Source organism: Xanthomonas sp. NCPPB 1826 (genome assembly GCF_056725285.1).
The window spans coordinates 172,470-229,951 of sequence record NZ_CM161521.1 but is presented as its reverse complement, the minus strand read 5'-3'; the positions used below and the strand labels follow the sequence as shown (position 1 = coordinate 229,951).

Genomic DNA, 57,482 nt, shown 5'->3' with positions numbered 1-57,482 from the left:
GGTCAAGGTTGGGCCGATCATGCTGACCAGCACCGCATGGAAGGTGTGCACGAAGGCAGCGCCGCCAGCGGCGGCCGTCTCCGTACGCTGTTGACGCAGCACCACGCCGACGGTCTCGACCGCATTGCGGTCATCGGACGCCTCGACCGCAACGAAGGCCTCGTCCAACCACGGAAACTCGTCCTTGGTCAGAAACAGCGCACGCTTGAACAGCGCCGCGACACCGCGCGGTCCAAGGATGGGAGTCAGCGCATTTTCGATTTGCTGCAACATCGCCACGACGGTGGACGCGATCGTCGATGCTTCAGCACCCGCAGCGACCTGTCGTTCGAGAATCGCTACGGCTGCGGCTAGTGCAGGATGATCCATGCCTATGCGCGGGCCTGCGAGAGTGTCGGTCCACTGTATACCGTTTTCACAGTCGCAAACCGATCGCAGAGCAGGCACCTGCATGAGGCTGCTCGCTCGCGCGCCGCCCACGCTGCACGCGAAAGCGAACCCATGCCGCCTGCCCGGTTACGTGCACCAGCCAGGCTGATGCGCGGCATTGATACGTTGCTACGCAGCGCAGTGGTTTGCTGGTGCCGGCCGTATCCGAGGCCTGAGCGCGCCAGGGAACGCGGCTGCGTGCGCGATCAATTACGCGGCTTACTGGCTCCCCGCCTGCCCTGCAATGCAGCCAACCTGCAGCCTCTGATGACATCTCTGACGCACTGTCACCGCAGTGCGTCGGTGCCGACGCTGCAACGCGTGCGTTGCGCGGCGTTGGTCAGGTGCTTGCAAGCGATGCCGCGCAGACTCACAGCCGGCATTGCGCATCGTCCACATCCGCCACGCGCTCCCATTGCCAGGTGTCCACCTGCTCGCCGCGTGGCAGATAGTCCACGTCGAATTCCTTGCCGTCGCGGCGCAGGCGCAGCTTCAGGTGCTGGGTCTGATTGCCCTGGATGCCGTCCTGCGGCACCGGCCGCACGATCTCGTCGCCATTGCGTACTCCTGCCTGCGCAGCCGCAGACTCCGCCATCAGGCCGCGCACGATGCGCCTGGGTTCGGCCAGCACCGCCGGCTCGAATCCCAGCACATAGCGCCGCAATGGCTTGCTGGTCCTGCGGAAGCACGGCCCGAACGCATCCGATGCCGGCAGCGGCGCAGTTCCGGCCAGGAAGGCGTGGAAGTCCTGCACCGCCGTGTCGCCCAGCTCTGCTTTCAGCAGGGCCTCCCAATCGGCCTGGGTTGCCTCGCGCTGCTGCCCGATCTCCAGCAGCGCACGCAACAGGTCATCCAGCGAACGCCTGCCCTGCGATCGCTTGCGCAGCGCATCGTTCACCGTGGCCAGATACAACATGCCGCGGTCGTAGGCGAGCGTGCGGATGCGGGTGTCCTTCCAGAATCCCTCATCGATGCGTGCGTTCGGCAGATTTTCCAGCGCATTGGTGTAGTAACGCGCCGCGGTCATGTTGAGCGTATCCAGGAATTGCTGCGGAGTGAGCAAGCCGAATCGCAGCGGCAGCAGCGCCTCGTAAAACACCGCCGAGCCTTCGCTGAACCAGGTCGTGGACTCGGCCCCGTGCCGGGACAGGTGCGGCTGGTAGGTATGGAACATCTCATGCGACAAGGTGATCTTGATCAGGTCCAGATCGGCCCCGTCCCCTTCGCCGTAGGTGGTGACGAAGGACTGGTTCAATGCAGTTCCGCCGCCGGCGTTGACCGGGTTGTAGCGCAGGAAGATGGTGTAGGGCGCGGGCTCGGGCTGCGGAAACAGCAGCTCGAACTGGTCGTGCAGCTTGCCCACCCACGCGGACAACGCGGCCGCATCGAAGGGCGGCTGCCCCTGCCAGGCGACCGAGAACCCGTCCGCACGCGGCACCGCCGGCCAGCGTCCAACCTCCCCGGCCATGAAGAACACGCCGGACAAGCTGTTGTTGTCGATCTGCGCGACCTGCACGGTGCCTTGGCCAAACGAGCTCACCCCCTTGGCGCCGTGGGGCAGCTGTGACAGATCCCAGCGAATGGTCAGCGCGTAGCTTTGTTCTTCCGGCGGCAGCGCCAGAAACATGCTCGACAGCGCAGAAAAGGCATGGTCATCGTTGCGGAACGAAATTGGCGGTGCCGGGCCGCGCGGCGGCCGGGTCGCATTGGCCGGGACACGGTAGTGCAGGCTGAGCGGGCCGCTGAGCGCACGTGGCGCGATCCAGACGCGCAGCGGGCCCTGGTCACCGCTTTCCTGCGCCGTGGCCGCACGCCCGGCAAGCTGCACCGTCCCCTGCGCATCGGTGGCTTCGATCGCGGCGATGTGCTCGGCAGCGGTGTCCACGTTTTCCACCTGCATCGGCAGCTGCGCCACGATGCCGCCGCGCGCAACGCGGAGCATCGCCAGGCGCAGACGCACCTCCACCGTGCTCACTTCGCCCTCGACTGCGTGCGGTGCCAGCTCCAGGTCCAGCGCAACCGGAGCGGACTCTGCCGGCGCCGGGCTGGCCACTGCGCCAGTGGCCAGCGCGAGAAGTACACACAGCAGCGACCAGGGAGTTTTCATGCGCGTCGGGCGGTTGGGGATGGCCGATCATGCCGCCGGTCGAGGCCGCCTGCCAGCATGCCGAAGGTCATGCTGCGCAATACGCAGCGATGGCTGCCGGCCTGGACCGAATGACACCGTAGTACAGCGGTGGGGGCGGCGCAGTTATGGTGCCGGCAGGTGCGATGCACCGGGGCGACGGCTCAGCCTGCCGGCTTGGCGAGATAGGCCAATAGCAGCACCAGTGGTTCCTCGCCGGTCTGCTGCAAGGCGTGGGTGCTGCCCGGGCGCGTCAGCAGCGCATCGCCGGCAGTGACCTGGTACTGCTTGCCGTCCAGCGCGTACAGCCCGCGCCCGCTGACGATGTAATAGATCTCGTCCTTGTCGTGCAGATGCAGGCCGATGCCGGCGCCCTTGTGCAGCACGCGCTTGCGCAGCACGAACGGCAACTGCGGTGCGTCGGCGAAGAACGGATACGCCGTGGTCGGCCCGGCGCCGCCATGCGGGCCGGGTTGCGCGCGGGCGAGATCGCGTTCGTGCACCACCAGCGAGGGATGCGCCTGCGCCGCGCGTTGGATGGCGGTGTCGGGAGCGGCGCCGCAATCGGCATCGCGGCGCAACTGTGGCGTGAGAGCGGGTTGCAGCTGCACCCAGCCATGCACGACCAGGCACGCCACGGCGGTGGCGCCGGCGCGGCTGAAGTGGGTGCCGTCGGCTTTGCCTTGTTCGGGAACGAACAGGAAGTACGGTCTGGCCGCCTGTTCGCCAAGGGCACGGATCCAGTCGCTGGAACTGGCGTTGAGATCGATCAGGCCCACGTGTTCCTGCGCGGCGAGTTGCTGCATGGCCAGGGTGTAGCGGCCGTGGGTGTCGAGCAGCGCGCCGAAGTCGTAGAGCAGACGGGCGGCGGGCGTGATCAGGATCGGCGTGGCGCCCTTGTCGCGCGCGGTGGCGATATAGCGGCGCAGGAACTGCTGATAGTCGCCCTGCGGGTCGGTGTAGCGGGTTGGATCTTCGTGTTTGGCGTCGTTGTGGCCGAACTGGATCAACAGCACGTCGCCGGCACGGAGGTCCTTGGCGATGGCATCCAGGCGCCCTTCGGCGATGAAACTGCGGGTGCTGCGGCCGCCCTTGGCGTGGTTGCGCACCTGCCATTGCGCCGGGTCGAACCACTCCTGCAGCATCTGACCCCAGCCGGCCTGCGGCGCACGCTCGGCACCGTATTCGGCAGCGGTGGAATCGCCGGCGATGAAGATGCGGTGTGGATCGGCACGGGCGTTATTTGCGCAGAGCAGCAGCAATGCGAACAGCAGCAGACGCATGGTGGGCTCCGGTAAAAATGCTGAGTGCGCGACGCTGTTCCTTCTCCCATCGGGAGAAGGTGCCCGAAGGGCGGATGAGGGTGCGGCGGCACAGTAAATGTTGGACGGCTGTACTGTCGTCCCAAGCCTTTCAAGCCTCCCCGTTCAGGGCAGCTGTCTTCCGCCTTACCCTCACCCCAACCCCTCTCCCGGCGGGAGAGGGGCTAAAACGCAGTGGCTAATTACGCAGCTGCTGCAGTGGCTTCGGGCTTGCCCAGCACGCCGGCGACGAAGTTGCGGATCTCGGCGTCCTGCGCGTTATCGAAGAAGCACTGCTGGAAACGCTCGCCGCCCACGGCCTGCTTGATCAGCTCCGGGTCGATGGCGCGCAGGCCGTCGAGGTAGGACTTGGCGGTGGCCTGCTTGACCTGGGTCAGGATGCCGGCATTGGCGGCCTGCGATTCGCGACGCTCGGCCGGGTAGCCCATGCCGCGCTCGCCACTGAAGGCCTTTTCGAAGATGTAGCGCACGTTGATTTCCGCGCCCCAACCGTAGCCCTTGGCGAACGCCAGCGACAGCGCGTTGCCGTTGTTGACCTGGGCGAACAGGTAGGCGTCGGTCGGCTCGATGCAGTAGCCGCAGAACACGCCCGGATGCGCGTTGAGCGACATCATCGCGCCCTGGCCGGTGCCGCAGCCGGCGACGACGAAGTCCACGGCCTTGGAGTTCAGCAGCAGGCTGGCGACGATGCCCAGGTGGATGTAGGTCAGGCGGTGGTCGTTGTCGCCGTCCATGCCGACGTTGAAGACGCTGTGGCCCTGCTCGCCGGCAACGTCGTTGAGCTGCTGCAGGATCACCGGGTTCTTGCCGGCCTGACTGAACTCATTCATGAGTGCGATTTTCATGGGGATGCTCCGATTGGTTGGGGAAGTTGTGTCGACTGTGCGATTGGATTGGGTGTGCGCGCCTGGATGCGGTCTTGCTTCACTTTCAGGTGCCTTGTCGGTGAGCGATCAGGTTCTGAAGAACTTGTCAGAGCTGCGGTACGCGTCTGGTCGTGTACGTGCACCCCGACCCTCATCCGCCCTTCGGGCACCTTCTCCCGGAGGGAGAAGGAGTGACGCAATGCCCGCAGGAAAGCGCGTTTGACTCAGCGTGCCAGCCAGCCGCCGTCGACCGGGATGATGGCGCCGTTGACGTAATCCGAGGCGCTGCTGGCCAGGAACACCGCGGTGCCGCCGAGGTCGGCCGGCACGCCCCAGCGCGCGGCCGGGATGCGGTCCAGGATGGCCTTGTTGCGGTCCTGGTCGGCACGCAGCTGGGCGGTGTTGTCGGTGGCCATGTAGCCGGGCGCGATGGCATTGGTGGTCACGCCCTTGCTGGCCCATTCGTTGGCCAGCAGGCGGGTGATGCCGGCGATGCCGGACTTGCTGGCGGTGTAGGACGGCACGCGGATGCCGCCCTGGAACGACAGCATCGAGGCGATGTTGATGATCTTGCCGCTGCCCTGGGCGATGAAATGGCGGCCGGCGGCCTGCGCCATGAAGAAGGCCGATTTCAGATTGACGTTCATCACGTCGTCCCAATCCTGCTCGCTGAAATCCACCGCGTCGGTGCGGCGGATCAGGCCAGCGTTGTTGACCAGGATGTCCAGGCGACCCAGGCCGTCCAGCGTTTCCTTGAGGATGCGCTCGACCGGTTCGACGCTGATCAGGTTGGCCTGGATGGCGACGAAGCGGCGGCCCAGTCCCTTGACCAGTTCCTCGGTCTCGGTCGGCGCCTGGATGCCGGCGGCGGCGATGTCGGCGCCGGCCTGCGCCAGTGCCAGCGCGATGCCCTGGCCCAAGCCAGTGTTGGCACCGGTGACCAGTGCGACCTTGCCTTCGAGACTGAACGGATTGCTCATTACCTTATCGCTCCTGCTGGGTGTGCCACGTTGGATGAGTGCGTGCGTCCGCGCGATGCGCGGCCGCTGGCATGGGGTGGAACTGGCGCGTCGATGGCGCTAGCGCATCGACGCGGTGAGTGCGGTGCTGGCCGGCACGCATGGCCTTACTTGAGCTGGCAGATGTCCAGCACGTGCATGTCGGTGTAATCCAGGTTTTCGCCGCCCATCGCCCAGATGAAGGCGTAATTGCTGGTGCCGGCGCCCATGTGGATGGACCACGGCGGCGACACCACCGCTTCGTTGTTCTGGATCACGATGTGGCGCTGCGCGTCCGGCTCGCCCATGAAGTGATAGACGCGGTCGTTGGCGCCGAGATCGAAGTAGAAATACACCTCGCTGCGGCGGTCGTGCAGATGCGGCGGCATGGTGTTCCAGACGCTGCCCGGCTTGAGCACGGTCAGGCCCAGCAACAGCTGCGAGGACTGGCAGGTGGTCGGCACGATGTACTGGTAGATGGTGCGCTCGTTGCTGGTTTCCAGCGCGCCGCGCTCCAGCGCCACGGCATCCTTGATCGACAGTTGCTTGGTCTCGAAACGCGCATGCGCCGGTGTCGAGGCCAGATAGAACCTGGCCGGGTTGGCGGCATCGTCCGAGGCGAAGCTGACATCGGTGCTGCCCATCGCCACGTACAGGCCGTCCTTCGGCCCGAGCGTGTAGACGGTGCCGTCCACGGTCACGCTGCCGGTGCCGGCGCCGACATTGAGGATGCCCAGCTCGCGGCGCTCCAGGAACGGATGGCCGGCGGCAGACGCCGGTTCGGTCTGCCTGGGCAGTTCCAGCGTGGTGCCGAGCGGTGCTGCGCCACCGAGCACGAAGCGCTCGTAGTGGGTGTATTTGAGCGTGACCGCATCGTCGACGAACAGGCCATCGAGCAGATAGAGCTCGCGCAGGTCGTCGTTGCTGGCGCCCTTGATGGCGTCGGGATGGGTGGCGTAGTGGGTCTTGCAGTACAGGGACATGCGCGATCTCCGGTGCCAAGCGCGGGGGGATTGGCTTGCACCAGGCCATTCTACCGGCTCTGGTTAACCGGTGTCATTGCGCAGTGCACGATAGCCGCATGGCGGTGCGCCGGCCTCGCCCTTCTCCCGTCGGGAGAAGGGGCGCGTAGCGCCGGATGGGGGTACGAGGCTGCGCGCGCTCCCTAGTGGGAGGGGCTTGACGCGCTCAATCTTCCGGCGGTTGGCAGGAGTCGCGCACGATCAGGTGCGGGCGCACGCTGGCGGTGGGCAGTTGCGGGGCGTTGTCGGGCTGGATCAGCATCGCCGCGGCGGTGCGGCCGGTGTCGCGGGTGTGGCGGCGCACCGAGGTCAGCGGCGGCCACAGGCGCGAGGCCAGCGAGCTGTCGTCGTAGCCGATCACCGACAGCTGGCGCGGGATGCTGATGCCGGCGCGCAGCGCGACCTTGTAGATACCGGCGGCCATTTCGTCGTTACCGGTGAAGATGGCGGTGGGGCGCTTCTTGCCCAGCAGCAGCTTTTCGGCCGCGGCCACGCCCGATTCGAAGGTGTAGCCGGCTTCGACGATGCGCTCGGGCGGCAGTTCGATGCCGCGCCGGGTCAGCGCGTCGGCAAAGCCGGAGGTGCGCTCGATCGAGGAACGGTAGGCACTGGGGCCGGTGACCAGGGCGATGTCGCGGTGGCCGAGCGAGAGCAGGTAGTCGGCAGCCTCGGCGGCGCCGTCGCGGTCGTGGGTGATCACCGTCTGCGAGGTGGTGTCCAGCGCCACCGAGGCGATGCGGGTGTAGCGGCAGCCGATCTCGGCCAGCATGTCGGCCAGCGCCTGGTCCTCGGAGGCGCGCGGCACCAGGATCACGCCGTGCAGCTTCTGCGCCTGGGCGAAGCGGCGCACGCCTTCGATGTAGCCGGGGCTGCGGCTGTCGCAGGGGTGCACCACCAGCTCGAAGCTGGAGCCGCGCAGCGCGTCCAGCGCGCCGTACTGCATGTCCACGATGTACTGCGCGGTGGGGTTGTCGTAGACCATGCCGATCAGGAACGAGCGCCGGAACGCCAGCCCCCGTGCGAGCGGGTCGGGCGCGTAGCCGACCTCGCGCATCAGCGCCTCGACCTTTTCGCGGGTGTCCTGCCGCACCAGCGGCGAGTTGTTGATGATCCGCGACACGGTCTTCTTGGACACGCCCGACATCCGCGCGATGTCGTTGATCGTGGCTACCTTGCCCTTCGGCAGGCCGGGCATTCCCTCTTCAGGCATCTTGCGGGCGGGCATAGCGGTCAACCAGTGAAGTTGATTGGATTCTACCGGCCAGACGGCCGGCAGACCTGAGCGAAGCCTGCCGCCACCCCGGACCCGCCGTGCAGGACACGCCGCAGCCGGCAGCGCGGCGGCATGCCCGGCGATGCAGAACGGTCAGTCCAGGGCGCGGTAGCGGAAGTTGCGGAACTCCACCTGGCCCTGCCCGGCGGCATACAGCGCCGGTTTCAGTGCCAGGAACTTGCCGGCCACGTTGTGGTGGTAGCCGGACACTTCCATCTGCACCGGGTACTTGGTCCAGGTGGTGCCGTCGGTGCTGCTGTGGATGGTGACGATGTGGCGGTTGTTGGTGACCCGCAGCCACAGGGTGCCACCGGTCGCACTGGGGGCCAGCGTGCCGGGGCGCTCCTCGCCGTAGCGGTGCATGACGAAGTTCTCGCCATTGCTGCCCACGCCGGCATAGAGCTTGTCGCTGTAGAACAGCAGCGCCCCGCCCTGCCCGCCCGGTGCCACGGTCATCTGCACCTCGAACTGGTAGGCCTGGTCGGTGGCGATCACCGTCAGCGGCGAGGCGTTGCGCGGGGCGCTGCCCTTGCCCTGCAGGCGCAACACGCCATCGCCGACCTGCAGGCGCTTGGCCTCGTCGGCGGCGGGGTTGAAGAACGCCCACTGCGGGCCCAGCGTGCTGGCGCGGAAGTCGTCCGACAGCGCCAGCCCATGCGGCAAGGCCTGCCCGCTGGGCTTTTTCAGCGGCGTGCCCAGGTCGCCGCCCTTGGCGACGAACCAGCCGTCCGGGGTCCACTCGATCGGGTCCAGCAAGGCCTGCCGGCCCAGGGTCCGGTAGCCGTGTTCGTAGCCGTGGTAGAGCATCCACCAGCGCTGGTCGGTGCCTTCCACCAGCGTGGCGTGGCCGCGCGACCACCACGGCTCGTCGGCGCTTTTGGTGCGGGTGATCGGGTTGTTGGGCGCGTTCTGCCAGGGGCCGTGGATCGAGCGCGAACGCGCGGTGATGACCATGTGCCCGGTCGGCGGGCCGGCGGTGCCGCCGACGGCGGTGGTCATGTAGTACCAGCCGTTGTGGCGGGTGATCTTGGGGCCTTCCTGCGCGTAGCCTTCCACGTCCCAGCTTTCCGGGTATTTCCAGCCGTCATAGACATGCTTGGGCGTGCCGACCACCTTGAGCCCGTCGTCGGACAGCTGCACGTAATCGCCGCCGCTCAGGAACAGATAGCGCTTGCCGTCCTCGCCCACCGCATGGCCGGGGTCGATGTACTTGCCCAGGCCGATGTCGATCGGCGCGCTCCACGGGCCCTTGATGTTGTCGGCCCAGACCACGAAGTTGCTGCGCTCGCCCTGGTCGCCACGGCGCGCCGGGAAGTAGATGTAGTAGCGCTTGCCGTACTTGATCAGGTCCGGCGCCCAGATCGCGCCGACGTTCTGGGTGATGGCATGGCCCAGCGGCTGCCAGTTGACCAGATCGCGCGAATGCCAGATCGGCAGGCCCGGGTAAGCATCGAACGAGGACAGCGTGAGGTAGTAGTCCTGCCCGTCCTTGAGCACCGACGGGTCGGGGTGATCGCCAGCCAGCACCGGGTTGAGGAAGGTTCCATTGCCCTGGTCGGCGATGCGCTGGTGTTCGAGGCCGCGCTTCCAGTCGGCCGCGGCAGCGAGCCCGGCACACAGCAGCAGGCCGCCGGCCAGCAGCCAACGCAAACGGTTTGAAGCGATACGCACACGCATGCTTGCTCCTAGTCCCCGCACGGCGGGGCGATACGGCGGCCAGCGCCTGGAGCGTCGGCCGCCTGGATGAAGGCGGAACTACCTGCCAGCGGCGACGCCGGGCAGCGCGCCGGTAACGTCGGCAGGCGTTTGTCGGGCGAGCCGCGGCGTGCGGACATCGCATCGCACGCGCCGTGCAGGCCGCTGCCACGCATCGACCACGCCCACCTGACGGACGCAGTCGGGATCGCGGGCACTTACGCGCGCAGCGCGCGTGGCAGCCACAGCGACAGTTCGGGGAAGAACGCCACGATCAGCAGCACACCCAGGGCCGCCAGCCAGAACGGCCAGATGGTGCGCATGCTCTGGGCGATGGTGATCTGCCCGATCGAGGTACCGATGAACAGCACCGAGCCGATCGGCGGGGTGATCAGGCCGATGCCGCCGGCCAGCACCATCACCAGACCGAAGTGGATCGGGTCGATGCCGTAGGCCTTGACCACCGGCAGGAAGATCGGCGTGCAGATCAGGATCTTCGGCGCCAGGTCCATGAACATGCCCAGCAGCAACAGCATCACCACGATCATCAGCAGCACCGTGTTCTTGCTGTCGGCAATGGCCTGCAGGAACTTCACCGCCGCCGCCGGCACCTGCAGGTAGGCCAGCAACCAGCCGAACACCGCCGCAGTGGCGATCACGAACAGGATCACGCCGGTGGTGCGCGCCGCGTGCGTCACCGCGGCGAAGAACTCGGCCCACCGCAGCTGCCGATACAGCAGCGCGGTGACGATCAAGGCGTACACCACCGCGATCGCCGCGCTCTCCACCGCGGTGAAGATGCCGGCACGGATACCGATGAAGATCAACGCCACCAGGCCCAGGCCCGGCAACGCGCCGATCAGGCGCAGCGCCACTGCGCGCCAGCCGGGGAACGGCTCGGTGCCGTAGCCGCGATGGCGCGCCACCGCATAACCGGTGACCATCATCGCCGCGGTCATCAGCAGCGCCGGGAAGATACCGGCCGCGAACAGATCGGCGATCGACAGCCCGCCACCGGCCGCGGCAGAGAACAGGATCAGGTTATGCGAGGGCGGCACCAGCAACGCCACCAGCGCGGCGGTCATGCTCACGTTGACCGCATAGTCGCGGTCGTAACCACGCTTGATCATCTGCGGGATCATGGTGCCACCGACCGCCGAGACGTCGGCGATCGCCGAACCGGACACGCCGCCGAAGAACAGCGATGACAGCACGCTGACCTGGCCCAGGCCGCCACGCACGCGCCCCACCAGCGAGGAGGCCAACGCGATCAGGCGTTCGGAGATACCGCCGCGCAGCATCAGCTCGCCAGCGAAGATAAACAGCGGGATGGCGATCAACGAGGCCGAGCCGCTGCCGGCGGAAATCTGCTGCACCAGCACCACCGTGGGCAGGTCCAGATACAGCAGCGTGGCCAGAGCGGCCGCGCCCAGTGCATACGCCACCGGCACGCCGATCAGCAGCAGCACCACGAAGGTTCCCAACAACATCGCAATGCCCATCAGCGCACTCCTCCGGCCTGGATCGGGCGCAGCACACGCCACAGCTTGTACAAGGCAAAGATCACCATGAGCGCACCGCCGATCGACAGCGGCAGGTAGTTGATGCTCTGCGGCATCTGCGCGCCGGCCATCTTGATATCCAGGCCATCGAGCAGCAGCGCCGCGCTCCACCACGCCAGCACCGCACCGATGGACATGATCATCAACGGGCGGATCAGGTCGAACACCCTGCGCACCAGCGGCGGCACGTGTTCGCCCAGCAGGTAGAAGCCGAAGTGGCGGTTGGTATGCACGCCGGCGGCCGCGCCCAGGCTCAGGGCGGTGCTGAGCAACAGCAGCGTCACCGGCTCGGTCCAGCTGGGCGAGTCGTTGAGCACGTAGCGGGTGAACACCTGCCAGCCCTGCACGACCACCAGGCCCAGCAGCGCGATGGATGCCACGCCAACGGCGGTATCGGAAACGCGGTCCAGCGCGCGCTGCAACGGCGCGACCGGGACGGCGACGGTCTCGGGTTCGGTCATCGGGTCACCTCTATGCAAAATCGCGGATGCGGCGGTACAGCGCTTCGATCTCCGGCTGCTTGCGGTATTCGGCCAGCAGCGGCGCGGCGGCGGCGCGGAACGCCGGCATGTCGACCTGATTGAGCTTGACGCCGTAATCGATCACCTGCTTGCGCGCCACGGTCTCCGAGGCATCCCACAGATTGCGCATTACCGGTACCGAGGCGCGTGCCAGTTCCACCACCAGGGCGCGATCGTCCGGGCGCAGCGATTCGAAACTTTGCCGCGACATCACCAGGATGTCCGGCGCATAGGAATGCTCGCTCTGCGACCAGTAATGCGCGGCTTCGAAATGCCGGCTGGACTGGAAGCTGCGCATGTTGTTTTCGGCACCGTCGATCATGTGCGTTTCCATCGCCGAGAACGTCTCGCCCAGCGACATCGGGGTGGGATTGGCACCCAGCATGCGCATCAGCTTGAGGAAGATGTCCGACGAGGCCACGCGCAGTTTCAGGCCCTTGAGATCTTCCGGGCGGTGCAGCGGGTGCTTGGTGTTGTAGAAGCAACGCGCACCGGAATCGTAGATCGCCAGTCCCACCAGGTCGCGCTGCTCGAAGCTGCGCAGCACGCTGTCGCCGACATGGCCGTCGATGGCGCGGCGCAGATGCGGCACCGAGTCGAACACGTACGGCAGGCACAGCGCCTGGGTCAGCGGAAAGGTGTTGTTCAACGCGCCCGAATACACCCGGGTGATGTCGATGGCGCCAAAGCGCGCCATGTCGATCGCCTCGGACTCGCGGCCCAGCTGGCCGGAGTGGTACTGGCGCAGCTTGAGCCGGCCGTTGCTGCGTTGCTCCAGCTGCTTGCCGAACCACCGCACCGCCTCCACGGTGGGGTAGTCGCCGACATGCACGTCGGTGGCGGTCAGCAGCTGCCCGCCGGGGATCGGCGTGGTGGCACCCGCGCCCAGCCAGGGGCCGGCCGCGGCGGCACCGAGCCCGGCACCGAGGAAATGTCTGCGTGTGATCATTGGCGCCCTCCCAAGCGTCTGGTCACTGGGTCCGGCGTTACTTGGCGGACACAGCCGTACAGGAAATGTCGCCGATGCCGGCGAAGCGAATCAGGGCATGCTGTCCCACTTCGATGTCATGGATACCGGTGGCATTGCCCGTGGCGATGAGATCACCGCGCTTGAGCGGACGCCCGCGCCGGGCCGAACGACTGAGCGCAAATGCGTAGGCGGCGCGCAAGCCGCCCGGTAACGTGGTGGCCCCGCCGGTGCCGACCAGCTGGTCGTCGATCAGGGTTTCGGCGGTCAGCGCAGATTCGTCGCGCGCCAGCCAATCGGTGACTTCCGGGCCCAGGATCAGGCCATTGTTGTTGCCGAAGTCGGAGATCACCACACGCGGGCCCAGCTTGTTGATCGTGGCCAACGGGCTGCTGGCGATTTCCACGCCGATGAACAGTGTGGCCGGCAGCTGCGCCGCCTGGTCAGGAGTGAAGTGGGTCTGCTCGGCCGGCGCGTCCGCGTCCAGGCGCAGCACGTACTCGGCCTCCACCGCACCGAAGCCGCCTTCGTAGATCGGGAATTCGGTTGTTCCACCGGTAGCATTCCAGAGCTTGTGCGAGAAGATCGGGCCCAGCAGGCGCTCGTCGCCTGATGCATCGCGGCGCTCGGCAGCGATGTAGCCCACCTTCCAGCCGACCACCTGGTCGTCCCACTGGCTGATGGCGATATCCTGCACCTGGTAGGCGGTGAGCAGATCGTCGGGGATCTGCCCTGGAAAGTCCGGCAGCGATGCCCCTGCACGGCGTGCCTCCACAAAGCGCTGGGCGATCTGCGACAGCGAGGATGTGGAGGATGGTGGGGTGGCGGCGTCGTTGCTCAAGGGTGTCTCCCTGATAGGTGTTTTTGTTGCACTGCCAATCGACAGTGGCACGGTGTGCTGTATATGGTAAACCGGTGTCATTGGCAATGTGCAGTGCGGCAAAACTGGCCGCAGCAACGAAGCAACCCTGGGAGGGGTGGATGGAACAGACAAGCCCGACGCGTGTGTTTGCCGCGTTTTCGAGCCTCATGCGCCAGTGCATGACGGTGGTGGTGATGGTGGGAGCGCTGCTGGCCGGACCAGTGCTGGCGGCCGAGGTGCCCGGCGCCGATACCGCAGCCGAGCAGGCCAGCCGGATCCTGCTATGGCCCAAGGGGATGGCACCGGGGGACAAGCCGCTGCCTCAGCCACAGCGCATCGTCCAACGCAGCAGCGACCCGGCCCTGCCCGATCGCTACATCCAGCAGATCAGCACGCCGTATCTGGTGGTCTACCGGCCCAAGCGGCCGAACGGCACCGCCCTGCTGGTCACCCCCGGCGGCGGCTACCAGCGCATCGTGCTCGACAACGAGGGCAGCGCACTGGTGCCCAGCTTCGTCGACCAGGCCGGCATCACCCTGTTCGTGCTGCGCTACCGCTTGCCCGGCGAAGGCCACCCGAACGGCGCCGACGTGCCGCTGGCCGATGCACAGCGCGCGCTGCGGCTGATCCGCGCCAACGCCGCCCGCTACGGCATCGACACACAGCGGGTCGGGGTGATGGGTTTCTCGGCCGGCGGCCATGTCGCCGCCAGCCTGGCCACCCGCTACGCCGCGCAGGTCTACCCCAAGGTGGATGCGGCCGATGCACTGAACGCGCGACCGGATTTTGCGCTGCTGATCTACCCGGTCATCGACATGGACAGCGCCAACGCGCACCCCGGCTCGCGCGAGCGCCTGCTCGGCAGCAGTCCAGCCGATGCGCAGGTGCGCGCGTATTCGCCGCAAATGCATGTGGATGCACGCACCCCGCCCAGCTTTCTGCTGCATGCGCAGGACGACACCGTGGTGTCGGTGCGCAACAGCCTGCTGATGCACGACGCGCTGCTGCGCGCCGGCGTGCCGAGCGAGCTGCACGTCTTCCCGCAGGGCGGCCATGGCTTCGGCACCGCCAGCGGCAGCGGCCTGACCGTGGCCGCCTGGCCGCAGCTGGCACAAGCCTGGATCGCGCATGTCACCAAGGCGCAGCCGCCGGCAGCTGCATCGGGACCGGCGCAGGACGTGGCGCGATGACAGCGCCGTCCACTCCCGACGCGCGCCGACGCACGCTGCTGCGTGGCGGCCTGCTCGCCACTGCCGCCGCAGCGCTCCCCGGCTTTGCTGGCACCGCCGTCCCGCCGCCGCCGCGCGAGGCCAGCGCGCCGCTGGCACGCGTGCGTGGCGGCGCTTTGCGCGGTCATCGCGACCAGGGCATCTGCGTGTTCAAGGGCATCCCGTACGGCGGCGATACCGCCGCGCGGCGCTTCCAGGCAGCCGTGCCGGAAAATCCATGGCAGGACGTGCGCGATGCCAGCGCCTACGCGGCAGCCGCGCCGCAGCTCAAGGCCAGCGAGCCCACCAGCGAGGATTGCCTGTTCCTCAACTTATGGACGCCGGGCCTGCGCGATGGCGGCAAGCGCCCGATCCTGTTCTATATCCACGGCGGCGGCTACACCACCGGCTCCGGCAGCGACCCGTTGTACGACGGCGTGCGCCTGTGCAAACGCGGCGATGTGGTGGTGATCACCGTCAATCACCGGCTCAACCTGTTCGGCTACCTGTCGCTGGCGCAGCTGGGCGGTGCCGGCTTTGCCGACTCCGGCAATGTCGGGCAGCTGGACCTGATCCAGGCACTGCAATGGGTGCGCCAGCACGCGGGCGAATTCGGCGGCGATGCCGGCAATGTCACCGTGTTCGGCCAGTCCGGTGGCGGCGCCAAGATCGCCACCCTGATGGCGATGCCGGCCGCGCGTGGCCTGTTCCACCGTGCCTGGACCATGAGCGGGCAGCAGGTCACCGTGGCCGGCCCGCGTGCGGCCACGCAGCGTGCGCAGTTGCTGCTGGATGCCTTGAAACTCGCGCCCGGCGAGCTTGCGCGCATCCGCACGCTGCCGGTTGCGCAGCTGCTGGCTGCCGCGCAACTGCGCGACCCCTCGCGGGTGGAAAACAGCGCGCTGTACTTCGGCCCGGTGCTGGATGCACGCAATGTGCCGGTGCATCCGTTCTGGCCGACCGCGCCACTGCAATCGGCCAGGATTCCGCTGGTGATCGGCAATACCCGCGACGAGACGCGCGCGTTTCTCGGCAACGACGCGAAGAACTTTGCGTTGAGCTGGGACGAGCTGCCGGCCAGGCTGGAAAGCCAGCAGTACGTCGACCTGCTGCCGCAGGTGGTGATTGCCGAATATCGCCGGCTGTATCCGCACTACTCGCCCTCGGACGTGTTCTTTGCCGCGACCACGGCGGGCCGCTCGTGGCGCGGCGCGGTCGAGGAGGCCGAGGCGCGTGCACGCCAGGGCGCACCGACCTGGATGTATCAGCTGGACTGGGGCTCGCCGTTGGACGGCGGCAAGTTCGGCGCCTTCCACACGCTGGACATCCCGCTGGTCTTCGACACCATTGCGCAGCCCGGCTCGCGCACCGGCGACGGCGCCGCTGCGCAGCGCATGGCCGAGCAGATGAGCGAGGCGCTGCTCGCCTTCGCACGCAGTGGCGACCCGAATCATCGCGGCCTGCCACGCTGGCGCCAGTACTCGCTGCAGCACCGCGACACGTTGCTGTTCGATGTGCCGAGCCGGATGGACAACGACCCGCGCGGTGGCGAACGGCGGCTCTACCAGCAGGCGCCCTTCATCCAGCGCGGTACGTTCTAAGTGCTTTCGTTCCGGCGGGGCGATCAGCACGTGGTGTTCGGTCGCCACACGGGTACGAACGTTCCAGACCGGCAGGTCTGCGCAGGACACGCCAATTCCGCAGCGCTGGCCGCCCCCTATTCCGGCGAGCGCGCAGCCGTGGTTCAGTCGTTTTCGAGGTGATGCATGCGTAAGTACTCTTTTGTTGCACCGATGCTGCTGACAGCGCTGGCCGCTGCCTGCCTGATGTTTGCCGATGCGGCCGCTGCCGCGCAGGTCGGTTCGCCGCGCGCATCCAAGGCATCGGCCTCCACCGCCGCTGCGCCCGCGCTTGCCGCCAGCAAGATCGTGCTGGTCGGCGACTCCACTACCGCCGTGCAGGGCGGCTGGGGACCGAGCTTTTGCGCGCAGCATGTGACCTCATTTCTGAGCTGCCTCAATCTGGCGCGCGGCGGCCGCAGCACGTCCAACTACCGTGCCGAAGGTTCGTGGGACATCGCGCTGCACGAGCTACGCAGCGGCGGGTATCGCCAGGTGTATGTGCTGATCCAGTTCGGTCACAACGATCAACCGGGCAAGCCGGGGCGTTCCACCGACCTGGCGACCGAGTTCCCCGCCAACCTGCGCCGCTATGTAGACGAAGCGCGTGCTGCCGGTGCGATTCCGGTGCTGGTCACGCCGTTGACTCGGCGGCAGTTCGCGCGCGGTCAGTTGCTGGACGATCTGGCGCCTTGGGCCGAGGCCACGCGCACTCTCGCGCAGGAATTGCAGGTGCCGTTGATTGACCTGCACGCGCGCAGCCGCGCCCTGGTGCAAGGCATGGGCCCGGTGCTGGCAATGCGCCTGGCGCAGCGGCCGGCCGATCCGGAGCAGGTGCTAGCCGCGCAATCGGGCACCACCATCGGCAAGACACCGGCGCAAACCATATCGACGCCAGCCACGCCCGCTGTTGCCGCTGCGCGTGCACAGGACAACGCCAGCGCCGAGCCGATGGGCCAGGCCAAGCTGGCATTCGATTACACCCATCTGGGTGCGGACGGCGCCGACCTGTTCGCGGCGATTGTCGCCGACGAACTGGCCAGGCAAGTGCCTGCGTTGCGGCCGCTGTTGATTCCGTGATGGGTGAGGTAATGCCTGCTGCGTGACGTGGTGCATCGCAAGCGCAGGCGTTTGCGATGCATCCTCTCCACGTGTGAGCCTCAGCCCAGCACAGGCACCGGTGCATCCGCTTCGATCACCTGCTCGCGCTTGAGCTCTTCCCATACCGATGCCGGAATCGCCACGCGCATCGAGGCCGCATTCGCATGCGCCTGCTCGGCCGTGCGCGCACCCGGAATCACCGCGGACACCACCTTCGGTGCGGCGGCAAACTGCAGCGAGACCGTACGCAGATCCACGCCGTGGCGCTCGCAGATGGCGAGTGCTTTCTGGCGCTTGGCCGGCGCCCATTCCGGCACGGTGCCGTCGTAAAGATAACGCTCGCGCCCGGCCAGATAGCCCGCCAGCAGCGGCGCACCGACCACTACCGACGCGCCGTGCTTTGCGATCTTCGGAAAGGTGTCGTGCAGCGCCTGCGCGTGGTCCAGCAACGAGTACTGGCAGGCCAGCAGGAAGATATCCGGGTCGGCCTCCTCGATCGCACGCAGGGCCGGCTCGGGGCGATTGATGCCAAAGCCCCAGGCCTTGATCAGGCCCTCCTTGCGCATCTTGGTCAGCTCGGGCATCGCGCCTTTCACCGCTTCGGCAAAGCGCTGTTCCCACGGCATGCCCAGGTCTTTCTCGTTCTCCGGCGACAGATCGTGGATGTAGGCGATATCGATCTGCGACACGCCCAGGCGCTGCAGGCTGTCCTCGATCGAGCGACGCACACCGGAGGCGCTGTAGTCGTAGCGATAATCGAAGGGCGACGGCTGCTGCCACATCGTCTTCGGCGGTTTGTCGGTGGCGGTGAGCAGGCGCCCGACCTTGGTCGATAGCACATAGTCGTCTGCAGCGTGATTGTGCAGATGGTGACCGGTACGGCGCTCGGACAGGCCCAGGCCGTACCACGGCGAGGTATCGAAGTACCGCACGCCCGATTCCCACGCCGCAGCCAGGGCCGCTTCGCTTTGCGCATCGCTGGTCGGCGCAAAGCCATTGCCGATCGCCACGCCACCAAAGCCCAGTCGACTCGAGGGCCGATAGCGTGCGCCCTTGCTTGCGGGATTGGTCGGCAACGCCAATGCGGCGGCCTTGCCGCGCGTGGGCATCACGCTGCCCGGTGCGGAGGTCTGTGCCAACAACGGGGCGGCAGCCAATGCGGCTGTGCCGGCAGCAGCGGCGGAAAGGAACTGGCGACGGGTATTCATGGGGGGGACATCCTTGCAGCGACTCGATGCACAAGGATGGTCCCGCCTGCGTGCAGACAAGGTCAGCGCAGGGACCACAGGCCTACACATGCAGGCAACGAACGACTCACGTGCGGGTTTGGACAAGCAGGCACGTCAGCACAGGTTGTCGGCGGTCGCTGCTGGCGGTCATCGCATGCGCTGCATGCTCAGGGCATGCGAAAGTGGGCGGTGTGCGGGGTCGATGCATTTCATCGCACGGCATTGTCTAAAAGCGGCCAACAAAACGTAGCGGTCTTCAGGTGGGTGCGGACGGCGCGCTTAGAAGCGCAGTGCACGCATGGCATATGCCGATTCCGGGCAGCGACCGTGCCCGTCTGACGCCCGCGCAGTCTTTTGCTGGCCGCTCCAGATCCCTGCACAAGTCTTTGTTGCACGGATCCAACTTCTATCAGCGTATTTCCAGCAATTGCAGCTGCGCACGCGGCGGACCATCGCCCAGCCACAGCGTGCCCACACTGATCGGCAAGCTGAAGCGACGCGGGCCGGCGCTGCCCGGATTGATGTACAGCACACCGTCGTGCGTGTGTATCGACGGCTTGTGCGAATGCCCGCTGATGATCACATCGGCAGCAACATCCGCTGCCAGCGTTTTCAGATCGTGCAACACATGGATGCGCACGCCTGCGATCAGCAGATCCAGCGTTTGTGGAAGCTGCGCTGCCCAGGGCTTGTTATCGATATTGCCGGCGATCGCATGCAGCGGTGCCAGCGCCTGCAGCGCGGTGAGGATCTCCGGCTTGCCCACATCGCCGGCATGGATGATTGCCGCACAGCCCTGCAACGCAGCCACCGCCTCGGGCCGCAGCACGCCGTGCGTGTCGGAGATCAGGCCAATGCGTAAGGCGACAGCCGTCATCGGGTGTGGGTGAAGGTGGCGGGCGATCAGGATGCACTGCCCGGTGATGCCGTCGCGTCAACGGGCGAGGTTGTCGGGCCGGCCGCATGGTCAGCGACCAAGCGCTCCGCCGCAGCTGATGCCCGGCACACCGTAGCGTGCCGGGCATCAGTCGCGTCAGTGCATAGACTCAGCGCGTTGCGCGCGCTTCCACGTCCAGACGCTGTTGGGATCGCCCTGCAGTCCGCGCCGCCTGCTCGCACGCGCCAGTTGCCAGTACGCCCATGCCAACACCAAGGCGATCAAGTCCACGACCAGCACCGTTGCGTCCTGCCACGGCAGCACCACGCCACGCGTGGAAACACAGCTGGCCAACGGAATCAGCGCCGTGAGGACAGCGCAGGCCAGCAACACCTCGTACGCACCGCGTGCGGTGGGGCGGACCAGCGCCCACACCAGCACGGCCGCAAAGACCGCGTAATAGACATAACGCTCCTGTCCTTGCGCAAGCAGGCGTGCGGCGATGAACAAGGCCGAGATGCCGGCGACGCTGCCCAGGCAGACGCCGATGGTCAGGCGCGCCATCGCGTGCGTGCGGCGCGGTTGATCCACCAGCCGACGCTTGCGGCGTGTTTCGATCCACAGCAGGTTGCCGCTGTAGAACAGGAACGCACCGCCCAACCCGAGCAGGAAATACAGCCACTGCACTGGTGCATGCCCGAAGTTGCCGAAGTGCAGCCCTTGCAGCCCGCGCAAGGCGGCGGTGCCTGGCGACATCGTCCTTGGTTCGAGCACGCGCAGGACCTGGCCGGTTGCCGCGTCCAACGCCACGCCACCGAGTGTGTTGAGGCGGCGCTGATCGTTGTGGCCATACACTTCCGCGCGTGCATGGGCATCGCCTGCATCATGGAACCCGATGCTCTCCGGTACCAAGCCAGGGCTGGCTACGCGCGCCTTGTCCAGCAGCACCGCAACCGGCAACACCGGTGCCGCACGCCTGGCCGCTTGCACATGTGGGGTGAGTTCGAACTCCGGTGCCAGGATCTGCATTAATTTGCCGTCGAACACCAGGAACTGGAACGGCGCCAGCAACAGCACGCCCAGGCACAACACCGCGCCGGACCAGGCAAAGATCACATGGAACGGCAGCGACAACATGCCGACCACGTTGTGCGCGTCCTGCCACAGCCGCTTGAGGTTATGGCCCGGCCGCAGCGCGAACAGGTCCTTGAAGAACACCGGCGCGTACAGCACCACCCCGCTGAGCAACGCCAGCCCGTACAGCACGCTCACCACACCGAACAGATAGGTGCCGAACACGCGTGGCAGGCCGGCGGTGAAGTGCAGGTCGTAGAGGAAATCGGCAAAGCCCACGCGCTGCGGCAATTCCAGCAGGCGGCCATCGGCGGCCTGCTGATACTGCCGCATGCCGCCACTGGCCTCGGCCTGCGGCCCATACCAGTACAGCCGCGGGATCGGCCCGTGCTCGCCGGGCAGCAGCACCAGGAAGGAGTCGGCCACCTGCGGATGCCGGGCGATCACCGCATCCAGCAAGGTCTGCGTGGCGGCGACGGGATCTGCCGGCACAGGCTGTGTGACAGGCGGCGTCGCCTGCCAGCCGCTCAGTTCATGCGTGAACACGGTGATGGCGCCGGCGTAGAAGGCGATGAACAAGGCCATGCCCGCCAACAGACCCATCCAGCTGTGGACCGACAGAAACGCGCGCAAGGTCGATGCTTTCATGCGCCCAGCTCTGTCCAACCCAATGCCTTGATGCCCGCAAGCGCGAGGTAGCACAGCAGCGTCAGCCCACCGAGCACGACCCAGGCGCGCGATGCGCGACGGAACACGAACGGCAGCGCAATCGCACCCACCCAGGCCGGAAACATCAGCAGCAGCCATGCCAGCGTGTAACTCTGCTGCGGCCCCGGCAGCAACAGGGCGCACAGGCCCACCACGCCGACCGCCAGCGGCAGACCCAGCATCACTGCAGCCAGCCATCTAGCCCACATGGCGCACCTGCCTGCGTTGCGTACGCGCCTGCTGCCAGGCATCCAGATATGGCAGCGCCACCGCCACCAGCATCAGCGCCGTCACTGCGGCGAAGATGCCGGCCCAGGCGCCCAAAGCATGCATGGCGCAACCCAGCGACAGCAGCAGCAACGCACTGGCGACGATGCGTAGCGCGCGCGCGGGCAGCCGGCGCTGCGGCCACAGGCGTTGATGCCGTGTTGCCAGGTAGAACGCCAGCGCCGACACCGCAGCGCCGAGCAGGTAGCACCAGGTCATCAAACCGCTCATGCCTGCGCCTGCATTGCATCGGAGAAACGCAACACACCGAGCTGCACCGGCCACATGCCGCCACCTTGCGCGCCGACACACAGCGAATATGTAACCCACACCAGTGCATGCGCGCATCCAGCGATGCGCACAACATGGATAAACGGATCAACCATCGAAGAAACCACCGCCATCAAAATGCCCACGCACAACACTCCCGTACACACGGTCGACGGAAGGCATGGCGGCGGCTGTGCCCGGCAGCCCTCTCCGGGCCGCCTAATGAGCGGGTGACACCCCTGCTGTACCGCCCGGTGGGCGCGCGCAGCGAGGTGTTGGCCGCTCTACGGCGCGCAATCTAACAGGTGCCATAGCGCCGGACCAGCGGTCCGGCGCTATGTGTGCTGCATCAGCCCTGCGGCGTCAGCACGATGACGCCCAGCGGCGGCAATAGCAGCGGCAGGGATTGCGCATGGCCATGCATGGACTGCTGCTCGGCGCTCACCACACCGCCATTGCCCAGGTTCGCGCCGCCGTAGATGCCGGCATCGCTATTGAACACCTCGCGCCACTGGCCGCCTTGCGGCACGCCGATGCGGTAGCCGTGCTGCACGATCGGGGTGAAGTTGATTACCACCAGCACCGGCGCATCGCCGCGCTTTGCCTTGCGCAGGAACGCGACCACGCTGTTGGCCGCGTCATCGCCAACCACCCAGGCAAACCCGGCCGGGTCGTCGTCCTGCGCGTGCAGCGCGGGATATTCGACATACAGCCGATTTAGATCGCGCACCAGGGTCTGCACGCCGCGATGGCGCGGGTCATCCAGCAGATGCCAGGGGATGCCGCCGTCGTGGTTCCACTCGGTGGGCTGGCCGAATTCGCAGCCCATGAACAGCAACTTGCGCCCCGGGTGGGTGAACATGTAACCCAGGTAGGCGCGCAGGTTGGCAAAGCGCTGCCAGTCGTCGCCCGGCATGCGGCCGAGCAACGAGCCCTTGCCGTGCACCACTTCGTCGTGCGAGATCGGCAGCACGAAGCGCTCCGAATACGCGTAGACCATGCTGAAGGTCAGCTCGCCATGGTGGTAACGGCGGTAGATCGGATCCAGTGCGGCGTAATGCAGGGTGTCGTGCATCCAGCCCATGTTCCACTTGTAGTGGAAGCCCAGGCCGCCGTGCGCCACATCGGCAGTGACGCCGGGGAACGCGGTGGATTCCTCGGCAATCATCACCGCGCCGGGCGTGTGCTCGCGCACCACCTCGTTGAGCCGGCGCAGGAAGGCGATGGTCTCGTAGTTCTCGCGCCCGCCGTGGATGTTGGGCACCCACTCGCCGGCATTGCGGCTGTAGTCGCGGTACAGCATCGAGGCCACCGCATCCACGCGCAGGCCGTCGACGTGGAAGCGCTGCAGGAACTCCAGCGCACTGGCGATCAGGAACCCGGACACCTCGCGCCGCCCGTGGTTGTAGATCAGCGTATTCCAGTCGCGGTGGAAGCCTTCGCGCGGGTCGGCATGTTCGTACAGCGCGGTGCCGTCGAAGTGCGCCAGGCCGTGGGCATCGGTGGGGAAATGCGCCGGCACCCAGTCGACGATCACGCCGATGCCTTCGCGATGGCAGCGATCGACGAAGCGGGCAAAGCCATCCGGAGAGCCGAAACGCGCAGTCGGCGCGAACAGGCCCAGCGGCTGATAGCCCCACGAGCCGCCGAACGGATGCTCGGTCACCGGCATCAGCTCGACATGGGTGAAGCCCATATCGGCCACGTACGGAATCAAGCGGTCGGCCAGGCCATCCCAGTCCAGGTCCACGCCTTCCTCGCGCAACCAGGAACCGGCGTGGATCTCATAGATGCTCATCGGTGCGTCGTGCGCTTGGCGGCGCGCGCGCGTGGCCATCCAGCCGTCATCGCTCCACTGGTGCGGGGTGGGGTCGGCCACGATCGAGGCGGTGCCCGGCGCCAGCTCGGCACGCCGCGCCACCGGGTCGGCCTTGGCCGGCAACTCGTTCCCATGCGGGCCGCGTAGCTGGTACTTGTAATGCGCGCCCGGGCCGACATCGGGCACGAACAGCTCCCACACGCCGGACTGGTGCCGCAGCCGCATCGGATGCCGGCGCGCGTCCCAACTGTTGAAATCGCCCACCACCGCCACGCGCGTGGCGTTGGGCGCCCACACCGCAAAGCGCGTGCCGCGTACGCCATCGACTTCGACCGCGTTGGCGCCGAGCGCGTCGGCCAACTGCAGGTGGTGGCCTTCGCTGATCAGGTGCAGGTCGAAGTCGCTGAGCTGCGGGCCGAACGCATACGGGTCGGCGGTGTCCTGCTCGCCGCCGGGCCAGCCGATGCGCAGGCGGTAGCCGCCCTGCGCCGGCAACGCGCCGGCGAACAGGCCCGGCTCCGGGCCTGCTTCCAGCGCGATGACCTGGCCATCGTCGAGCACGGCATTGACGTAGTTGGCACCCGGTTGATAGGTGCGCAGCAGCCGACCGCTGTCGGTCGGGTGCGCGCCCAGGATGGCGAATGCGTCGCCATGGCGTGCCTCGGCCAGGGCGCGGGTTGCGCCGGGATCCCATCGATTGGTCACTGCTGTCATCACTCCACTCATCATGTGTCTCCCGCACCAGCGCGCGCGCGGTGCAGGATGCGTCGCAAGCCCTCGATCGGCACCATCAGCCAGCCGGGGCGGTTGGCAGCCTCGTAACGCACCTCGTAACAGGCCTTCTCCACCAGGAACAGCAAGGTGGCCGCGTTGAACGCTGCCGGTGCGATCCACGGGTGCGTACTGGCGTCGAGCACGGCATGGTACGCGTCCAGAAACGCCTGTGTGGAGCGACGGCGGAACTGCACCAGGAACTCGTCCAGATGCGTGTCCACGCCCACGCCCGCACGCGCGGCCGTGCCTTCCTCGCCACGTGCCGACACTTCGCTGGCGTAATCGAGCGAGCGCAGGAAGCCGGCCACATCGCGCAGCGGGCTGGCCTTGGCGCGCCGCTCGGACAGCGGCTTGGCCGGCTCGCCTTCGAAGTCGATCAGCACCACATCGTCGAAGGCCACCAGGATCTGGCCCAGGTGGAAGTCGCCGTGCACGCGGGTCAACAAGGAGTCTGCCAGCACGCTCGGTGCCTGGGCGAGCAAGGCGTCCAGCTGCGGGCGCTCGGCCAGCACTGCCTGCAGCGCTTCGCGTTCGGTCGCATCGTCGCTGCCGGCCAGGCGTGCGTTGACCGTGTCCCACATCTCTTCGACCTGGCGTGCGACGCCAGCCACCACATCGTTGGCGGTGGGCAGGTCGATGCGCTGCGGGGCGAAGTCGGCATCGTCGGTGTCGCGCGACAAGGCCTCGTGCAGCTCGGCCAGGCGCTTGCCGACCACCGCGGCAAAGGCATCGTAGCCGGCGATGGCCTCGGCACGCGATTCGTCGGTCTGCGCGGTGGCGTACTCGTCGAAGCTGCGTGCCAGATGGTCCAGCGTCCAGCGCCAGGCATCGCCCTGGTTGCGGATGAAGCCCTGCAACAGCGCGATCGTGGTGATGGTGCCTTGCGCATCGATACGGCTGACGCTGCCCAGCAAGGGCGCAGCGTTGCCGTAGCCCATCTCGGTCAGGCGACGGCCGATCTCGATCTCCGGGTTGGCACCGTTGGCCACGTGCCGCAGCAGCTTGAACACCGCCTTGTCGGCCACCACCAGCGAACTATTGCTCTGCTCGGCCGACAGCCAGCGGATCTCCGGATCCTGCGGTATCTCCAGCGTGGCCAGCGCCGGTGTCGCCTCGAAGCGCACCTGTCCCTGCTGCGAGGCGTCGTCGCCATCGCAGAACTCCAGCGCGGCGTTGTCGCGCAATGCGTCGATCACCCCGCGCACCATCGGCTTGAGCGCGAAGGCATCGGTGAGGTAACCCACCTCGCGGCCCTGGCGCACGCGGGCCAGCGCAAGCTGCTCGGCCAGGGTGCTGGGCTGGTCGCGCTCCCACACGATGCCGACCGGCAGCATGTAGCTCTCGTGGTGGCCGTCTTCCAGCTCCACTTCCAGCTCCAGCAGGCTCATCGGCTCGGCGCCCGGCAACGGCGTACGGCGCGAGATGCGCACGTGCTTGAGTGCCTGGTCCTTGGCAGAGAACCAGCGCCGTGCCGACAACCAGGCCGGCAGGATCTCCGCTTCCAGCGTGGGCAGATGCGGCAGCAGCGCATTGCTCTCGTCGGTATCGCTGCGCAACACCAGCGTGCGGTAGTCCGGCAACGGCACCGGGCTGGGCACATGCCAGTCCGGCAAGGTGCCTTCGCTGACCAGCTGGAATGCGTAGAAGCCGAACGGCGGCACGGTGAGCAGATAGGTCAGCCGCCCGACCGGCGGGAAGCTGCCGCCGCCGATGATGTCCACCGGCACGCGGCCCTCGAACTCGGACAGGTCCAGCTCCACCGCCTGCAGCGTGTGCGACAGGTTGGCCACGCACAGCACCGTCTCGTCCTGGTAGCACCGCAGGTAGGCCAGCATGCGGCGGTTGCCCGGATACAGAAAGCGCAGGCTGCCGCGGCCGAAGGCCTGGTAGCGCTTGCGCACGCTGAGCACGCGGCGGGTCCAGGTCAGCAGCGAATGCTGGTCGCGGATCTGCGCTTCCACATTCACTGCCTGGAAACCGTACAGCGGGTCCATCACCGGCGGCAGCACCAGCTGCGCCGGGTCGGCGCGCGAGAAACCACCATTGCGGTCGATCGACCACTGCATCGGCGTGCGCACGCCATCGCGGTCGCCCAGATGGATGTTGTCGCCCATGCCGATCTCGTCGCCGTAGTACAGCACCGGCGTGCCGGGCATGGTCAGCAACAGGGAGGTCATCAGCTCGATGCGGCGGCGGTCGCGCTCCAGCAGCGGCGCCAACCGGCGCCGGATGCCCAAATTGATGCGTGCGCGGCGGTCGGCGGCATAGGTCTGCCACAGGTAATCGCGCTCCGAATCGGTCACCATTTCCAGCGTCAACTCATCGTGGTTGCGCAGGAAGATCGCCCACTGGCAGCTCTCCGGAATCTCCGGGGTCTGGCGCATGATGTCGGTGATCGGGAAGCGGTCTTCGCGTGCGATCGCCATGTACATGCGCGGCATCAGCGGGAAGTGGAACGCCATATGGCATTCGTCGGCGTTCTGGCCGAAGTACTGCTGGGTGTCTTCCGGCCACATGTTGGCCTCGGCCAGCAGCATGCGGTCCGGGTACTCGGCATCCAGCGTGGCGCGGATCTTGCGCAGGATCGCGTGGGTTTCCGGCAGGTTCTCGTTGGAGGTGCCGGAGCGCTCGATCAGGTACGGCACCGCATCCAGACGCAGGCCGTCCACACCGCGGTCCAGCCAGAAGCGCATCACTTCCAGCACCGCTTCCAGCACCGCGGGGTTGTCGAAGTTCAGGTCCGGCTGGTGCGAGTAGAAGCGGTGCCAGAAGTACTGCCCGGCCACCGGGTCCCAGGTCCAGTTGGATTTTTCGGTATCGCAGAAAATGATCCGCGTGCCTTCGTATTCCTGGTCGGTGTCCGACCACACATAGAAGTCGCGCTCCGGCGAGCCGGCCGGCGCGTTGCGTGCGCGCTGGAACCACGGGTGCAGATCGGAGGTGTGGTTGATCACCAGCTCGGTGACGATGCGGATGCCGCGTGCATGCGCCTGCGCCACCAGCTGCTCGAAGTCTTCGATGCTGCCGTAGTCCGGATGCACCGCCATGTATTCGGCGATGTCGTAGCCGTCGTCGCGGCGCGGGCTGGGGTAGAACGGCAGCAGCCAGATGGTGTCCACGCCGAGTTCGGCGATGTAATCCAGCTTGGAAATCAGCCCCGGGAAATCGCCGATGCCATCGTCGTTGGAGTCGAAGAACGACTTGACGTGCACCTGATAGATGATCGCGTCCTTGTACCAAAGCTGGTCTGCAACCACCGCGGACTGTTCCGCGTCGGCTTGTAACGATGGGACTGCATTCATGCGACCTCTCCTGCGCGGATGCGCCATAACGCGAACGGCCGCGTCGCCTCTAAACGGATGTGTTGCTGTTTTCCCTGCCAAGTGAAGCGGTGGCCGTCCCACAGGTCGTCCACCGCCACGCTGGCGTGATCGGGCAGGCCCAACTCCCACAATGGCACTTCGATTGCGGCATCCTGCGCAGCGTTGGGGTCCAGGTTGATCGCCACCAACACCATGCTGCGGCTGCGCGACAGGTAGCCGGCATCCAGGAACTTGCCGAAGTACAACACCTGGTCGTTGTGCGCCTGGTAGAAGCGCGTGCCCAGGTGCGACTGCAGCTCCGGGTGCATGCGGCGCAGCTGATTGAAACGGGTGATCTCATCGACGATGTCGCCGGGCGCACGCTCGGGCCAGGCGCGCAGCTGGAACTTCTCCGAGTCCAGATACTCTTCCTTGCCCGGCGCCAACGGCGTGGCCTCGCACAGCTCAAAGCCCTGGTACATGCCCCATAGCCCCGACAGCGTGGTTGCCAGCGCGGCGCGGATCAGATGCCCGTTGCGCCCACTGGTCTGCAGGAACAGCGGATTGATGTCCGGCGTGTTGACGAAGAAGTGCGGACGGAAGCACTCGCGCGGCACGCCCTGGTTCAACTCTTCCACATACTCCTGCAACTCGTGCTTGTGGTTGCGCCAGGTGAAGTAGGTATAGGACTGCGAGAAACCGCACTTGGCCAGGCGGTACATCATCTTCGGCCGGGTGAAGGCCTCCGACAGGAACACCACATCCGGCCGGCGCCCGCGGATATCGGCAATCAACCACTCCCAGAACGGGAACGGCTTGGTATGCGGGTTGTCGACGCGGAACAGCGTCACGCCCTCGTTGACCCAGAACAGCACCGCATCGCGCAACGTGTTCCACAGGTCCGGCACCGCGCCGCTGGCGTAGAAGTCGACGTTGACGATGTCCTGGTACTTCTTCGGCGGGTTCTCCGCATACGGAATCGAGCCATCCGCGCGCCAGGTGAACCAGTCCTTGTGGTCCTTCAACCACGGGTGATCCGGCGCGCACTGGATGGCGAAGTCCAGCGCCACTTCCAGCCCATGCGCACGTGCGGCCTGGATCAAGCGGCGGAAGCCTTCGAGCCCGCCGAGCTCGGCATGCACCTCGGTGTGGCCGCCATCGGCCGCGCCGATCGCATACGGGCTGCCCGGCTCGCCGTCGACCGCGGTGACCGAGTTGTTGCGGCCCTTGCGGTTCTTCGCGCCGATCGGGTGGATCGGCGGCATGTACAGCACATCGAAGTTCATCGCGCGGATATGCGCCAGGCGCTTGATCACATCGTCGAAGGTGCCGTGCCGTTGCGGATCGCCGCTTTGCGAGCGCGGGAACAATTCGTACCAGCTGGCGAAATGCGCCGCGCGCCGCTCGGACTCCACCCGGAAGGTCACCGGCGTCTCGGAGCGGAACGGCTTGTCGTCGGCCGCTGCCATCGCCTGCGCGGTGTCCGGCTCCAGCACGATCGCCAGCTGCTGCAGCGGCTCGCTCTGCGCGCCGATACGGGTGAGGACGGCCTGCAGGCGCTCGGCCAAGGCACCGCTGCTGCGTGCGTGCGCGGCCTGCACCACGGCCACCGCTTCCTGCACGTCCACCGGCAGCACCGTGTTGGCGGCGCGCTTCTTTTCCAGATCCGCATGCAAGGTGGCGAACACATCGCGCCAGCCTTCCACCCGGAACTCATAGGTGCCGATGCGCTCCAGCGGGAACTCCGCACGCCAGCGATCGTTGCCCAACGCACGCATCGGCGCGCTGGCCCAGGTCTTGGCATCGGCCGGGCGCCACAGCACCGCCACCGCGATACGGTCGTGCCCATCGCAGAACGCATCGGCTTCCACGCAGATGCGGTCGCCCACGGTGCGCTTGACCGGAAAGCGGCCGTTATCGACCGACGGCGTCACCGACTCGATGCACACGCGCGGCCAGGCGGCCGCGGTCTGCGGGCGCGGGCGCATGCGCGGCACCGCCAGCACGTGCCGGGCCGGCACGCTGCGATAGACCCGCACCTCGCCCGGCTCCAATGCTTCCAGCGTTGCGCCGGAGAGCGTGCTGCCGTCCTCGCCCACCAGCGCTTCGGCATCGCCGAGCAGGCGCAGCAGATCCGGCGCCGGGACCGGCACCACATGATCGGCGTCGCCGTTGATCAACAGCAGCGACGGCAAGCCGCCCAGCGGCTCGATCGCCACCGCCGTCAGGCCGGTGCCCTCGCGCAGCAGCGGACGCAACCGCAAACCGGCATTGCTCGGTGGCACGCCATCGCGGGCCCTGATCGACAAGGGCAACGTCTCCAGCTGCGTCTCGTCCAGCAACCACGCCCCGCCCAGTGCCTGGGCCAGTTGCCAGTGCTGCCCGGCAGTGGCCGCACGTTTGCCATCGGGCGCGCCCACCACCGCCACGACCTGCGACGCCAACGCGCGCAGCGCCGTGTCTTCGTCGAAGAACCAGCTGCCGCGCCCGTCCCACCATGCGAGCGAGGAGAACGCCACATCGAACCCGGCACCGGCCAGCTGCTGCAAGGCCTCGATGCCCAGGCCCGGCGTCCACGCCGCAAACACCACCTCCGGTGCCTGCGCATGCACGCGGGCGATCAGCTCGCGCCAGCGCTGCGCCGGCACCTGCTGCGGCTGCAACAGGCGGAAGCCGGCCACGCCCTGCGAGGCCCAGTCCAGCAAGCGCGCGCTCCACCACTCCACCAGCGCCGCACCTTCCTGCGCATAGGTAAAGCGTGCCTCGGCCACTTCCGGCGTGGCGCGCGGCTGGCGCGGGTCCGGCACCGCCGTGCTGCGTGCGCGGAACCACTGCGGGTTGTCGCGCACCACGGCGCTGGCACCGCCCACTTCATCCAGGCGCACATCGAGCAGCAGCTTCACGCCGGCCCGGTGCGCGGCCTGCACCACCTCGCGCAGACGCTGCGCGTCTTCCTCGCCGGTGGTTGCGACTTCGCTCAGCCGGCCTTCGGCGTCGCGCGCAAACGGCGGCGCGAGCACCACATGGTCAAAGCCGGCCTCACGCGCCGACTTGCAGCGCTGCTCCAGCCCGGCCTGCTCGCCGGCTGCCTCATTGAGAACACAGATCCGCATAGCGCCCCCTCAGCAAACCACGGCGCGCGCACGCACCGTGACAAAGGAGACGACGCGGGCCGACCCACCCCGCAGATCCACCGGCGCTCGGTCACGACGCACCAGTCCAACTCCCGTCCGGATCGACCCCTGCCTACTCAAGGCCTGGTCGACCCTTTCTACCGTGACTGCACTCATGCGCAACTCCGCAACGATTCTTGACCGATGCAGTCAAGCACCCCCACTGCGAATTTCATGTGTCGGTGGAATTGACGAAAATCAAACAAGCGCGGCTGTGGTGAGGGCTCAGCCAGCACTGGCCAAGTCCCAAGGGTTGTAGGCTAGGGCCTCAACCTGCAGGGAGAGCAAGGATGCGGAGCTACGTCATGGCGGCGCTGCTGACCATCGCCACAATTGCAACGGCAAAGGATCAAAGGCTGAGCCCGAGCCGTGCCGAAGAGATCGTAGGGCTTTGGCAAGACGCCAGCGTCAACGACGACATCGTCAAGGAGGACTACGCCGGCTTCGTGCAGGTTGTCGACCTGGACAAGGACGGAGTCGATGAGATCGTCTATCTGAGTTCTTCGTATTGCTCGGGTGTCAGAACCTTCGATCGGTGCCGCTGAGCAGAAGGTCGGTTGCCATCACGTTTGCGGTAACGCGACGTGGGCTCGAACGCATCGCCAGAGAACGTTTGATCGACGCCCGCGCAGGCCCCCAGAGCTCAAGATGGCGATGTCGCGCTCATTCGCCGCTTGCAGGCCAGGCGTGGCAGACCGGCGATCTGCCACGCCCACGCTCACATCGCCTTCTTGACGGCTTCCGCCTTCGCCAGGTGCTGCTCGACGTGCGTCTTGGTCTCGGTCAGATGCTGCTTGACCGGCTCGGTCGACGCCACCGTCATCATCTGTGTCTCGATCAGCTGCAGCGCGTCCTTGTGCCCGGCGATCATTGCATCGATGTAGGCCGCCGCGTAGTCCTTGCCGGCCTTCTGCCCCAGCGTGGACAGGTCCTGCTCGCCCTTGCTCTCCAGCTTCTTGACGTCCGGGGTTTCGGCCAGCGTTCCCAGCGCCTTGGTCTTTTCCAAGTTCTCGGTGTGCTCTTTTTCCATCATCTTCGCGTACTCCAGCACCGCGCCGGTGACCTTCTTGTCCTGCGCCTGCTTCGCTGCGGCGATCTCGTGGTTGTCCACCGCCCCGAGCAAGCCAAGGGCGATGTCGTCTCCGGAACTCGCGCGTGCCGCGCCTTCAGGCGCCGGGCTGGCTTCGCCGACAGGCGGCGTGGTCGGGGTCGCCGCGCCACCGGTCGGCGTCGGCTCGGTGGACGCGGCAGGCGCTGCGGCCTCCTTGTCGGCATTCGGCTTGCAGCCAGTGAGCGCCAGCGCCGCGACGATGGACAGGACCAACAGTGACTGTTTCATGCTCCACTCCCTCTCGATTGGAGACAGCAGCATCTGCCTGCCCAGGTGAAGAAGGCTCATACACGTCCACTGAGTGATTCAGACGTACGCGTCTTCCGAAGGCGAACGCACAACGCCGCACCATGCGCGGCACCACACCGCAATCGGCGGCCCGAGCTTGCGCGCGGGCGTGGACCTGGCCGTGGTCGGCGCGGCTGTGGCATGGGTGGCGTGTGGTGGCACTTTCCTGCTGAAAGACGGCCCGGTTTGCCGCACACTATCGCGCCACATTTGGAGTGATTGCCATGCACAAGGCCTGGATGCTTGCCCTGTTGGGCGTTTCGCCACTGGTCCACGCCGCGCCTGCCGACGACGATGCCACCTGCCGCAATGGGTTGTTCACCAGCGCACCGGTGGCGTTCTCACTCGGCAAGGTCATCCCGCCGCGCCTGTACCTGCTCAAGGACACCGATGGCTGCCCGGACACGGGCGGTGCCGCATGCCAGGGGCGCGCCTACGTGGTCAAGAACGATATCGTCCTGACGGCGCAACGCCGCAATGCCTTCGTCTGCGTGCTCTATCCCAACAAGGGAGGCGGCAATGCTGGTTGGGTCGCACAGTCCAGCCTGCAGATGCAGCCAAGCGCGGCCACGCCCACAGCGCAGGCCTGGAACGGCCACTGGCACGACGGCGACAACACGCTGCAATTGACCACCAACCCAGACGGCAGCATCACCGTCAACGGCGATGCGTACTGGCCCAGCGCCTTTCCCGACCCGGAACAGACGCCGGGCGGTCCGCACACGGGCTCGGTCACCGCGCGCGGCTATCCAGAGGGCAACCGCGTCGAGGTCAACGAGGACACGTGCAAGGTGCGCCTGCAATTGCTGGGCGACATGCTGCTGGCCGACGACAACCTGGAATGCGGCGGAATGAACGTTTCTTTCGGCGGGGTGTACCGAAAGAAGTAATCGCAAGCCTAGCCACTCCGGTGCGCCGCACGCCTGCAGTGGCAGGCGCATCGAAGCAGGCACGCCATCGACCACCGCGCGGCATAAAAGCCGATGCGAGGTGGCGCGGTGCCATTCCCGCTGGCCTGCACCGACCAGAACGGATTTGGCTCGCTCGATCCCGCAAGCGGTGCGGTGGAAGCTGATAGCAGCAGGGCGCGCCAGAAGACCTTTTCAGGGGTGACGCACCGCGTGGACCGGCGTCATCTATCATTGCCGATTGCTGTTTTGAAGGAATTGCGTTGAGACGTTCCGCCACGCGTTTGATGCGCGCACCGCTGCTTGCTGCCATGGCGTTGCTTGCCGCTTGCAGCACAACCAACACCACCAACAAATCGTTGCTGCCGTCGGCGGACAATCCCGTCAACACCAGTTACTGCATCGGGCGTCTTGCCGTGACGACCGATGTGCCCCTGCACTTTCTGGGAAGTTCCGCGCAGTTTTACTGGGGCGACATCGATACCTACCGCGAAGACGCGGCCAGCTATGCGCAGCGCCTGCTGACCGCACAAGCATCGGCCAGCGATGGCAAGGTGCGCCAACTGATCAAGCCGGTGAAAACGCTGGCACAAGATGATGGCAGGGTCATCGTCGCACACGCGGAAGACACGTTGCCGCTCGACCCGAACGTCGTACAGGTCACCGGCTTCACCCATCGCGATGGCACCACCTTTCGTTTCCAGAAGACGGCCATCAGCCGCCTGCAGGGCATCACCGAACGGCGCACCAAGGAAATCCTGGCCTCGATCACCAGCAGCGCATCCCCCTTCCCGCCAGCGGCACAGTCCCAGCAGGGGTTTTGCATCATGCACGGCACCGTCAATCTGGCACCCGGACACGACTGGCACGAAGCCTCCAGGGTCGAAGGGGAATTCACCCTGCAGGAAACGCGCTACCGTTTCAGTCTGCGTTCGCGCTACCTGCGCTCGCTGTCGTTGAACGAGCAGGAAGTGACAAACCAGCGCGACCTGCTAGTGGCACTGGCGGGCGCCATACCGGGCTCCGGCCTGGCGCCGATCAGTGAACTGTCAGGTGCCGCCGGCAACCCATCGCAAGGCAGTGCCCGCCTGCTCGAGATGACGGCAGCCGACGGCAAGCAACAGGTCTATGAGTGGCACATGCCGGCCGTCAATACAGCACCCAATACGCCGGCAACCTTTCTCTACATCTGGCCAGCGTCCGGGCAAACGTCAGCGCAGGACCAGGCCAACTTCAGGCGCTGGGTCGTGGCCCATCCGCAGCAGGCGACACCGCTGTTACAGATAAAGCCAATGGCCAGCAACGGTGAACATCAACAGGCGACACCAGCAGCGGAAGAGAGCAGGCTGGTGTACCGGATGCAGCTGCATTACCACGGCGACCAGGCTGCCGGCGGGCGCCATTACGTAATCTACAAGGATGGCCAGAAGGTCGACGATGGACGCAGCGATACCAACGGATTCACCAAGGCACACAATGCCGACTACGACCAGGTGTGGACAACCAAGGTGCTCAACAAATGAGTCCCTGCTTCGGTGCGGCGCCCCCTGATTTATAACCGATCACGCTGGAGAAGACCGGTAACCATCCGGGCAACCTATCCTCCTGAGACCGGCGCTGAAGATGGGCATCCAGGCAAGACGTCTCGCTTTCGAAAGTGTAGGCGTTCGAGCAGCATATCCGGGCTTTCAAGCGCACTCTGGTTACCCGCCTTTCGGAATCCGCTACGCTCAGCCCTAATACGTGGACGCGAGACAGGCAATGAAGCTGACAGCTGCGCAAATCCTTTCAACGCCTGGCCAAATCGAAGAAAACATCAGTAAGCACCTCGATGTCATTCGCCTGGCGGCGAGCAGGGGTGCGGATGTGCTGGTCTTTCCCGAGCTTTCCCTCACCGGTTACGAACCCGGATTGGCGCAGACGCTGGCGGTGCAGCCGGCTGATCAGCGCTTTGATCAATTTCAGCTGGCAAGTGACCGGTACGGCATGCTCATCGCCGTTGGCGCGCCCACGAAGGGAGCAAAAGGCACCGAGATCAGCATGCTCTGCTTCCAGCCGGGGCTAGGGTGCACAAGCTACTCCAAGCAGCAGTTACACCCCGACGAGTTACCGTTCTTCACCGCCGGTACCGAGCAGGTTGTGCTCAGACACGCAGATCAGCTGCTGGCGCCTGCCATTTGCTACGAGTCACTGCAGGCAAGCCATGCGGAACAAGCTGCAGCGTCAGGTGCTGGCGTGTACCTGGCAAGCGTGGCCAAGTCGGAAAGAGGCGTGACATCGGCCTACAGTCATTATCCGACGATTGCAAAAAAGCATTCCCTGACTGTCTTGACGGCGAATTGTGTAGGCCCCGCCGATACCTTCATAGGAGCGGGGCGGTCTGCCATCTGGAGCAGTGAGGGTGACCTCGTTTGTAGCGCTGATGCCTTCCAGGAGGCATTGGTGGCGTACGACACAAGGAATGGAGAAGCGAGCGTCTTCAGATTGCCTTGAGGTCAGGCCAGGACCAACGCAAGGCAGCCCTACCTGTGCGGTGACACTCGGTAATCTCACTTGCCCGCTGCATCAGCCGCTGCGCGAGGACATCCGCGGCGGCGGGTTTGGCTTGAACGCAGTGTCAGGACGCAACGACCTGGGGATATAAGCCCTTTGCGCTGTTGAGCTCAACGGCCAACTTCCCTACCTTGGACAGTAGATTGCCGATATCCTGCTCGGGATCCGCGTAAAAATAATCGATGCAAAAGCGAAGTGACGTGCCAAACTGCTCGCCGATGGGTGGAAGCGCAACGCACCTGATCTGCATCGGCTCGCCCGCTCGCGCCGAATCGCGTACCCACCAGGAAAGGAACTCGAGTGCCTTGAAGCCTTTCGCATCACGCGTGATACCAAAGTTGACGGAGATGGCAAGCTCGTTGGCCAAGCCTCCCTTTGTGCGCTTCAACGCACCGAGCGGCAGGTCGGCATACGGAAGAAGACCGAAGTCGCTTTCCGTGACATCAGAAAGATCCACCTTGCCCACCGCCGCATCGGTAATGCCAGGGATAGACGTAATGGCGTCTTGCAGTTCTTGTACTTCGGGCGGCATTACAGCTCCAGAGGAATTGACTCGAATGATCGTCGTCGACGCGCTGTTTTTCGTCAATTGCTCACGCCCTTGGGTAGCACCAAAACGGGGACAGGCTGACTTTAATTTATATGACCCCGTTACGCTCAGCTGGCAGTCGCATCTGAGAAGTAGCCAACGCAACCGATGCCCACTGTTGAGAAGTATTTACCCTGCGGCTCTTCCATATCCGGACGCCACACAGCAAGCTCAAGCGCTGGGAACACGTAGCTGTTCCCCAACTCTTTGTCAAATGGATCAAAAGGAGTAACCGTAAGGAATTGCTCGACTAGTTTTGAAGCTGGTGTGCTAAATACATGCTGGCCAAGGCAGAGAACCTCAAAGCCGCAATCCCGGTACAGTTCTATAAACTCTACGCTCGGCTCGATGCCCCCGTAAAACACCTGAAACCCATTGTGATGCCACGCGTCTGTAGGATAGGGAGACGTAGGAACTTTAAGAAAGCTAGTTGAAGGCGCCCCCATGACGGCATGAACTTCGGCGCGCGACATACCGAGTTTTACAAAGCCAACACCAGCCAAGGGAAATATTTCAAGAACTTTCATAATGCCATACGTGTGAATTCAGCCAATTTGCAAAGCAATATTTGGCTTGAATGGATTGTTAGGAAGTGAGTCGCCGCAAAGGTTACGGTGTTGCACCTATGCCCTCAGCACTGCCGCCTGCAATGAGTGTGCCAAAGCTTACAACACGTAGCTTCCCCCACAACATACCGGCACCGAGGCGCCCGACTGGCAGCGACCAGCGCATATCTGGCCAATGAGAACGGGCTATCAAAGATCGATCACATCGTGCTGAGTACAGAGACAAGTTCTGTGCAGCAGGGCGAGAGCATATTTGTTATTCAAGGGGCGCTCGACAACCCTGCTTACCTGATGGCGCACATGAAAACAGGCGACGCCATCGCACAGCCAGTAGAGCAGTCGAGCCAGGTGCAGGCGCTTGGCCAGATGTACCGGCAACAGCAGGAACAGCAGGAACAGCAACAGAAAACTTCGATTACTCCACCTCATGGAATGGTGTGAGACCGCAGCCCCGCTCACCGGCGGCACACCAGACCAGACCCAACAAATGTGTACGCGTAGCCCACACGTTAGTCCGCGGGCGCCACACTGACGACCAGCTCGCCGTTGCGCATGCGGATGTGGAGTTTGCTGCCGATGGTGGAGCCAAATTGTTCTATCCAGCCGCCGCGTAGGCGCAGCGTGGGAATGAGTTGGTGGCTGGTGAGGTAATAGCCCTGGCCGACGGTGCGGTGTTGCAGGGCACGTGGGTGGGTGGCGGCACCTTAGGCCATCTGGCGTTTGAGTTCAGCCGCTGCCAAAGCAGGTTTGCTTTGAAAGGTTTTTCTGACGCGGCATTGGATCTCTAGCTGGTTGGGTCATAGATATCCAAGCCTAAGGAAATACCTCTTTGTCCGAGCGCCAGCAGGGCTTTAGCGGAAAGTGGTAGACCATCATTCCTCCCGGCCATGAAGATGCCGCAGAACAGGTCGGGCTCATAGCGATTGCTCAAGTGGGCCCACACACTCAAGTCTTGGGTGAGCTGGTCCAGGATTTCGAAGATCTGTGCCTCAAGATCCTCAGGCTCGCGTCGCGTTGAAGTCAGTCTCCAGCTACCAGTCTTGGCAATACTCACTACGCCGCTCTTCGACTTAAGTTCTTGCCCCTTATGCTTGGAGGCTGTTGGGCTGCCCAAAAGCAACGCGCTGATCTCATCAGGCACCAGATCGTCTCCAAAGAATCTGAGTGTTGCTACGGAAGACTCGAGTGCTCCCATTGGGCTCCAATGTATGAGTTAAGCCGCACCGCGAAGCGGCGTCGGCTTGGATGAACTGTTAGGCGATGACCGGTTCATGCTTTAGCTGCCAGAACGCAATCTCGTAGTCTTCGATAGCACCGCCCGGGGCGGCCTTATAGAATTCCACCACACATGGCGAGTTCGGGAACTGCAACGCGAGCTTGAATTGGTAGATCTCTTTTAGCGACTCACCCAGCAAGATCACCTTGTCTTCTGCGAGGTGCTCGTTGTCGTTGTAGTGAATATCGGCGATGTGCAGATGGTTCATTACCCACTCAACGGACTTCCGCGTCGATCCGCTAGCGGCTTCCCAGGCGCGCAGGGACTCAATTGAGAAGCCTTCTCTAAAGATGTAACCCTCAAATTCCACGAAGCGCGGCCAGAACAGAGTCAAGTAGCCAGTAGCGAGGGCAAAATTTCCCATGCAGCCAACCCAGCTCTCCAGATCAATTCCCCGGCCGTCATTCCAGAGGCCAAGCTCGCTCTTCATGCTATCTGGAATGTTCATTGGCAGTGCCTAACCATCATTGAACCGCCTAAGCGCGGCACAACACGATCCTCGCTGAGTCGCTGAGAGCAGTCAATCGTTGCAAGCCTGTGAAATAGGCTGCCTTTGCAGCAGTCCAGCTACCCATCGCCAGTGCCATGGCCGCATCTTTGCAGCGACCGCCCTTTACAACCAAGGACATCTGGCCTAACGATGCAAGTCGCTGAAATCTCAGAATGCCAACACTCGAAGGCAACTGGCGCGCGATCACTAGTTTCAAACCACAATAACCGTCATCTTCGGCATGCAGATACGACCTGCCCGGCTTTCGCTCCACCGGCTGCTCAAGCATCTCACGCACGGCATTGGCCGCATCAAAGATGGCTTACCCGAGCGTGGGCAGCGTCTGCGCCTCCAGGCGCTCCGGTTTGCTCATGGCGATGACGTCGCCATGAGCGATGAGGCTGCGTAGCAGGCGGTCGAGCTGGTCGCGTTGGTCCAGAGTGAGATGCAAGACGACGGCGGGGTGCTCCATCTGTGTCCCTCCTCTGCGCGGTGAGCAGGGAGCGCGCACGGTGTGGCGATTGGCGCGGGGCGCGCGGGTGCTGGTGCGGGCTGCGCGTGCGCTGCGCACCTGGTTAGTCCGTAGGTGCGACGGTGACGACCAGCTCGCCGTTGCGCATGCGGATGTGGAGTTTGCTGCCGATGGTGAAGCCGAGTTGTTCCAGCCAGCGGCCGCGTAGGCGCAGGGTGGGGATGCGTTGGTGGCTGTCGGGGTAGTAGCCGTAGCCGACGGTGCAGTGTTGCGGCGCGCGCGGGTGGCCTGGGCGGCGTGGCTTGCTGGGATCGGGGCGGGGCTCGGGGATGGGGGTGCGCTCGAGGTAGGGCCGCGGCGGGATCGAGGGGTCGAGCGAGTGCCAGCCGATCTCGGTGGGTGGCGGCACCGTGGCGCGCTTGCGTGCGGATGTGGGACGGGACGTGGATCGACGCATGGCAAAGCCCTCCTTGACGAACAGGCCCCGCCGCCGGGTGGCGACGGGATGTCGGGAGGTTAGAAACCGCTAAGAGTCGGCGGGCGTATTTCCCCGAAGGGTGTTGTATTAGCCGCCCTCCCGACGCAGGCATCGCGTCGGTTGCACCCGCAAGATGCTGCAGGCACAAAAAACCCACCGGTTTGACGGAGGTGGGTACCGCTCTTAGGGGAGTTTCTACGCTCCTTGGTTAGATCATGCTACGCACGAATTCTCACTGTCAACCACAAAAGTGGAAACCGTGCGTTGAATGATCGGATACGATAGATCCCTGCCAACTAACATCAATCCTCCAATGCGATATTTAGCCAAACAGGATCCCAGCGAAAGCAGGCAACTGCTACTGGGTGGCGATTGTTGCCTGTTACCTGAAAGACTATTGCTTGCACATGGACGTGGCGATGTGATTTTTGTGACTGGAGCAGGCACATCCATTCCTTCTGGACTACCAGATTTTCGCGACTTAACGTTGCAGATATATAGCCGACTTGATCGGCCACTCTATAACGTATTAATGAGCATTCCTCGCGAAAAAACAATCTCGAAGGCATTGAAACGGGCGGACTTGAGTATTACCAATTAGCCGAAGCAAAGCGATTTGCTCAAGCAGATTATGATGTCGCACTAGGAATGCTGGAACGCCGCATTGATTCCTCTACTACGAACAAAACGTCGGTTAGATATGAAATCAGCGACCAAATACGTCGAATGAGCCGGAAACCAAGTGATTTGCATAAATCACTACTATCTCTGGCAGACAGAGGAGCGGCAACTACAATTGTCACTACCAATTTTGATTTACTTCTTGAACAGGCCGCCCAGCAGGCCAGAAAGCCCCTTCAAACCTATTCGCTATCATCCATACCTAGACCCGGAAAATCTTCTGATTTTTCTGGGGTGCTTCATATCCACGGAGCAATAGAGAAAAATCCTAGGCGTAGCAGTCAATGCATAGTAACTGATCGTGACTTTGGAGAGTTCTATTTGCGTCGACAAGTCGTGCCGGAGTTTATCTATGATACTGCGCGACTATTCCACATCGTCTTAATTGGCTATAGCGCTAACGACCCGCCCATGAGATATCTACTTAATGCCATTGCTGCTGACAACAATCGTTTTACGGATCTTAAACCACGATATGCATTTGTACCCTATCGGGAGGTTATTGATCAAGTAGTTCTTAGTGATTGGCGATCACGAGGAATTGAGCCAATTCCGTACGATGATCGCGACCAACACAAACAGATAGCAAATACTCTTCAAAACTGGTCCAGATTTTCGGCGATTAACGGCGACCAATCTTTTATTGAAAAAAAATTGAAGAAGATAGTGACGCAACCTCGTAAGGCGGCTGTTGAGTATGAGCGAGATCTCTTTGACCACTTGTATCGTAGAAGTAGCGACGCCGAACGTAGAAATATCGCTCTACTTGTATCCAGGAGCGGCGCAAGTAGCGATTGGCTTGATTCGATGCTAACAATCGACAGAGAGTCTAGAGCAGATTAATCCATGATCAATCGAAGCGCACTCAGCCTGTCAAAAGCCGATGATCGAATTGTGACAACAATTAGAATTTTTATAAATCAAAGAATGGAGGAAAGAGAAATATTAGATTGGGCAATAAATTTAGATCCCAGGCAGTCAGTCGAACGACTTGCTATTACGCTGGAACTGGATTTCTTTTCGAGCTCGCTTTCGCAGCCTTGGCGCGACGCTTGGCATCTACTGCTTGAATCATGGAATTCTGGCGCCCCACCGGATCTAAATGGTGTAGATCAGATAGATGTCGAACGAAGACTAGCCGCCAGTGATAGATCAGGCGATATCATTGGACGCATTGTAGGCCTAGTTAAACCGGTCTTCGCCGCATCGCATATGAGGCGCGAAACTGAATCTAGTCAACGTAAAAAGAGAACTGCGCTAAATACTGATCAACTCATCAGCATTGACGTTCAGGCACCACATCCCATTGACCCCGATAAAATCGGAATTAACGACATAAGCGATATCGATTTCCTGGTCGAACTGGCCGATGAGCTGGAATTTGTTATAGGAAAATCACAAGCTATCGCTCTACGCTCAAAGATGAGCTCATGGCGTATTGGGATTCCTCGGCGTGTCTATTACGTTTCTCCTAAAGACTTGCCAGACGATGAGCATGAACCAGATGAATTCGGCACAGGACTCCAAGCTGTTACCAAATTATTATTCTCTGTAGTCAAGCGCCTTGGACAGTTAAACGCCGATTCCGCGATACGATTTACTGAAAGATGGCTTGCGGCCGGCGATAATCTTAGGCAACGCCTATGGGCAGTTATGGCCCGCGACAAACAGTATGCGGCAGCCTCAACCGTCTTCGCGGTGCTCCAAAATTGCGACGATGACCAGTTTTGGTCTCTTCAGTCACACCCTGAAATATCTGAAATGCGTGCAATCCGCTTTTTTGAAATGAAACATGAGGAACAAAAATTAGTTTTAAAGAGAATCAAGAAGGGTCCACCTTCCTCTTTCTGGGGATCTACAGACAAGGCGCGGGTAAATAAGGCACGACGTTACCGTGCAGCGCGCGAGATTAGAAGGATTGAAGTGGCTGGAGGGTCAATTCCGCCATACATCGAAGCTTGGTATAAAGAGATCATCCGAGACCAACCTAATGTCGTTGATATGAGTGCTTTCGATGAAGACTACTGGACCTTTAAAAAAGCCAAGTGGATTGGCGAGGCCTCGGTCGCCGAATATGATAGTTGCTCAGGCACTGAAAGATTAGCACTTTTAGAAAAGGACCTTACGACGGAAGAAAGTGGCTGGGAACTAGATCGTTCGCGCGCAGCTTCAAGCTGGATTGATAAGCCCTCTAATCTTGCCGCTTTGATTGATGATCTTAAAGTAGATCCAGAAGTAGGCAAGAGTTTCTCTGCGGTATGGCTGCGCTTGTCGTGGGCGCACAGGTTAAATCAGCTAAATGATGAAAGCCCTGTTACCAATTCCGAGGAGGCGAATACACTTTTAAACTTAATTGACAAACTTGATCGCGACACTTGCACAACTGCTATAAACGGGCTTACAGCGTGGATGGATACGTGGGGCCAGGCGCTAAAAGATAGCGGGCGATTTAAAGCAGTGTGGATGAAGCTTTGGCCTATTTCTGCAGCACTTACCAGCGCTAACGAATCTAAAGAATTAGACCCACTTAATACAGATGTTCAGGGGTATGACATAGAAGACCCCGAAGATCTTGATACTTTAAACACGCCCGCAGGGAGAATGGTAGGTGCATTCCTTAAGTGCTGCCCTAAACTCACTGAAGATCAAAACCCCTTTGATTTAGACTTAATGATACGGTCAATGCGAGACGCGTGCCTATCGTCAAAGGGACGATCTCAACTCATTTTTCGATATCGTATTATCCAGGAGGCTTTGGATTATTTTCTGCATGCAGACAATGATTGGACTAAGTGCAAGATTATAAAACCATTGCTAGAAGACACAAAAGAATCTTTGGTACTTTGGCGCGCACTTGCCTGGCGTCGTCGATTCGGAAATGTACTTGTACTTTTGGGTGACTCTTTTGTAACACGCGTAACAGATGAGAGAATGGGTAAGCAAATACGCAAAAACCTTGCAGTAAGCGTAGTACTTGAAATACTGCACTCGTTGAATGAAAGTCGATCGCCGGTTGTCTCGGAAGAAGCCACAACTCAAATGCTTCGCTCTGCTACTGACGAAATTCGCTCAGCTATAGCCAGATTAATGAGCGACTATGTAGTAAATATGGCCAACTTACCGGACGTTAAAATCCCGAACAAAGCGGTAGAAAAAATATTTTCCGACTGTGTTTTTGTTTTTTTAAGTCGTGTCTGGCCCCAAGAATCAACCCTAGCGTCTCCTGCAATTTCCAGGGGCTTTGCGCGGCTGCCGGCTTCATGCGGAGAATGCTTTGTCAAAGCTACTAATTCAATTCGGCGCTTTCTCATTCCCTTCGAGTCGTGGTCGCTACATGACTACGGCCTTCGATCAGAGAATCGAAACCGAGTATCGGAGGTAATCAACAATTCTGAAAAAGCATCAGCATTGCTCGATATATTTGACTTAACTATAAGCGGAAACGATGGGACACCTATTCCACATGAGCTCGGAACCGCGCTCCAAATAGTTAGCGAGATTGCCCCTAATCTATCTCGAACGCCCTCATATCGCCGCTTGGCAGCCTTTACTAGAAGGTAGTCATTCTTATGCATTAAGCAGGCTAAAAATTATCCAGTCAGTTTTATTAGTCTAGTAAGACCGCGATGGTCGGTAGCCGGATTTTTCTATTTATGCAGTCTCAGCAGTGATAGTGACAAGGCTTGCAACGTACTCTTCACCTTTGGATGAACTCATTGTTGCGGGCGGAAACTGGGTTAGTTTGTTTTTAAGTGAACCTACTCCCGCTCTTAATTCATGGGACGGGAACGGGGTGGGAACGGGGTCAGGTTGACTTCTTTAAGTAAACTAACCCCATTCTTCGGCACCCCAAAGTGGCATCGGCTTGAATGAACTGTTAGCCGCTGGCTTGGCTGCGTCCCAAGTACTTCAACGCGCTCGGCAGGCCTGGCTCAAGCAGTAGCACAATTTCAGCATACTGACGTGCTTGAGGATCAAATCCGCCTTCGGCAGCGGCAAGGAACAACTCTCGGTAGGCAAGTGCCAAGTATGTGGAATCGAACGACGCGAGAGCAGCACTCACTGCGTCGATTGCGTTGCGGAACTTGCCTTGGCCGCGAAGCGCAGCCGACAACATGATGGTTTTTTGCTGGTCCAAGTTGATTTCTCTCCTAGTGATTAACGCCTGAGTTAAGCCGGACCGCGGCTCGGGAATGTTACATGTCACCATTTAAGCCGAGCCGCAAAGCGGGCTCGGCTTGAACGAATTGTTAGACAGCGGGCTAGAGAAAACCGAACTGACGAACAATGATCAACGGGTCAGTAGACTTGGCCGCGAATTTCATTAGAGCAGCAGGGGAATGATCCCACTCATTCACGCGGGCTCCGATGTAGCATTTCGCGAACAAATCAAGAAACCCCGATCTATCCAATGCTTTATCGAATGTTCTCTTCGTCACGCTCGCATTACTTCCAAATTTTTTGTCTGCCACACATGCCGGCATATATTTAAGATTACTACCATCTATGATGCAGTACCAAGAACCACAGCTGCCTAGCATTTCGTAGCTAAAAGGTGGACAGTAATTTGAGCAGCACTCGATAAGCTCTTCGAGCTGCTCAGAATCCTTGGTCACGCGATCAGATGGTGCTGTTTTTTTGTATTGAACCAAGATGTACTTCTCGCCGACAATCTCAAAAAGTAGATCTGCGCCATTGATATCTTTATCTCGCTTCCCGCGACGATGAAGCACGGTCCTCTCAATAGTTACGCCTTCGATAACTTCCTTTGTCGTGCGCTCCCCTCCGTACACTTCATCGTAGATAAAGTCCTCTTCGTGGGGATTCTCAGCTCGATCTAACAATGCGTCTTTTACCTGATCAAGCGTCCTCTGACGATCAATGATCGAATCTACATCTCGCATAACTTGCGAGATCATGCTTTGAGAGTCTGCCAAGTTCTGTCTCCCCCTGTCTAGCGCCGCAAATTAAGCAGCGTTGCGAAACGACGTCGGCTTCAACGAATTTTTAGGTCCCAGGCTCACTGGAGGCCCGAGAAGCCATTGTTGTGGCGCACAGCAGAATGTCCGCATGCACGGGCGATTTATCCCGAATCAGTTCGGCGTTGAACTTGAGCTGCCCAATGAAGGCCTCCAACTGGGCAGCCGGGTTATGGACGAGTGCAAAGTGATCGACAGCCGCAGCTACTGTGACACCGAGTTCGGCGTTGACCTCGGCGCCATGTTGTGCTTTTACGGCTAACTGATGCACGCGAGTTGCGTACTGATTGACTAGACCCGTATCAACATCACCCATGAAATTTTCTCCTAAGGTCTAACTACTATTGGACTGCCAAGAACGACCTAAAACGATCCTCGCTGACTCCTTGGGCGTGGTCAATTGCTACAAATATCTGGAGTTTATAACTTTTCAGCTGCTTCCCTGCCTTTGACGCAGGGTGTTAGGCCGCCTCCCTGCGGGCTCATCCTGTTAGGCGGGGTTACTCGCGGCCTAACGCCGAGATCTAGCAATCGGCCGATCGAGCTTGCTGCCTACTTTCAAGGCAATGCCAGCGTGTTGTTGCGTTGGGTCACCTCTGAAACCTCGCCTTCCGTTACCAGACGCAACTGCGCGCCCTTACCAGCGCTAGCACCTGACACCGCCAACCGCACAACCGCCGACCTAGGCATTAAATCCCGCGGAGCCTCCAACGCCGGAAATGCGCCCCGTGCCAGCTCCTTGCCACGCGCATCCTCCAAGACCACAAACCCGGCCGGTGCATCGGCATGGCCGAGGCTGTGCACGGTCACTTCAATGGCGTCTGCAGTCACACGCACATCGCCGTGGCCAATGCCCAGGTCCGGGCGCAGTTCGACCGGGGTGGAGGCGGCGATACGTTCGAGCTGCAGGACGGTGGTGCGGCCTGCGGGGAAGTCGATGTCGATGACCGCGCTTTTTTCGAAAGCGAGCTCTTGTGTTTTGGCGTTGCTGTCGAGCTTGCCGTCATTGCCTTTGCTCACGCCCTGGGTGATGCGCCATTGGCCCGGGGCGACGTTCCAGCCGGTCATGCTGGCGCGTTGGGTTTTACTGGAGGTGTTGTAGGCGATGACGGTGAAGCGGTCTTGCTGGGGTGCGGGGATGGCGATGGCTACTTGGGTTGCGGCCTCTGGGTCGGCGAAGCGCCAGCTCACGGTGTGGCCGGGGTAGGTTTGATTGCGCTTGAGGGCCACGCCGCCCAGGCGTGCGCGCTGCAGGTTGACCGTGGGGGATTCCACGCGGTCGCTCCACCAGTGGCCTTCGGTGTTCATGTAGAAGTTCTGCAGTTTCTCTCTTGCCTCGCTGCGGTAAATGGCGGCGAGATAATCCAGATTGCCGGTCTGCTCCCAGGCCACATGGTGCGGGAAGTCCGGCGCGCTGCCGTCGTCCTTGTTTGCCGCATCGATGAGCTTGCCGCTCCAGTCGTTGCGCTTGCCCATGACATCGAGAAAGTTTTCGTTGAGCAGCGACAGGCCGTTGGGGCCGCTGTTGGCGACGCGGTAGTCGATGGGCTTGAGATAGCGCTGCTCGCCGGTGAAGCGGTAGGCGGCCCAGAAGGTGTGCAAGGTGTCGGCGCCGCCGCTGCCTTCGAACAGTTCGCCGCCGCGGGTCTTGCCGGTCTGCCAGTTGATCTCGTTGGGTAGCGCCCAATTGCCCTTGGCGTTGGTGTAGGCGTGGGCGAGATAGCCGTCCGCCAACCCGGTGACGATGCGGCGGCTGTTGGGGTCGGCGTTATAGCCGCCCAGCAGGATGGCCGGGTGCACGATGGGGAAGGAGTACGGTTTTTGCCATTGCCAGTTGGGCTCGCGGTAGACCTTGCGGCCGCCGAACCAGTTGCTGGCGAACAGCAGGTGGCCTTGCGGGTTGACCTGGATGATGGTGTCGAAGGCTTTGACCGTCTGCATCAGGCGCTCGACGGTGCGCGGGTCGCCCCAGTTGAGATACAGCAGGGCGCTGTTGAGGTTGATGCCCTCCTCGTAGGAATGCAGCTCGTCGGTTTCGATGGTGGACAGGCCGTTGGTGAACATGCCGTTGCGGTAGTTGGCATCGGACAGCGCCAGCATGGAGGCGTTGAGCATGTCCGGGTCCACGCCCATCAGGGCGACGCCGGGCCATTGCTGCACCAGGTCCGAATCGTCGGAGATGCCGCCGCCGAAATCGCCGTAGGCCACCTGGCGCTGCTCGATCCACCAGCGGATATAGCGGCGGGTGGCGCTGAGGTCTTGCAGCTGCCAGAACGCCCAGGCAGGCACGCCCTTGGGCACGGTGGGCAGATCGACAGGCAACGCGCCCTGGTTGGCGTAGCTGATGTCGTTCCAGTACTGGCGGCCGAGGGCGTGGTCCGGGTCCACGCGCAGCAGGTCGGTGATGTCGGCGTCCAGGCGCTTGTAGAGCAGCTGGCGCTTGGAGGTGGTGTGCTCTTCCACCAGAAAGCCCCAGTTGTCCTTGACCTGGTTGAAGCGGTCGGCGACGTGCTCGGTGATGGCCTCGGCGCGCGGCTTGAACACCAGCTGCAGCTGGGTGCCGTCGAGCGCGTTGGCGTTGAAGCCGGGTGCGGCGGCGGCGATGCTGAGCATCAGGCTGTCGTTGCTGAGGATGCGGTCGCGCAGGTCCAGCCACAGGGTGCGGCCCTGGCCGGGGGCGACCGCGACCGAGACATCGATCATGTCGCGCGCGGGCCAGATGGGGTCCTTGATGCGGATGTTGAGCGGGATGCTGCCGTTGTGGGTGGCCGGCAGGTTGAGCGCCGGCAGGGTGATGGCGATGCCGTCCAGGCCGTCGTGCATGTTCTCCCAGCCGTAGGACCAGCTGCGCATCAACGCCTGGTCCGGCGGCGGGTCACCCAGGCTGGAGGGCACCAGGATGTGCACGATGGGCTGCTGCGCGCTTGCCGCGGCCTTGTCGCTGGGACGCTTGCGCGCCGGTGCCTTGGTGGGCAGCGCAATGACGGTCTGGCGCTCGCCGGGCGGGTAGCGGCCGGCGATGACAGCGCGCAATGGGGCGAGGTTGTCGTAGTCGGGCTGGATGTCGCTGCGCACGGTGTAGCTGAGTTGCGCGCTGCCCTTGGGCACGGCGCCTGGCTGCACGTTGTAGGCCCAGATTTCCTGGATGGGGGTTTCCTGCGCGGTGTTGGCAAAGCGCAGCGTGCCGCCGCGGCGCTCGGCGAACTGGTCCACGCTGCGCACCACGCCCTGGCTGCGCGCGAACAGCGGCTGCGCCTGTGCGTTGGGCGCGGCGTAGCTGGCCTGGCCGTAGGCGGCGCCGCGCAGCTCGATGCGGTTGACCGGCTCGTCCGGCAGGGTGAGGTCCAGCGCCTTGCCGCCTTCGACATAGGTGTTCCAGTCCGGCAGCTGGAAGTAGTCGTCGCGCCCGGGCAGGCGCGAGCGGTTGTAGACGCCGGGCCAGGTGGTCTCGGCAATGCCGTCGGTGGCCTTCCACATCCATTGCTTGAGGTCGCGCGCGTCGGCGAACTCCACCTTGCGGATGCGGGTGACCGGTGCGTCCAGCAGCGGCGGTGCGTGGCCGTTGTCCCAGCCGTAGCGGTGCAGGAAGGCGGCGTGTTGCGATGCCGGTGTGGCCGGCTCGGCGGTGGCGGGCTCCTGCAGGCGTGCCAGCGCGGCGGCGCCGCTGGCGTCGAGCATGCGGTCGTAGATGCGGATCTCGTCGAAGTCGCTGCCGCGCAAAAAGTTGTAGCGGCTCTGCACTTGGTGCGGCGACATGACGCGGCCGGCCAGGCCGAACTGGTCCAGCGCGGCGTCGAAGTCGAGCGCGCCGCCGTTGGCGCAGGGCGCACCGCAGTCCACGCGTGCGGCTTCCTTGCCATCGACATACAGGCGCACGCCGCGGGTTTCGTCCCAGGCAAACGCAATGTGGGTCCAGTCGCTGGCAGCCGGGGCCTTGTCGAGCTTGAAGGAGACGCGGGTGCGCGCGAGGTTGGCGTCGGTGACGAAGGCATCGAAGCCGTGGCCGTTCCAGTCGATGCGCAGCCAGGCCATGTCCCAGCTGGTGTGGTCGGCGTAGCCGACGCGGAAGATCACGAACGGCGCTTCGCCCACGGGATAACGCGCGCGCCAGAAGAAGCCGAGCGTGCCGCGCTGGGTGTAGAGATTGCCGGGCGCATTCCACGACAGCACGCCGTCGTCGGCCCATTCGATGGCGTTGCCGCGTTTGCCGGTGGGCACCAGTGTGATCTTGTCGCGGAAGTTGGGCACGCCGTCGCCGCGGGCGACATCGGCCTGCAGGTCGCGGTCGGCCGACACCCGGAACAACAGCTCCGGCACGGTGGTGGTGGCCGCGCTCACCGGCAGCGCGATCAGGCACAGCATTCCCAACAAGAACTTCGACACGCTCACCTCGTCAATTCCAAACGTAAAACAGCCACCGCGTGCTTGCACGCGGTGGCGACGACGCACTTACAGACCGTTGGCGGTGCGCCACTTGGGAATGTCGTCCTTCAACAGCTTGTCCGGCCAGGTGCCGTGCCAGGCATAACCGACGCGGCGCTCGTTGGGCACCTGCATGTACTCGGTCAAGGCCTTGCCGTCGCGGTTGGCATAGAGCGGGCGTTGATTCTGCAGGTCGTAGAAGCGTGCCCATAGTGACGCACCCGGTTGCGCGACGAGGATCACGTCCTGCCCGGTTTCCTGGGTGGGGTCGTCGATCTTCTTGGTGGCCAGATCGCGCATGCGGTGGGTGTCGAACCAGCGCGCAGCGGCCTCGACCGATGCCTTGATCTGTGCGGACGGAGTGGGCTGGCGCATCAGAAAGCGCACGATGCTGACCGACTCGCTGGAGGCCAGCGAGGCCAGCTCATACGCACGCGCCTTGGCCGGCTTGAGCGTGACCTCGTCGTATTGCGCGCCCCAGATGGTGAGCGTGCCGCCGATCTTGACCTGGGTGGCGAGTACGCATTCCAGCCCCTTGGTCACCGCCTGGCGCGCGCGTGCACCGTGGCTGGCACGCAGCAGCGCGCCGGTGTCGCCCTTGCCCTCGCTGATGTCCTGCAGCAGGTTGAGCACCCGCACCATTGCATCGTCGTTGTAGGTGATCTGGTGATGGTAGGACGACAGGTCCGGGTAGAACTGCGGCCAGCCGCCGTTGGCGTATTGCGCGGTGAGCAGATAGTCCACGCCGCGCTTGGCGGCAGCCACGTACTTGGCGTTCTTCTCGGTCTTGTAGAGGGTGGAGAGGTAGCCGATCTCGTAGGTGGTGGCCTTGTTGTCGATGGTGGCGTCGTCCTTGCGCCCGGGTTGCTGCAGCTCGGCGATTTCCGCAGCGGTGAAGGTGCGGTTGTAGTCGACGGCAACGCCCTTGTATTGCTTGGACCAGCCACCGGAGGCGGTCTGCAGCAACAGCATGTTGTCGGCGATCTTGTCGGCCAGTGCGGACAGCGGTGCCAGCAGCAGCGCGGTGGCGAGGGCGAAGGTGGTGAGCTTGCGCATCAGAACGGCCTCCAGGTGCCGAGGATGGTGTTGCGGTCCAGCGCGGCGGCTTGCGCAGCAGTGAGCTGGCGCGACCACTTCACGCGGCGCGACGGGTTGGCGCCGGCGCCGCTGCTCTGGTACTCGCTGTAGCGGGCGGTGGCCTCGTTGGCGGTGTTGCCCCAGTTGTTCCAGCCCTCGGGCAGGATGTGCGCGCCCAGCTGGCTGCCGATGAAGCTGACGCTGGCATACGGCCGCCACGGCCGGCCCAGGAACACGCGGGTCACGCCGCTGGCAGCGGTGACGCGCGCATTGCGAAACACGAAGCCGCGTGCGCTCTCCTGCGGGGTGGAGGCGGCGGTGAGATAGCCGTCACCCAGCGAGTGCAGTTGCACGTTCTCGAACAGCGCGGTGCCGGCGCCGAACACGAAGTCCACGGTGCCTTCGACATAGCAGTCGAGAAAGTAGGACAGCTTGGCGCCGCGCAGGTACAGCGTGTCCTGGTAGCCGAGGAAACGCACGTTGCGGAACGCGGCGCGGTCGCCATCCACGCGCACCGCCACCGCCTGCCCGACCGGGCCGGCGTGATTGCCGAAGCTCAGTTGCTCGGCAGTGAAGTCGTTGCCGGCAATGATGACGCTGGACGAGCCGGAGGTGCCGTACTCGGTGCCGGTGGCCGGATTGATGCGTGAGGCGTAGTTGTCGTAGGTGATGACGGTCTGGGTGGCGCCGGCGCCGGTGAGCTTGAGCGCCGGTGCGTTGGACGGCACCACGATCAGCTCCTGGTAGGTGCCGGCGCCGATGTTGATCTGCGCGCGCTTGCCGCCCTGCACGGCGGCATCGATGGCGGCCTGCACGGTGCGGTAGCCGGCGCTACCCTGCTTGGCCACGGTGTAGACCGGGTCGGCGGCAATGGCGGCGTTGCTGCACAGGCCTGCCACGGCCACCAACGCGGTGGCGGCCAACTGACGTAAGACGGTTCTGCGATGCACTTGCATGTCGCTCTCCTGGTCAGAACTTGTAGCGCGCGCCGATGTAGTACTGGCGCCCGGTAACGGTGTACTTGTCGGGCAGTTCCAGCGTGGAATCGACGTAGCGGCGGTCGGGGGTGTCGAGCAGGTTGATGGCCTCGAAGGTCAGCGACAGCTGGTCGTTGAGCTTGTAGGACATGTTGAAATCCACGTTTTCCACGCTGTATTTGCCGGTCACGTCGGCCGTGACCAGGCGCTTGCCATCCAGGTCGTAGACGTCTTCCTGGGCGAGGATGTTGTTGATGTAGCCATCGCGATAACTGGTGGACACGCGCGCACTGAAGCGGCCGTCGTCGTAATAGACGGTGGCGTTGTAGGACTGTGGCGAGAGATTGAGCAGGTCGCGCTCGGTGGCGGTGGTGGTGATGCTGGTATTGCTGCTGCCTGCGGTACTGAACAGGTAATTGATCTTGGAATCGACCTGGGTGTAGTTGAGCTGCACGCCGAAGTTGCGCCAGAAGCCGGGCAAGAAGTCGAAGGCCTGCTGGTAGGTCAGCTCGAAGCCCTTGAGCGGGCCGCCGGGCGTGTTGAAGTAGCTCTGCACGTTGAAGATGGTGTCCGGCGTGAAGCCGGCCGGCAGCAGGTCCAGCGAGTAGCCCATCGCTTCCCAGGTGCTGAGCACGCGGGTGCGCTGCACGTAGCTGTCGATGTCCTTGTAGAACACCGCCGCCGACAGCAGCGAGCCTTCGCGGAAATACCACTCGGCGCTGAGGTCGTAGTTGGTGGAGCGGAACGGGTCGAGCTTGGGGTTGCCCAGGTTGATCGAGAAAAAACGCCCGTCGTCGAAATACTGGGTGGGGCCGCCGCTGACGCTGGGCGACAGGTACGCCAGCGTGGGGCGCGCCATGGTCTTGGCCGCGCCAAAGCGCAGCACCACCTCGTCGCTGACATCCCAGGACAGGTTCAACGAGGGCAGGATGTCGCGGTAGTTGTGGTTGACGGTGGTGGGCACCAGCAGGCGCTCGCCGGCCGCGGCGGTGGCGCTGGCCACGCCGAAGAACGACTGGCAGTTGGGCGAAATCGCGCCGGCGGCGGTGGCCGTGCATGGTGCATAGCCGCTGGCGGCGATCTGCGTCTGCACATAGCGCACGCCCAGGTTGCCGCGCAGCGCGCGGCCCCACAGGTCGGTGTTGAAGTCCAGCTGCAGGTAGGTGCCCAGACTCTTTTCGTTGACGGCGAAATTGTTGTTGGACGAGCCGAAGTGGCCGACATCGGCCAGGCGGTAGTCGCCGCCGGGCACGCCGGTGTCGCAATCGCAATTGATGTTGAGCAGGTCGGCGACCTTCTGGAAATCCGGAATCACCCAGGTGGTGGGGAAGCTGCCGTTCAAGCTGCGGCCGAAGCCGTCCAGGTTGGTGCTTAAATCGCCCACGCCCACACCGGCCGGCAGTGCCTGCGCCAGTCGCCCGTAGGAAATGTTGCGCGACTCCGACGTGTCCATGTCGTAGTTCTTGTAGGCCAGCCCGGTGCGGAAGGTGAAGGTGGGGCTGATGTTGAATTCCAGATCCACCTTGGCGGTGTCGAAGGTATTGCCCACCGACTGCGGGTTGAGCCGCACCTCGCTGATGTTGGTGCCGCGCGCGGTGCCGTTGCTGTTGACCGGCACTGCGCCATAGCCAAGCCACTGCCAGTTATTCGGGTTGCCCGCGTCGAACGGGAAACTCATGCTGGGGTAATCGCCGCCACCGCGCCGATCCAGCACGAAGCCGTCCAGGTTGGTGTTGTCGAAACTCACCATCGAAAACTCGGGGCGTTCGTAGTCCGAGGTCGAGTGGCCGACCAATGCATTGACGCGCACCTGGTCGTTGAAGCGGTGCTGCAGGTCCAGGCTGAACTGCTTGAACTCGGTGGATTCTTCGATGTTGCTGGATTCGGTGCGGAAGTCGACGTTGTCGAACACGCCGTAGGTGAGGCGGTTCTGGTCGTCCACCTGCGCTTCGCGCACCGCGATCTGGGTCTTGCCGCCGAAGTTGGCGGTGCGGTGCAGGTTGGCGCCGACCGAGTCTTCGCGCTGGTCCTTGTCCAGTTTGGAATACAGCATGTCGAAGTTCAGCAGGGTGTCGTCGCTGACCTTGAATTGCAGCGCGCCGGTGACGCCCAGGCGTTTGATCTCGTGATCGGTGCGGATGTAGCGCGGGTAGCGCGGAATCCACGCGTTGGTGGCGGTTTCGTAGGCCTGGATGTTCTCCGGCGTGTTGGCCGGGCGCGCGATGCCGGTGCCGCAGTTGGTGGCGCTGATGCCGTAGCTACCCCAGCCGTTGTTGCGGTCCTGGTTGGCCTGCGAGCCGATCCCGGCAGGGGTTTCGTTGGCCAGCGGGTTGCGCGGGGTCTGCGGGTTGTAGCCCACCGGCGAACAGAAACCGTAGGTGCCGTTGTTGGTGGCGGTGCTTTGGTTGGAGTTGCGGTAGTTGCCGTGTTCCCAACGCACCGGGTTGTAGCCCTCCTCGCGCAGGTGGCGCTCGCTGTAGGACACCGACATCAGCGCGCCGACGCGGCCATCGGCCCAGATGTTGCTGATCAGGCCGGAAAAGCGCGGGTCCTTTTCCCGCGAGAGATCGTTGTAGCCGTATTGCGTGGACGCGGCCGCTTCGAAGCCGTCGAAGTCGAACGGGCGCGAGCCGCGCAGATCGACCGTGGCGCCCAATGAGCCTTCATCCATCTGCGCCGACTGGGTCTTGCTGATGGTGACGCGGCTGAAGAGTTCGGAGGCAAAGGTATTGAAGTCGAAACCGCGGCTGCGGTTGACGCCATCGCTGCCGCTGCCGGCGGTGGCCAGCGCTTCCAGCCCGTTGATGCGCACGCGGGTGAAGTCCGAACCCAAACCGCGCACGGAGATCTGCTTGCCCTCGCCGCCTTCGCGGTCGATGGAGACGCCGGCGATGCGCTGCATCGATTCGGCCAGGTTCAGATCGGGAAACTTGCCGATGTCTTCGGCATAGATGGCATCCACCTGCTCCACGCTGTAGCGCTTGGCATCCAGCGATTGCTGCAGGCTTTCGCGGTAGGTGGCCTTGACCTGCACGCGGTCCAGATCCACCGCATCGGTGGGCGTGGCCGGCGGGCCGACGGTTTGCGCGGCAGCGCTCACACCGTGCAAGGCCAGGACGATGGCCACCGACAGACGTGCGGCGGACAGGCGGACGCCTGCCTCGGCGGCGGGACGACGCAAACGGGCTTGCATGATGCACTCACTCCAATGGCACTGGCTGCAATGACGCGCTCAGCCTCCCCACGGGCCACCGGCGTCGACATGAGCGACCGACAGCACCGCTGCGCAGTCGTCGGGCGACTGTCCGCTGCGTGGTGCCTGACGCTTCCAACATCACGCCCACCGCGTTGCATGCGTGCAGCAACGGCAACGCATGCGCAGCGATCAGGCGTCGGATCGGGGCCCGCTGCGCGTGTGCGCAGCGGGCAGACAGCGGGTCAGAACTTGTAGCGCAGGCCCAGCAGGTACTGGCGGCCGGTTTCGGCGTACTGCAGCGGCAGCTGGCCGGTACGCGGCGAGGACACCCATTCGTCGGAGGCTTCGTTGGTGAGGTTGATGCCTTCCAGGCTCAGCTCCAGCTGCTTGCTGATCTTGTAGCGCAGCGAGGCGTCGAGGATGGTGGTGCCGGTCATGCCGTGCACGCCGTCGACGTTGAAGCCGGTTTCCGCACCCGGTGCCTGGGTGAGGTAGTCGTCGCGGTTGGTGGCCGATACGCGCCCGGCGAAGGATTCGCCTTCGTAGAACAGTGTGGCATTCCACGACGAGCGCGACAGCCCGAGCAGGTCGTTCTTCATCACCGGTGCGCCGCTGCTGGCCAGGTACTGGATCTGCGAATCGACCCAGGTGTAGTTGAGCTGCACGCCCAGGTTGGCCCACTTGCCCGGCAGGAAGGTGAAGGGCTGGGTGTAGTTGGCTTCCACGCCCTTCAATTCGCCGCCCGGGGTATTGAGCGGGATGCTGAAAGCAAAGTCGTCGTTGACGGTGGCGCCGGTGCCCTCCAGCAACGAGGCCGGCAGGCCGCTGCTGGAGTACGGACGCACTTCGCGCGCGGTCTGGATGAAGCTCTCGATGTCCTTGTAGAACAGGCCGACACCGAGCATGGCGCCTTCGTTGAAGTACCACTCCAGGCCGAGGTCGACGTTGGTGGCTTCGATCGGGTCCAGGTCCGGGTTGCCGCCGGCCACGGTGCGCGCACCACCGGCCACGGCCACGGTCACGCCGGGGGTGAGGCTGCCCAGGCCGGGGCGGCTCATGACCTTGGCCGCGCCCAGGCGCAGCAGCAGGTCCGGTGCCAGTTCGGCGACCAGGTTGAACGAGGGCAGCGTGTTGTTGTACTTGCGGCCCACGGTGGTCAGCGCCGGTGCGTTGTTGATCAGCGCATAGCCGGTGGACTCCTGCTCGGTGCGCACATAGCGCACGCCGAAGTTGCCCGACAACGGGATGGCGCCCAGGTCGGTGGAGAACTCGCCCATCAACCAGACGCCGCGGTCCTTTTCCTCGACGCTGCGGCTGTTGTTGACGCGCGGCGCCACGGCGAAGGTGCCGCTGTTGCTGTAGATGCCGAACAGGTCGGCCACCGCATCCAGGTTGGGCACCACCCAGCTGGACGGGCTGCCGTTGATGCCCTTGAGCCCGGCCTGTTCGGTCAGGTCGGCCGGCACGATGGTGCTGCCGTTGGCGAAGGTTGGCACGGACAGTTCGTTGGCGCGGCGCAGCTCGACAGTGCTGAAGCTGTAGTTCTTGGCCAGCACGCCGCCCTTGAGGCGGAAGCCGGGGCTGATGTTCCAGTTGAAGTCGATCTGGCCGGTGTCGAAGTCGTTGTCTACCGACTGCGGACGCAGGCGGATTTCGGCCAGTTCCCAACCGGTGGGGTTGGTCGGGTCAATGCCGTAGTTCAGCACCGGCGCGCGGCTGTTGCCACGGTAGTCGTAGCTGTACCCGTCGACGTCGTACTTGTCCATGATGATGGTGGTCTGCACCGGGTTCTCGTGCGCCGAGCGCGAGGTGCCGACCCGGGCATTGATGCTGAAGTCGTCGTTGAAACGATGCTCCAGGTCCAGGCTGACCTGGGTGAACTTGGTGTTCCACTCGTCGTGGCGGTTTTCCGAGCGGATGTCGACATTGTCGAACTCGCCATAGACCAGCGCGTTGTTGCGGATCTCGCCGTTGCGCACGATGGTGCCCGGCTTGCCGTCGCGCTCCGGCCGGCGCGGGGTGAGCCCGTCGCGGTTGCGGCTGAAGGAGATCGCTTCGATGTAACGCTCGTCGCGCTTGGCGTCGATCTTGGAATACAGCGCGTCCAGCGACAGCGTGGTGCGGTCGGTGGGCTTCCACTGCAGCGAGCCGGTGACGCCCAGGCGTTCCTGGTCGTGGATCTGCTGGGTATAGCGCGGGAAGCGCGGGTGGTAGACATCGGCCGAGCGCGCCGCGGCGTACGGGGAGGCGGGGCTGAAGTTGCCGTTGCTGGGGCCGTTGGCCCAGCGGCCGGTGTTGGCGCCTTCTTCCAGCACCTCGCGCTCGGTGTAGGCCACCGACAGCAGGGCGCCGAAGG

The 57,482-nt window shown here is 63.7% G+C and carries 46 protein-coding genes, 1 other RNA gene and 1 pseudogene (2 of these 48 cut by a window edge); 10 read left to right on the top strand and 38 right to left on the bottom strand.

Going from position 1 to position 57,482, the window contains the following annotated elements:
* From AC1PLA_RS00950 to AC1PLA_RS00895, 12 genes are all read right to left on the bottom strand, one after another.
* A protein-coding gene (locus AC1PLA_RS00950; RefSeq protein ID WP_102583692.1) for a hypothetical protein crosses the window boundary here: on the bottom strand, positions 1 to 369 show its 5' portion. Its footprint begins 66 nt before the window's first position; the window shows 369 of its 435 coding nt (coding positions 1–369); it begins with the start codon at positions 367 to 369; its stop codon lies beyond the left edge, outside the window.
* Positions 370 to 799: 430 nt separating this feature from the next.
* Positions 800 to 2,536: a M61 family metallopeptidase gene (locus AC1PLA_RS00945; RefSeq protein ID WP_481105384.1), complete on the bottom strand. Its 1,737-nt coding sequence runs from the start codon at positions 2,534 to 2,536 to the stop codon at positions 800 to 802.
* A gap of 182 nt (positions 2,537 to 2,718) precedes the next feature.
* Positions 2,719 to 3,837 carry a GDSL-type esterase/lipase family protein gene (locus AC1PLA_RS00940; RefSeq protein WP_349792963.1) on the bottom strand — a complete coding sequence of 373 codons (1,119 nt, stop codon included), beginning with the start codon at positions 3,835 to 3,837 and terminating at the stop codon, positions 2,719 to 2,721.
* Positions 3,838 to 4,058: 221 nt separating this feature from the next.
* On the bottom strand, positions 4,059 to 4,721 hold the full coding sequence (locus tag AC1PLA_RS00935) for an RpiB/LacA/LacB family sugar-phosphate isomerase (RefSeq protein ID WP_039517782.1): 663 nt from the start codon (positions 4,719 to 4,721) through the stop codon (positions 4,059 to 4,061).
* A gap of 245 nt (positions 4,722 to 4,966) precedes the next feature.
* A complete protein-coding gene (gene kduD / locus AC1PLA_RS00930) occupies positions 4,967 to 5,722 on the bottom strand; it encodes a 2-dehydro-3-deoxy-D-gluconate 5-dehydrogenase KduD (protein ID WP_016901228.1) in 756 nt (251 codons plus the stop codon).
* A gap of 146 nt (positions 5,723 to 5,868) precedes the next feature.
* A complete protein-coding gene (gene kduI, locus AC1PLA_RS00925) occupies positions 5,869 to 6,723 on the bottom strand; it encodes a 5-dehydro-4-deoxy-D-glucuronate isomerase (RefSeq protein WP_016901229.1) in 855 nt (284 codons plus the stop codon).
* Between the two features lie 205 nt (positions 6,724 to 6,928).
* On the bottom strand, positions 6,929 to 7,987 hold the full coding sequence (locus tag AC1PLA_RS00920; protein ID WP_024939515.1) for a LacI family DNA-binding transcriptional regulator: 1,059 nt from the start codon (positions 7,985 to 7,987) through the stop codon (positions 6,929 to 6,931).
* 141 nt (positions 7,988 to 8,128) lie between these two features.
* A complete protein-coding gene (locus AC1PLA_RS00915) occupies positions 8,129 to 9,712 on the bottom strand; it encodes a family 43 glycosylhydrolase (RefSeq protein WP_481105383.1) in 1,584 nt (527 codons plus the stop codon).
* A gap of 236 nt (positions 9,713 to 9,948) precedes the next feature.
* Positions 9,949 to 11,232: a TRAP transporter large permease gene (locus AC1PLA_RS00910; protein WP_016901232.1), complete on the bottom strand. Its 1,284-nt coding sequence runs from the start codon at positions 11,230 to 11,232 to the stop codon at positions 9,949 to 9,951.
* A complete protein-coding gene (locus AC1PLA_RS00905; RefSeq protein WP_016901233.1) occupies positions 11,232 to 11,753 on the bottom strand; it encodes a TRAP transporter small permease in 522 nt (173 codons plus the stop codon). The genes AC1PLA_RS00910 and AC1PLA_RS00905 overlap by 1 nt, the downstream gene beginning before the upstream one ends.
* A gap of 10 nt (positions 11,754 to 11,763) precedes the next feature.
* Positions 11,764 to 12,762 (bottom strand): TRAP transporter substrate-binding protein, encoded by a 999-nt coding sequence (locus AC1PLA_RS00900; protein WP_024939517.1) that lies wholly within the window; start codon positions 12,760 to 12,762, stop codon positions 11,764 to 11,766.
* Between the two features lie 37 nt (positions 12,763 to 12,799).
* Entirely contained in the window at positions 12,800 to 13,621 is an 822-nt protein-coding gene (locus AC1PLA_RS00895) for a 2-keto-4-pentenoate hydratase (protein ID WP_039514172.1), read from the bottom strand.
* Between the two features lie 140 nt (positions 13,622 to 13,761).
* Here AC1PLA_RS00895 and AC1PLA_RS00890 point away from each other — a divergent pair, with 140 nt between their 5' ends.
* The 3 genes from AC1PLA_RS00890 (at position 13,762) to AC1PLA_RS00880 (ending at position 17,549) form a co-directional block, all read left to right on the top strand.
* Positions 13,762 to 14,832 (top strand): alpha/beta hydrolase, encoded by a 1,071-nt coding sequence (locus AC1PLA_RS00890; protein WP_481105382.1) that lies wholly within the window; start codon positions 13,762 to 13,764, stop codon positions 14,830 to 14,832.
* Positions 14,829 to 16,451, top strand: coding sequence for a carboxylesterase/lipase family protein (locus AC1PLA_RS00885; protein ID WP_481105381.1), 1,623 nt, complete (start codon positions 14,829 to 14,831; stop codon positions 16,449 to 16,451). The genes AC1PLA_RS00890 and AC1PLA_RS00885 overlap by 4 nt, the downstream gene beginning before the upstream one ends.
* Before the next feature lie 165 nt (positions 16,452 to 16,616).
* On the top strand, positions 16,617 to 17,549 hold the full coding sequence (locus tag AC1PLA_RS00880) for a rhamnogalacturonan acetylesterase (protein ID WP_481105380.1): 933 nt from the start codon (positions 16,617 to 16,619) through the stop codon (positions 17,547 to 17,549).
* 80 nt (positions 17,550 to 17,629) lie between these two features.
* Here AC1PLA_RS00880 and AC1PLA_RS00875 read toward each other — a convergent pair whose 3' ends face one another.
* The 10 genes from AC1PLA_RS00875 to AC1PLA_RS00830 form a co-directional block, all read right to left on the bottom strand.
* Positions 17,630 to 18,778, bottom strand: a complete 1,149-nt coding sequence (locus AC1PLA_RS00875) for an aldo/keto reductase (protein ID WP_481105379.1) — start codon at positions 18,776 to 18,778, stop codon at positions 17,630 to 17,632.
* A 255-nt stretch (positions 18,779 to 19,033) separates the two neighbouring features.
* Positions 19,034 to 19,106: non-coding RNA, sX9 sRNA (locus tag AC1PLA_RS00870), on the bottom strand.
* A gap of 102 nt (positions 19,107 to 19,208) precedes the next feature.
* On the bottom strand, positions 19,209 to 19,676 hold the full coding sequence (locus AC1PLA_RS00865) for a metallophosphoesterase family protein (RefSeq protein WP_166769391.1): 468 nt from the start codon (positions 19,674 to 19,676) through the stop codon (positions 19,209 to 19,211).
* Positions 19,677 to 19,832: 156 nt separating this feature from the next.
* On the bottom strand, positions 19,833 to 21,398 hold the full coding sequence (locus AC1PLA_RS00860; RefSeq protein WP_481105378.1) for a PepSY-associated TM helix domain-containing protein: 1,566 nt from the start codon (positions 21,396 to 21,398) through the stop codon (positions 19,833 to 19,835).
* Positions 21,395 to 21,667, bottom strand: coding sequence for a hypothetical protein (locus AC1PLA_RS00855; protein ID WP_481105377.1), 273 nt, complete (start codon positions 21,665 to 21,667; stop codon positions 21,395 to 21,397). The genes AC1PLA_RS00860 and AC1PLA_RS00855 overlap by 4 nt, the downstream gene beginning before the upstream one ends.
* A complete protein-coding gene (locus AC1PLA_RS00850) occupies positions 21,657 to 21,956 on the bottom strand; it encodes a hypothetical protein (protein ID WP_481105376.1) in 300 nt (99 codons plus the stop codon). The genes AC1PLA_RS00855 and AC1PLA_RS00850 overlap by 11 nt, the downstream gene beginning before the upstream one ends.
* A complete protein-coding gene (locus AC1PLA_RS00845) occupies positions 21,953 to 22,111 on the bottom strand; it encodes a hypothetical protein (RefSeq protein ID WP_481105375.1) in 159 nt (52 codons plus the stop codon). Before AC1PLA_RS00845 ends, AC1PLA_RS00850 begins: the two co-directional genes overlap by 4 nt.
* A 233-nt stretch (positions 22,112 to 22,344) precedes the next feature.
* The gene (gene glgB / locus AC1PLA_RS00840; RefSeq protein WP_047130568.1) at positions 22,345 to 24,528 is read right to left on the bottom strand and encodes a 1,4-alpha-glucan branching protein GlgB; all 2,184 of its coding nucleotides are present in this window, start codon (positions 24,526 to 24,528) and stop codon (positions 22,345 to 22,347) included.
* Positions 24,529 to 24,539: 11 nt separating this feature from the next.
* Entirely contained in the window at positions 24,540 to 27,890 is a 3,351-nt protein-coding gene (treS, locus tag AC1PLA_RS00835) for a maltose alpha-D-glucosyltransferase (protein ID WP_415916622.1), read from the bottom strand.
* Entirely contained in the window at positions 27,887 to 31,003 is a 3,117-nt protein-coding gene (locus AC1PLA_RS00830) for a maltotransferase domain-containing protein (protein WP_481105374.1), read from the bottom strand. The genes treS and AC1PLA_RS00830 overlap by 4 nt, the downstream gene beginning before the upstream one ends.
* A gap of 365 nt (positions 31,004 to 31,368) precedes the next feature.
* On the opposite strand from AC1PLA_RS00830, the gene AC1PLA_RS00825 reads away from it, so the two are divergent.
* Positions 31,369 to 31,608 (top strand): hypothetical protein, encoded by a 240-nt coding sequence (locus AC1PLA_RS00825; protein WP_166769384.1) that lies wholly within the window; start codon positions 31,369 to 31,371, stop codon positions 31,606 to 31,608.
* Positions 31,609 to 31,781: 173 nt separating this feature from the next.
* On the opposite strand, the gene AC1PLA_RS00820 is transcribed toward AC1PLA_RS00825, so the two are convergent.
* Positions 31,782 to 32,462: a DUF4142 domain-containing protein gene (locus AC1PLA_RS00820; RefSeq protein WP_481105373.1), complete on the bottom strand. Its 681-nt coding sequence runs from the start codon at positions 32,460 to 32,462 to the stop codon at positions 31,782 to 31,784.
* Between the two features lie 224 nt (positions 32,463 to 32,686).
* On the opposite strand from AC1PLA_RS00820, the gene AC1PLA_RS00815 reads away from it, so the two are divergent.
* From AC1PLA_RS00815 to AC1PLA_RS00805, 3 genes are all read left to right on the top strand, one after another.
* Positions 32,687 to 33,352, top strand: coding sequence for a hypothetical protein (locus AC1PLA_RS00815; protein WP_166769382.1), 666 nt, complete (start codon positions 32,687 to 32,689; stop codon positions 33,350 to 33,352).
* A gap of 281 nt (positions 33,353 to 33,633) precedes the next feature.
* Positions 33,634 to 34,893: a hypothetical protein gene (locus tag AC1PLA_RS00810; protein WP_481105372.1), complete on the top strand. Its 1,260-nt coding sequence runs from the start codon at positions 33,634 to 33,636 to the stop codon at positions 34,891 to 34,893.
* A 238-nt stretch (positions 34,894 to 35,131) separates the two neighbouring features.
* Positions 35,132 to 35,863: a carbon-nitrogen hydrolase family protein gene (locus tag AC1PLA_RS00805; RefSeq protein WP_208415064.1), complete on the top strand. Its 732-nt coding sequence runs from the start codon at positions 35,132 to 35,134 to the stop codon at positions 35,861 to 35,863.
* Between the two features lie 124 nt (positions 35,864 to 35,987).
* Here AC1PLA_RS00805 and AC1PLA_RS00800 read toward each other — a convergent pair whose 3' ends face one another.
* Both AC1PLA_RS00800 and AC1PLA_RS00795 read right to left on the bottom strand, forming a co-directional pair.
* A complete protein-coding gene (locus tag AC1PLA_RS00800) occupies positions 35,988 to 36,455 on the bottom strand; it encodes a hypothetical protein (protein WP_243851883.1) in 468 nt (155 codons plus the stop codon).
* A 125-nt stretch (positions 36,456 to 36,580) separates the two neighbouring features.
* Entirely contained in the window at positions 36,581 to 37,039 is a 459-nt protein-coding gene (locus AC1PLA_RS00795) for an outer membrane protein assembly factor BamE (protein ID WP_228608324.1), read from the bottom strand.
* A 165-nt stretch (positions 37,040 to 37,204) separates the two neighbouring features.
* Between AC1PLA_RS00795 and AC1PLA_RS00790 the strand changes: the two are divergent.
* Positions 37,205 to 37,519, top strand: a pseudogene (locus tag AC1PLA_RS00790) (XVIPCD domain-containing protein); the annotation flags it as partial.
* A 68-nt stretch (positions 37,520 to 37,587) separates the two neighbouring features.
* Here the strand turns inward: AC1PLA_RS00790 and AC1PLA_RS00785 are convergent.
* From AC1PLA_RS00785 to AC1PLA_RS00765, 5 genes are all read right to left on the bottom strand, one after another.
* Positions 37,588 to 37,698, bottom strand: a complete 111-nt coding sequence (locus tag AC1PLA_RS00785) for a SymE family type I addiction module toxin (protein WP_425520374.1) — start codon at positions 37,696 to 37,698, stop codon at positions 37,588 to 37,590.
* 164 nt (positions 37,699 to 37,862) lie between these two features.
* Positions 37,863 to 38,273, bottom strand: coding sequence for a DUF4279 domain-containing protein (locus AC1PLA_RS00780; RefSeq protein WP_166772866.1), 411 nt, complete (start codon positions 38,271 to 38,273; stop codon positions 37,863 to 37,865).
* Between the two features lie 58 nt (positions 38,274 to 38,331).
* Positions 38,332 to 38,802: a hypothetical protein gene (locus tag AC1PLA_RS00775; RefSeq protein WP_146091146.1), complete on the bottom strand. Its 471-nt coding sequence runs from the start codon at positions 38,800 to 38,802 to the stop codon at positions 38,332 to 38,334.
* A gap of 364 nt (positions 38,803 to 39,166) precedes the next feature.
* Positions 39,167 to 39,316, bottom strand: coding sequence for a hypothetical protein (locus AC1PLA_RS00770; RefSeq protein ID WP_481105371.1), 150 nt, complete (start codon positions 39,314 to 39,316; stop codon positions 39,167 to 39,169).
* Positions 39,317 to 39,419: 103 nt separating this feature from the next.
* A complete protein-coding gene (locus tag AC1PLA_RS00765) occupies positions 39,420 to 39,773 on the bottom strand; it encodes a SymE family type I addiction module toxin (protein WP_481105370.1) in 354 nt (117 codons plus the stop codon).
* Between the two features lie 747 nt (positions 39,774 to 40,520).
* Between AC1PLA_RS00765 and AC1PLA_RS00760 the strand changes: the two genes are divergently transcribed.
* Both AC1PLA_RS00760 and AC1PLA_RS00755 read left to right on the top strand, forming a co-directional pair.
* Positions 40,521 to 41,318, top strand: a complete 798-nt coding sequence (locus tag AC1PLA_RS00760) for an SIR2 family protein (protein ID WP_481105369.1) — start codon at positions 40,521 to 40,523, stop codon at positions 41,316 to 41,318.
* A 3-nt stretch (positions 41,319 to 41,321) separates the two neighbouring features.
* The gene (locus AC1PLA_RS00755; RefSeq protein ID WP_153064755.1) at positions 41,322 to 44,036 is read left to right on the top strand and encodes a hypothetical protein; all 2,715 of its coding nucleotides are present in this window, start codon (positions 41,322 to 41,324) and stop codon (positions 44,034 to 44,036) included.
* A 316-nt stretch (positions 44,037 to 44,352) separates the two neighbouring features.
* On the opposite strand, the gene AC1PLA_RS00750 is transcribed toward AC1PLA_RS00755, so the two are convergent.
* The 8 genes from AC1PLA_RS00750 to AC1PLA_RS00715 all read right to left on the bottom strand — a co-directional run.
* A complete protein-coding gene (locus tag AC1PLA_RS00750; protein ID WP_481105368.1) occupies positions 44,353 to 44,613 on the bottom strand; it encodes a hypothetical protein in 261 nt (86 codons plus the stop codon).
* A gap of 124 nt (positions 44,614 to 44,737) precedes the next feature.
* Positions 44,738 to 45,412, bottom strand: coding sequence for a hypothetical protein (locus AC1PLA_RS00745; RefSeq protein WP_153064754.1), 675 nt, complete (start codon positions 45,410 to 45,412; stop codon positions 44,738 to 44,740).
* A 70-nt stretch (positions 45,413 to 45,482) separates the two neighbouring features.
* The gene (locus AC1PLA_RS00740; protein WP_481105367.1) at positions 45,483 to 45,770 is read right to left on the bottom strand and encodes a hypothetical protein; all 288 of its coding nucleotides are present in this window, start codon (positions 45,768 to 45,770) and stop codon (positions 45,483 to 45,485) included.
* A gap of 242 nt (positions 45,771 to 46,012) precedes the next feature.
* Complete coding sequence (locus AC1PLA_RS00735; RefSeq protein ID WP_481106250.1) at positions 46,013 to 49,816, bottom strand: LamG-like jellyroll fold domain-containing protein; 3,804 nt, start codon at positions 49,814 to 49,816, stop codon at positions 46,013 to 46,015.
* Positions 49,817 to 49,903: 87 nt separating this feature from the next.
* Complete coding sequence (gene pelA / locus AC1PLA_RS00730; protein WP_154831173.1) at positions 49,904 to 50,932, bottom strand: pectate lyase; 1,029 nt, start codon at positions 50,930 to 50,932, stop codon at positions 49,904 to 49,906.
* A complete protein-coding gene (locus AC1PLA_RS00725; protein ID WP_065047710.1) occupies positions 50,932 to 51,909 on the bottom strand; it encodes a pectinesterase family protein in 978 nt (325 codons plus the stop codon). Before AC1PLA_RS00725 ends, pelA begins: the two co-directional genes overlap by 1 nt.
* 13 nt (positions 51,910 to 51,922) lie before the next feature.
* Positions 51,923 to 55,123, bottom strand: coding sequence for a TonB-dependent receptor (locus tag AC1PLA_RS00720; protein ID WP_065047711.1), 3,201 nt, complete (start codon positions 55,121 to 55,123; stop codon positions 51,923 to 51,925).
* Between the two features lie 245 nt (positions 55,124 to 55,368).
* A protein-coding gene (locus AC1PLA_RS00715) for a TonB-dependent receptor (RefSeq protein WP_481105366.1) crosses the window boundary here: on the bottom strand, positions 55,369 to 57,482 show its 3' portion. 667 nt of this gene lie beyond the right edge of the window; only the last 2,114 of its 2,781 coding nucleotides appear in the window; the start codon falls outside the window, past its right edge; its stop codon occupies positions 55,369 to 55,371.

What these genes read in the sequence shown, in the direction of transcription:
- AC1PLA_RS00945 (WP_481105384.1), bottom strand. Translation starts at nt 2,536, where the DNA reads ATGAAAACTCCCTGGTCGCTGCTGTGTGTACTTCTCGCGCTGGCCACT.
- AC1PLA_RS00940 (WP_349792963.1), bottom strand. Translation starts at nt 3,837, where the DNA reads ATGCGTCTGCTGCTGTTCGCATTGCTGCTGCTCTGCGCAAATAACGCC.
- AC1PLA_RS00935 (WP_039517782.1), bottom strand. Translation starts at nt 4,721, where the DNA reads ATGAAAATCGCACTCATGAATGAGTTCAGTCAGGCCGGCAAGAACCCG.
- kduD (WP_016901228.1), bottom strand. Translation starts at nt 5,722, where the DNA reads ATGAGCAATCCGTTCAGTCTCGAAGGCAAGGTCGCACTGGTCACCGGT.
- kduI (WP_016901229.1), bottom strand. Translation starts at nt 6,723, where the DNA reads ATGTCCCTGTACTGCAAGACCCACTACGCCACCCATCCCGACGCCATC.
- AC1PLA_RS00920 (WP_024939515.1), bottom strand. Translation starts at nt 7,987, where the DNA reads ATGCCCGCCCGCAAGATGCCTGAAGAGGGAATGCCCGGCCTGCCGAAG.
- AC1PLA_RS00915 (WP_481105383.1), bottom strand. Translation starts at nt 9,712, where the DNA reads ATGCGTGTGCGTATCGCTTCAAACCGTTTGCGTTGGCTGCTGGCCGGC.
- AC1PLA_RS00910 (WP_016901232.1), bottom strand. Translation starts at nt 11,232, where the DNA reads ATGGGCATTGCGATGTTGTTGGGAACCTTCGTGGTGCTGCTGCTGATC.
- AC1PLA_RS00905 (WP_016901233.1), bottom strand. Translation starts at nt 11,753, where the DNA reads ATGACCGAACCCGAGACCGTCGCCGTCCCGGTCGCGCCGTTGCAGCGC.
- AC1PLA_RS00900 (WP_024939517.1), bottom strand. Translation starts at nt 12,762, where the DNA reads ATGATCACACGCAGACATTTCCTCGGTGCCGGGCTCGGTGCCGCCGCG.
- AC1PLA_RS00890 (WP_481105382.1), top strand. Translation starts at nt 13,762, where the DNA reads ATGGAACAGACAAGCCCGACGCGTGTGTTTGCCGCGTTTTCGAGCCTC.
- AC1PLA_RS00885 (WP_481105381.1), top strand. Translation starts at nt 14,829, where the DNA reads ATGACAGCGCCGTCCACTCCCGACGCGCGCCGACGCACGCTGCTGCGT.
- AC1PLA_RS00880 (WP_481105380.1), top strand. Translation starts at nt 16,617, where the DNA reads ATGCGTAAGTACTCTTTTGTTGCACCGATGCTGCTGACAGCGCTGGCC.
- AC1PLA_RS00875 (WP_481105379.1), bottom strand. Translation starts at nt 18,778, where the DNA reads ATGAATACCCGTCGCCAGTTCCTTTCCGCCGCTGCTGCCGGCACAGCC.
- AC1PLA_RS00865 (WP_166769391.1), bottom strand. Translation starts at nt 19,676, where the DNA reads ATGACGGCTGTCGCCTTACGCATTGGCCTGATCTCCGACACGCACGGC.
- AC1PLA_RS00860 (WP_481105378.1), bottom strand. Translation starts at nt 21,398, where the DNA reads ATGAAAGCATCGACCTTGCGCGCGTTTCTGTCGGTCCACAGCTGGATG.
- AC1PLA_RS00855 (WP_481105377.1), bottom strand. Translation starts at nt 21,667, where the DNA reads ATGTGGGCTAGATGGCTGGCTGCAGTGATGCTGGGTCTGCCGCTGGCG.
- AC1PLA_RS00850 (WP_481105376.1), bottom strand. Translation starts at nt 21,956, where the DNA reads ATGAGCGGTTTGATGACCTGGTGCTACCTGCTCGGCGCTGCGGTGTCG.
- AC1PLA_RS00845 (WP_481105375.1), bottom strand. Translation starts at nt 22,111, where the DNA reads ATGGTTGATCCGTTTATCCATGTTGTGCGCATCGCTGGATGCGCGCAT.
- glgB (WP_047130568.1), bottom strand. Translation starts at nt 24,528, where the DNA reads ATGACAGCAGTGACCAATCGATGGGATCCCGGCGCAACCCGCGCCCTG.
- treS (WP_415916622.1), bottom strand. Translation starts at nt 27,890, where the DNA reads ATGAATGCAGTCCCATCGTTACAAGCCGACGCGGAACAGTCCGCGGTG.
- AC1PLA_RS00830 (WP_481105374.1), bottom strand. Translation starts at nt 31,003, where the DNA reads ATGCGGATCTGTGTTCTCAATGAGGCAGCCGGCGAGCAGGCCGGGCTG.
- AC1PLA_RS00825 (WP_166769384.1), top strand. Translation starts at nt 31,369, where the DNA reads ATGGCGGCGCTGCTGACCATCGCCACAATTGCAACGGCAAAGGATCAA.
- AC1PLA_RS00820 (WP_481105373.1), bottom strand. Translation starts at nt 32,462, where the DNA reads ATGAGCCTTCTTCACCTGGGCAGGCAGATGCTGCTGTCTCCAATCGAG.
- AC1PLA_RS00815 (WP_166769382.1), top strand. Translation starts at nt 32,687, where the DNA reads ATGCACAAGGCCTGGATGCTTGCCCTGTTGGGCGTTTCGCCACTGGTC.
- AC1PLA_RS00805 (WP_208415064.1), top strand. Translation starts at nt 35,132, where the DNA reads ATGAAGCTGACAGCTGCGCAAATCCTTTCAACGCCTGGCCAAATCGAA.
- AC1PLA_RS00800 (WP_243851883.1), bottom strand. Translation starts at nt 36,455, where the DNA reads ATGCCGCCCGAAGTACAAGAACTGCAAGACGCCATTACGTCTATCCCT.
- AC1PLA_RS00795 (WP_228608324.1), bottom strand. Translation starts at nt 37,039, where the DNA reads ATGAAAGTTCTTGAAATATTTCCCTTGGCTGGTGTTGGCTTTGTAAAA.
- AC1PLA_RS00780 (WP_166772866.1), bottom strand. Translation starts at nt 38,273, where the DNA reads ATGGGAGCACTCGAGTCTTCCGTAGCAACACTCAGATTCTTTGGAGAC.
- AC1PLA_RS00775 (WP_146091146.1), bottom strand. Translation starts at nt 38,802, where the DNA reads ATGAACATTCCAGATAGCATGAAGAGCGAGCTTGGCCTCTGGAATGAC.
- AC1PLA_RS00770 (WP_481105371.1), bottom strand. Translation starts at nt 39,316, where the DNA reads ATGGAGCACCCCGCCGTCGTCTTGCATCTCACTCTGGACCAACGCGAC.
- AC1PLA_RS00765 (WP_481105370.1), bottom strand. Translation starts at nt 39,773, where the DNA reads ATGCGTCGATCCACGTCCCGTCCCACATCCGCACGCAAGCGCGCCACG.
- AC1PLA_RS00760 (WP_481105369.1), top strand. Translation starts at nt 40,521, where the DNA reads ATGAGCCGGAAACCAAGTGATTTGCATAAATCACTACTATCTCTGGCA.
- AC1PLA_RS00755 (WP_153064755.1), top strand. Translation starts at nt 41,322, where the DNA reads ATGATCAATCGAAGCGCACTCAGCCTGTCAAAAGCCGATGATCGAATT.
- AC1PLA_RS00740 (WP_481105367.1), bottom strand. Translation starts at nt 45,770, where the DNA reads ATGGGTGATGTTGATACGGGTCTAGTCAATCAGTACGCAACTCGCGTG.
- AC1PLA_RS00735 (WP_481106250.1), bottom strand. Translation starts at nt 49,816, where the DNA reads ATGCTGTGCCTGATCGCGCTGCCGGTGAGCGCGGCCACCACCACCGTG.
- pelA (WP_154831173.1), bottom strand. Translation starts at nt 50,932, where the DNA reads ATGCGCAAGCTCACCACCTTCGCCCTCGCCACCGCGCTGCTGCTGGCA.
- AC1PLA_RS00725 (WP_065047710.1), bottom strand. Translation starts at nt 51,909, where the DNA reads ATGCAAGTGCATCGCAGAACCGTCTTACGTCAGTTGGCCGCCACCGCG.
- AC1PLA_RS00720 (WP_065047711.1), bottom strand. Translation starts at nt 55,123, where the DNA reads ATGCAAGCCCGTTTGCGTCGTCCCGCCGCCGAGGCAGGCGTCCGCCTG.